This window comes from Thermostichus sp. MS-CIW-37, from assembly GCF_054060065.1.
Genome location: NZ_JBSSCV010000006.1, coordinates 57,672 through 112,185, shown reverse-complemented (window position 1 = coordinate 112,185; position 54,514 = coordinate 57,672). Strand labels below are relative to the sequence as shown.

50 protein-coding genes are annotated in these 54,514 nt (G+C 58.8%); 27 read left to right on the top strand and 23 right to left on the bottom strand.

Annotated elements, in window-relative coordinates:
- Nucleotides 1-309 (top strand): zinc ribbon domain-containing protein (locus ACVWYZ_RS04635; RefSeq protein WP_457466320.1); only part of this gene is annotated, 309 nt, incomplete at its 5' end.
- A 24-nt stretch (nucleotides 310-333) separates the two neighbouring features.
- On the opposite strand, the gene ACVWYZ_RS04630 is transcribed toward ACVWYZ_RS04635, so the two are convergent.
- Nucleotides 334-1,113 carry a TatD family hydrolase gene (locus tag ACVWYZ_RS04630; protein WP_457411546.1) on the bottom strand — a complete coding sequence of 260 codons (780 nt, stop codon included), beginning with the start codon at nucleotides 1,111-1,113 and terminating at the stop codon, nucleotides 334-336.
- Between the two features lie 207 nt (nucleotides 1,114-1,320).
- Between ACVWYZ_RS04630 and ACVWYZ_RS04625 the strand changes: the two genes are divergently transcribed.
- The gene (locus tag ACVWYZ_RS04625; protein ID WP_041437584.1) at nucleotides 1,321-1,908 is read left to right on the top strand and encodes a thioredoxin family protein; all 588 of its coding nucleotides are present in this window, start codon (nucleotides 1,321-1,323) and stop codon (nucleotides 1,906-1,908) included.
- Here the strand turns inward: ACVWYZ_RS04625 and hisN are convergent.
- The gene (gene hisN / locus ACVWYZ_RS04620; protein ID WP_457466318.1) at nucleotides 1,893-2,702 is read right to left on the bottom strand and encodes a histidinol-phosphatase; all 810 of its coding nucleotides are present in this window, start codon (nucleotides 2,700-2,702) and stop codon (nucleotides 1,893-1,895) included. The two genes, ACVWYZ_RS04625 and hisN, sit on opposite strands and share 16 nt — an antisense overlap.
- A 62-nt stretch (nucleotides 2,703-2,764) precedes the next feature.
- Here hisN and ACVWYZ_RS04615 point away from each other — a divergent pair, with 62 nt between their 5' ends.
- Nucleotides 2,765-3,409, top strand: a complete 645-nt coding sequence (locus ACVWYZ_RS04615) for a biotin transporter BioY (protein WP_457466316.1) — start codon at nucleotides 2,765-2,767, stop codon at nucleotides 3,407-3,409.
- A gap of 180 nt (nucleotides 3,410-3,589) precedes the next feature.
- A complete protein-coding gene (locus ACVWYZ_RS04610; protein ID WP_457466314.1) occupies nucleotides 3,590-4,030 on the top strand; it encodes a hypothetical protein in 441 nt (146 codons plus the stop codon).
- A gap of 316 nt (nucleotides 4,031-4,346) precedes the next feature.
- On the opposite strand, the gene ACVWYZ_RS04605 is transcribed toward ACVWYZ_RS04610, so the two are convergent.
- The gene (locus tag ACVWYZ_RS04605; RefSeq protein WP_011434021.1) at nucleotides 4,347-4,463 is read right to left on the bottom strand and encodes a photosystem II reaction center protein I; all 117 of its coding nucleotides are present in this window, start codon (nucleotides 4,461-4,463) and stop codon (nucleotides 4,347-4,349) included.
- Nucleotides 4,464-4,848: 385 nt separating this feature from the next.
- Between ACVWYZ_RS04605 and ACVWYZ_RS04600 the strand changes: the two genes are divergently transcribed.
- Entirely contained in the window at nucleotides 4,849-5,808 is a 960-nt protein-coding gene (locus ACVWYZ_RS04600) for an alpha/beta hydrolase (RefSeq protein WP_457466312.1), read from the top strand.
- 25 nt (nucleotides 5,809-5,833) lie between these two features.
- Nucleotides 5,834-6,820 carry a porphobilinogen synthase gene (gene hemB / locus ACVWYZ_RS04595; protein ID WP_011434019.1) on the top strand — a complete coding sequence of 329 codons (987 nt, stop codon included), beginning with the start codon at nucleotides 5,834-5,836 and terminating at the stop codon, nucleotides 6,818-6,820.
- Nucleotides 6,821-6,831: 11 nt separating this feature from the next.
- Here hemB and ACVWYZ_RS04590 read toward each other — a convergent pair whose 3' ends face one another.
- On the bottom strand, nucleotides 6,832-7,368 hold the full coding sequence (locus tag ACVWYZ_RS04590; protein WP_238376986.1) for a slr1601 family putative cell division protein: 537 nt from the start codon (nucleotides 7,366-7,368) through the stop codon (nucleotides 6,832-6,834).
- 220 nt (nucleotides 7,369-7,588) lie between these two features.
- Here ACVWYZ_RS04590 and ACVWYZ_RS04585 point away from each other — a divergent pair, with 220 nt between their 5' ends.
- Together ACVWYZ_RS04585 and thyD are read left to right on the top strand one after the other, a co-directional pair.
- Nucleotides 7,589-8,806, top strand: a complete 1,218-nt coding sequence (locus ACVWYZ_RS04585; RefSeq protein WP_457466310.1) for an RNA-guided endonuclease InsQ/TnpB family protein — start codon at nucleotides 7,589-7,591, stop codon at nucleotides 8,804-8,806.
- 229 nt (nucleotides 8,807-9,035) lie between these two features.
- Nucleotides 9,036-9,962: a thylakoid membrane protein ThyD gene (thyD, locus tag ACVWYZ_RS04580; protein ID WP_457466308.1), complete on the top strand. Its 927-nt coding sequence runs from the start codon at nucleotides 9,036-9,038 to the stop codon at nucleotides 9,960-9,962.
- 313 nt (nucleotides 9,963-10,275) lie between these two features.
- On the opposite strand, the gene secA is transcribed toward thyD, so the two are convergent.
- Nucleotides 10,276-13,149, bottom strand: coding sequence for a preprotein translocase subunit SecA (gene secA / locus ACVWYZ_RS04575; RefSeq protein ID WP_457466306.1), 2,874 nt, complete (start codon nucleotides 13,147-13,149; stop codon nucleotides 10,276-10,278).
- A gap of 251 nt (nucleotides 13,150-13,400) precedes the next feature.
- Between secA and ACVWYZ_RS04570 the strand changes: the two genes are divergently transcribed.
- Genes ACVWYZ_RS04570 through purU form a run of 3 tightly spaced genes read left to right on the top strand, consistent with a single transcriptional unit; the run spans nucleotide 13,401 to nucleotide 14,885 of the window.
- Nucleotides 13,401-13,715 (top strand): TatA/E family twin arginine-targeting protein translocase, encoded by a 315-nt coding sequence (locus ACVWYZ_RS04570; RefSeq protein ID WP_457466304.1) that lies wholly within the window; start codon nucleotides 13,401-13,403, stop codon nucleotides 13,713-13,715.
- 3 nt (nucleotides 13,716-13,718) lie between these two features.
- Entirely contained in the window at nucleotides 13,719-13,979 is a 261-nt protein-coding gene (locus ACVWYZ_RS04565; protein WP_414389638.1) for a hypothetical protein, read from the top strand.
- 57 nt (nucleotides 13,980-14,036) lie between these two features.
- Nucleotides 14,037-14,885, top strand: a complete 849-nt coding sequence (gene purU, locus ACVWYZ_RS04560) for a formyltetrahydrofolate deformylase (protein ID WP_414343735.1) — start codon at nucleotides 14,037-14,039, stop codon at nucleotides 14,883-14,885.
- Nucleotide 14,886: 1 nt separating this feature from the next.
- Here the strand turns inward: purU and ACVWYZ_RS04555 are convergent, their stop codons facing one another.
- Together ACVWYZ_RS04555 and ACVWYZ_RS04550 are read right to left on the bottom strand one after the other, a co-directional pair.
- Nucleotides 14,887-16,128, bottom strand: a complete 1,242-nt coding sequence (locus tag ACVWYZ_RS04555; RefSeq protein ID WP_457466301.1) for an RNA-guided endonuclease InsQ/TnpB family protein — start codon at nucleotides 16,126-16,128, stop codon at nucleotides 14,887-14,889.
- A 243-nt stretch (nucleotides 16,129-16,371) separates the two neighbouring features.
- Nucleotides 16,372-16,680 (bottom strand): gas vesicle protein GvpV, encoded by a 309-nt coding sequence (locus tag ACVWYZ_RS04550; protein WP_238376787.1) that lies wholly within the window; start codon nucleotides 16,678-16,680, stop codon nucleotides 16,372-16,374.
- A 100-nt stretch (nucleotides 16,681-16,780) separates the two neighbouring features.
- On the opposite strand from ACVWYZ_RS04550, the gene ACVWYZ_RS04545 reads away from it, so the two are divergent.
- Nucleotides 16,781-17,275, top strand: coding sequence for a pentapeptide repeat-containing protein (locus ACVWYZ_RS04545; RefSeq protein ID WP_041436747.1), 495 nt, complete (start codon nucleotides 16,781-16,783; stop codon nucleotides 17,273-17,275).
- A gap of 14 nt (nucleotides 17,276-17,289) precedes the next feature.
- Here the strand turns inward: ACVWYZ_RS04545 and ACVWYZ_RS04540 are convergent, their stop codons facing one another.
- The gene (locus ACVWYZ_RS04540; RefSeq protein ID WP_414330858.1) at nucleotides 17,290-17,598 is read right to left on the bottom strand and encodes a hypothetical protein; all 309 of its coding nucleotides are present in this window, start codon (nucleotides 17,596-17,598) and stop codon (nucleotides 17,290-17,292) included.
- 194 nt (nucleotides 17,599-17,792) lie between these two features.
- Here ACVWYZ_RS04540 and ACVWYZ_RS04535 point away from each other — a divergent pair, with 194 nt between their 5' ends.
- The 3 genes from ACVWYZ_RS04535 (at nucleotide 17,793) to tenA (ending at nucleotide 20,661) form a co-directional block, all read left to right on the top strand.
- Entirely contained in the window at nucleotides 17,793-18,524 is a 732-nt protein-coding gene (locus ACVWYZ_RS04535) for an aldehyde oxygenase (deformylating) (RefSeq protein ID WP_041436745.1), read from the top strand.
- A 130-nt stretch (nucleotides 18,525-18,654) separates the two neighbouring features.
- The gene (locus tag ACVWYZ_RS04530) at nucleotides 18,655-19,680 is read left to right on the top strand and encodes a long-chain acyl-[acyl-carrier-protein] reductase (protein WP_011434004.1); all 1,026 of its coding nucleotides are present in this window, start codon (nucleotides 18,655-18,657) and stop codon (nucleotides 19,678-19,680) included.
- A 321-nt stretch (nucleotides 19,681-20,001) separates the two neighbouring features.
- A complete protein-coding gene (gene tenA / locus ACVWYZ_RS04525) occupies nucleotides 20,002-20,661 on the top strand; it encodes a thiaminase II (RefSeq protein WP_457466299.1) in 660 nt (219 codons plus the stop codon).
- Here the strand turns inward: tenA and ACVWYZ_RS04520 are convergent.
- The 4 genes from ACVWYZ_RS04520 to rpoB form a co-directional block, all read right to left on the bottom strand.
- The gene (locus ACVWYZ_RS04520; protein ID WP_457466297.1) at nucleotides 20,658-21,383 is read right to left on the bottom strand and encodes a uracil-DNA glycosylase; all 726 of its coding nucleotides are present in this window, start codon (nucleotides 21,381-21,383) and stop codon (nucleotides 20,658-20,660) included. The two genes, tenA and ACVWYZ_RS04520, sit on opposite strands and share 4 nt — an antisense overlap.
- A complete protein-coding gene (locus tag ACVWYZ_RS04515; RefSeq protein ID WP_457466295.1) occupies nucleotides 21,361-25,278 on the bottom strand; it encodes a DNA-directed RNA polymerase subunit beta' in 3,918 nt (1,305 codons plus the stop codon). Before ACVWYZ_RS04515 ends, ACVWYZ_RS04520 begins: the two co-directional genes overlap by 23 nt.
- A 53-nt stretch (nucleotides 25,279-25,331) precedes the next feature.
- Nucleotides 25,332-27,215, bottom strand: a complete 1,884-nt coding sequence (locus tag ACVWYZ_RS04510; protein ID WP_457443068.1) for a DNA-directed RNA polymerase subunit gamma — start codon at nucleotides 27,213-27,215, stop codon at nucleotides 25,332-25,334.
- 114 nt (nucleotides 27,216-27,329) lie between these two features.
- A complete protein-coding gene (gene rpoB / locus ACVWYZ_RS04505; RefSeq protein ID WP_457466293.1) occupies nucleotides 27,330-30,749 on the bottom strand; it encodes a DNA-directed RNA polymerase subunit beta in 3,420 nt (1,139 codons plus the stop codon).
- A gap of 587 nt (nucleotides 30,750-31,336) precedes the next feature.
- Here rpoB and ACVWYZ_RS04500 point away from each other — a divergent pair.
- On the top strand, nucleotides 31,337-32,050 hold the full coding sequence (locus ACVWYZ_RS04500) for a biliverdin-producing heme oxygenase (protein ID WP_457466335.1): 714 nt from the start codon (nucleotides 31,337-31,339) through the stop codon (nucleotides 32,048-32,050).
- Between the two features lie 84 nt (nucleotides 32,051-32,134).
- Here ACVWYZ_RS04500 and ACVWYZ_RS04495 read toward each other — a convergent pair whose 3' ends face one another.
- The gene (locus ACVWYZ_RS04495) at nucleotides 32,135-32,665 is read right to left on the bottom strand and encodes a pentapeptide repeat-containing protein (protein ID WP_414332400.1); all 531 of its coding nucleotides are present in this window, start codon (nucleotides 32,663-32,665) and stop codon (nucleotides 32,135-32,137) included.
- A 160-nt stretch (nucleotides 32,666-32,825) separates the two neighbouring features.
- Between ACVWYZ_RS04495 and pyrR the strand changes: the two genes are divergently transcribed.
- From pyrR to ACVWYZ_RS04480, 3 genes are all read left to right on the top strand, one after another.
- Nucleotides 32,826-33,374: a bifunctional pyr operon transcriptional regulator/uracil phosphoribosyltransferase PyrR gene (gene pyrR, locus ACVWYZ_RS04490; RefSeq protein ID WP_457466333.1), complete on the top strand. Its 549-nt coding sequence runs from the start codon at nucleotides 32,826-32,828 to the stop codon at nucleotides 33,372-33,374.
- A gap of 51 nt (nucleotides 33,375-33,425) precedes the next feature.
- Entirely contained in the window at nucleotides 33,426-34,397 is a 972-nt protein-coding gene (locus ACVWYZ_RS04485) for a putative 2-dehydropantoate 2-reductase (protein ID WP_414380512.1), read from the top strand.
- A 79-nt stretch (nucleotides 34,398-34,476) separates the two neighbouring features.
- Nucleotides 34,477-35,046, top strand: coding sequence for a metal-binding protein (locus ACVWYZ_RS04480; RefSeq protein ID WP_457466290.1), 570 nt, complete (start codon nucleotides 34,477-34,479; stop codon nucleotides 35,044-35,046).
- A 1,170-nt stretch (nucleotides 35,047-36,216) separates the two neighbouring features.
- Here the strand turns inward: ACVWYZ_RS04480 and ACVWYZ_RS04475 are convergent.
- Nucleotides 36,217-36,972, bottom strand: a complete 756-nt coding sequence (locus ACVWYZ_RS04475; protein ID WP_457466289.1) for an ankyrin repeat domain-containing protein — start codon at nucleotides 36,970-36,972, stop codon at nucleotides 36,217-36,219.
- A 241-nt stretch (nucleotides 36,973-37,213) separates the two neighbouring features.
- Here ACVWYZ_RS04475 and ACVWYZ_RS04470 point away from each other — a divergent pair, with 241 nt between their 5' ends.
- Nucleotides 37,214-37,822, top strand: a complete 609-nt coding sequence (locus tag ACVWYZ_RS04470) for a DnaJ domain-containing protein (RefSeq protein ID WP_457466287.1) — start codon at nucleotides 37,214-37,216, stop codon at nucleotides 37,820-37,822.
- On the opposite strand, the gene ACVWYZ_RS04465 is transcribed toward ACVWYZ_RS04470, so the two are convergent.
- On the bottom strand, nucleotides 37,819-39,231 hold the full coding sequence (locus tag ACVWYZ_RS04465) for a 2-succinylbenzoate--CoA ligase (RefSeq protein ID WP_457466285.1): 1,413 nt from the start codon (nucleotides 39,229-39,231) through the stop codon (nucleotides 37,819-37,821). The two genes, ACVWYZ_RS04470 and ACVWYZ_RS04465, sit on opposite strands and share 4 nt — an antisense overlap.
- A gap of 145 nt (nucleotides 39,232-39,376) precedes the next feature.
- Here ACVWYZ_RS04465 and petG point away from each other — a divergent pair, with 145 nt between their 5' ends.
- The 3 genes from petG to ACVWYZ_RS04450 all read left to right on the top strand — a co-directional run bounded on the left by petG (nucleotide 39,377) and on the right by ACVWYZ_RS04450 (nucleotide 42,335).
- Entirely contained in the window at nucleotides 39,377-39,490 is a 114-nt protein-coding gene (petG, locus tag ACVWYZ_RS04460) for a cytochrome b6-f complex subunit V (protein ID WP_011433989.1), read from the top strand.
- A 63-nt stretch (nucleotides 39,491-39,553) separates the two neighbouring features.
- A complete protein-coding gene (locus ACVWYZ_RS04455) occupies nucleotides 39,554-41,182 on the top strand; it encodes a bifunctional pantoate--beta-alanine ligase/(d)CMP kinase (protein ID WP_414406819.1) in 1,629 nt (542 codons plus the stop codon).
- Between the two features lie 115 nt (nucleotides 41,183-41,297).
- Nucleotides 41,298-42,335: a hemolysin family protein gene (locus tag ACVWYZ_RS04450; protein WP_414358051.1), complete on the top strand. Its 1,038-nt coding sequence runs from the start codon at nucleotides 41,298-41,300 to the stop codon at nucleotides 42,333-42,335.
- Between the two features lie 35 nt (nucleotides 42,336-42,370).
- On the opposite strand, the gene ACVWYZ_RS04445 is transcribed toward ACVWYZ_RS04450, so the two are convergent.
- Genes ACVWYZ_RS04445 through ACVWYZ_RS04435 form a run of 3 tightly spaced genes read right to left on the bottom strand, consistent with a single transcriptional unit; the run spans nucleotide 42,371 to nucleotide 44,975 of the window.
- The gene (locus tag ACVWYZ_RS04445; protein ID WP_011433986.1) at nucleotides 42,371-42,688 is read right to left on the bottom strand and encodes a hypothetical protein; all 318 of its coding nucleotides are present in this window, start codon (nucleotides 42,686-42,688) and stop codon (nucleotides 42,371-42,373) included.
- Nucleotides 42,689-42,703: 15 nt separating this feature from the next.
- Nucleotides 42,704-42,988 (bottom strand): hypothetical protein, encoded by a 285-nt coding sequence (locus tag ACVWYZ_RS04440; protein ID WP_457466282.1) that lies wholly within the window; start codon nucleotides 42,986-42,988, stop codon nucleotides 42,704-42,706.
- Nucleotides 42,989-42,992: 4 nt separating this feature from the next.
- Nucleotides 42,993-44,975 (bottom strand): HAMP domain-containing sensor histidine kinase, encoded by a 1,983-nt coding sequence (locus ACVWYZ_RS04435; RefSeq protein WP_457466330.1) that lies wholly within the window; start codon nucleotides 44,973-44,975, stop codon nucleotides 42,993-42,995.
- A gap of 369 nt (nucleotides 44,976-45,344) precedes the next feature.
- Here ACVWYZ_RS04435 and ACVWYZ_RS04430 point away from each other — a divergent pair, with 369 nt between their 5' ends.
- The gene (locus ACVWYZ_RS04430; RefSeq protein WP_457466280.1) at nucleotides 45,345-46,322 is read left to right on the top strand and encodes a deoxyhypusine synthase family protein; all 978 of its coding nucleotides are present in this window, start codon (nucleotides 45,345-45,347) and stop codon (nucleotides 46,320-46,322) included.
- Nucleotides 46,323-46,333: 11 nt separating this feature from the next.
- Here ACVWYZ_RS04430 and ACVWYZ_RS04425 read toward each other — a convergent pair whose 3' ends face one another.
- The 3 genes from ACVWYZ_RS04425 to ACVWYZ_RS04415 are packed head-to-tail and all read right to left on the bottom strand — an operon-like array spanning nucleotide 46,334 to nucleotide 48,377.
- The gene (locus ACVWYZ_RS04425; protein ID WP_414357313.1) at nucleotides 46,334-46,903 is read right to left on the bottom strand and encodes an ankyrin repeat domain-containing protein; all 570 of its coding nucleotides are present in this window, start codon (nucleotides 46,901-46,903) and stop codon (nucleotides 46,334-46,336) included.
- 5 nt (nucleotides 46,904-46,908) lie between these two features.
- Nucleotides 46,909-47,727, bottom strand: a complete 819-nt coding sequence (locus tag ACVWYZ_RS04420) for an MBL fold metallo-hydrolase (protein ID WP_457466277.1) — start codon at nucleotides 47,725-47,727, stop codon at nucleotides 46,909-46,911.
- Nucleotides 47,724-48,377: an anthranilate synthase component II gene (locus ACVWYZ_RS04415; protein WP_414399232.1), complete on the bottom strand. Its 654-nt coding sequence runs from the start codon at nucleotides 48,375-48,377 to the stop codon at nucleotides 47,724-47,726. Before ACVWYZ_RS04415 ends, ACVWYZ_RS04420 begins: the two co-directional genes overlap by 4 nt.
- Nucleotides 48,378-48,492: 115 nt before the next feature.
- On the opposite strand from ACVWYZ_RS04415, the gene rlmN reads away from it, so the two are divergent.
- Entirely contained in the window at nucleotides 48,493-49,551 is a 1,059-nt protein-coding gene (gene rlmN / locus ACVWYZ_RS04410; protein WP_457466275.1) for a 23S rRNA (adenine(2503)-C(2))-methyltransferase RlmN, read from the top strand.
- A gap of 27 nt (nucleotides 49,552-49,578) precedes the next feature.
- Here rlmN and ACVWYZ_RS04405 read toward each other — a convergent pair whose 3' ends face one another.
- Both ACVWYZ_RS04405 and ACVWYZ_RS04400 read right to left on the bottom strand, forming a co-directional pair.
- Nucleotides 49,579-51,381, bottom strand: coding sequence for an aminopeptidase P family protein (locus tag ACVWYZ_RS04405; RefSeq protein ID WP_457466272.1), 1,803 nt, complete (start codon nucleotides 51,379-51,381; stop codon nucleotides 49,579-49,581).
- A gap of 126 nt (nucleotides 51,382-51,507) precedes the next feature.
- Nucleotides 51,508-51,882, bottom strand: a complete 375-nt coding sequence (locus ACVWYZ_RS04400; protein WP_011432658.1) for a rhodanese-like domain-containing protein — start codon at nucleotides 51,880-51,882, stop codon at nucleotides 51,508-51,510.
- 120 nt (nucleotides 51,883-52,002) lie between these two features.
- Here ACVWYZ_RS04400 and ACVWYZ_RS04395 point away from each other — a divergent pair, with 120 nt between their 5' ends.
- On the top strand, nucleotides 52,003-52,917 hold the full coding sequence (locus ACVWYZ_RS04395) for a hypothetical protein (RefSeq protein ID WP_457466270.1): 915 nt from the start codon (nucleotides 52,003-52,005) through the stop codon (nucleotides 52,915-52,917).
- A 351-nt stretch (nucleotides 52,918-53,268) separates the two neighbouring features.
- Nucleotides 53,269-54,486 (top strand): RNA-guided endonuclease InsQ/TnpB family protein, encoded by a 1,218-nt coding sequence (locus ACVWYZ_RS04390; RefSeq protein ID WP_457466268.1) that lies wholly within the window; start codon nucleotides 53,269-53,271, stop codon nucleotides 54,484-54,486.
- Nucleotides 54,487-54,514 lie beyond the last annotated feature (28 nt).

Here is a 54,514-nt window from a genome sequence, read left to right as displayed (position 1 = left end):
CTGAAATTTCAAGCCAAAAAGAAAAACGTGGTTGTCGTGGAAGTATCGGAAGCGTACACCAGCAAAACCTGTACCAAGTGCGGGCACATCCACACTAAGTTGGGTGGCGCAAAGGTGTTTAGATGCCCAAAGTGCGACCACAGGCTACCACGAGATTGGCAAGGCGCTCTGGGCGTTATGCTCAGGGCTTTGCGGGATACCGCCTTTCTGTTTGGACTCCGTCCGAGTAGCGCGGTCGCGTCAGCGTCGCGTAGTGACAACGGAAACGGACAGAATGCTATCGCTTCACCGCTGAGCAGTAATGCTTAGCAGTGTTCAGCGTAAATGTATCAGCTAGGGGAGAGGCAACCGAAACAGGCGAGCAGCGTTCTGGCTGGTTTCTTCTGCCAGTTTTTCCGGTGGGATTCCCAACAGCTCCGCCAAGGTTTGGGCCACCCGCTGCACGTAAGCCGGCTCATTGCGTTTGCCGCGGAAGGGGGTGGGAGCCAGAAAAGGGCAATCGGTTTCCACCAAAAGCTGGGATAGGGGCACCTCCAAGGCCGACCGGCGGACAGTCTCGGCATTTTTGAAAGTGACAATGCCGCTGAAGCTAATGAAGCAGCCCAGCTCGACAAACAGCCGTGTCTCCTCCGGGGATCCGCTCCAGCAATGCATCACCGCCCGCACTGGCCCCCCCGTGGCCATGGCCTCCTTGAGGATGGCGTAGGTGGCTGCTGCCGCCTCGCGGCAATGGACGATCAACGCCAGATCCTGCGCTTGGGCAATGGCAATCTGGGCCCAGAAGGATTCTTTTTGCCGCTCGATATCCGCCGGGTTGGACTTGTAGAAATCCAGGCCCGTCTCCCCGATAGCCACCACTCGCTCGTCGCTGGCGGCCAGGTGGGCGATCTTTTCGGCCAAATCGGGCTGCCACTGGCCCGCCTCCAAAGGGTGCAGCCCCACCGACAAAAATACTTCCGGATACTGGTCTGCAATGGCCTGCAACTGGGGGAATTCTGCTGGTGTTACACAAGAATGCACCAAACGCCGGATCCCCGTCTGACGCCAGCGCTCGGCCACCTGGGGCAGATCCGCGGCAAAATCGGGGTAATTGAGGTGGACGTGAGTATCCACCAAAGGAGCAGCAGGTAAGACGGCGGTGCTCAAGGCTCAGCTCCCCAACAATCGTGTTGCCAACCTTATCCAATTGTAAAAGCTGTCCCCGGCCTGCTTAGGATCCCTTCTGGCGCTCCCGTTTGCCGGCGAGCTCCCCTTGCGACGGCTCCTGGGGGGGCAGGATGATCCACAATGATTGAGGAAACCTTACGCCGGAGGTTTGTTATGGCCCGTACCCCCTCAACCATGCTGCCTTTGGGCACCCCAGCCCCTGACTTCAGCCTGCCGGATGTGGTGAGCGGCCAAACCATCTCCCTCTCCACCTTTGCCGACAAGCCGGCCCTGCTGGTGATGTTCATCTGCCAGCACTGTCCCTATGTGAAGCACGTGCAAGAGGAGCTGGCCCGCCTTGGCAGAGATTACAAGGATCGCGGCGTCGGCATTGTAGCCATCAGCGCCAACGATGTGGAGAAATACCCGGATGACAGCCCAGAGAACTTGAAGAAGATGGCCGAGACCTTGGGCTTTACCTTCCCCTTCTGCTACGACGAAACCCAAGAGGTGGCCAAAGCCTTCACCGCCGCCTGCACCCCCGACTTTTTCTTGTTCGACGCGGATCGCAAGTTGGTCTATCGTGGTCAACTGGACGACAGTCGTCCCAGCCTGACGGATGTGCCGGTGACGGGCAAGGATTTGCGGGCGGCGCTGGATAACCTTCTGGCCGGCAAGCCCATCGATCCCGACCAAAAGCCCAGCCTGGGCTGCAACATCAAGTGGAAACCTGGCAATGAGCCTGCTTATTTCGCTGGGTAGATCCCGCTTTTTTGAATCGCGGCCAGGGCCTGTCGATGCAAGCTGGGGTTGGCTGCCGCCAACACTTCTCCCGTGGAGGTGCGGGTTAAGGGATCCCCTTGCCAATCGGTAATCACGCCACCGGATCCCTCAATCACCGGCACAAGGGCAGCAAAGTCGTAGAGGGCAAGGCCACACTCCATCACCAGATCCACACAGCCGCTGGCCAACAGGCCGTACTGGTAGCCATCGCCGCCATAGGAGGTGATGTGAACCGCCTGGCTGAGCCGTTGGAAGCACCGTTGTTGGTCGGGTTGGGTGAACAAATCAGGGGTGGTACAGCTCAAGTAGGCGCGGCTGAGGTCGGTATTGGCCTTGGTTTGAGCAGCCTGTCGGTGAGAGGGGGTCATCCATTGGGTGGGTTGTCCCCGCACCCCCAGCCAGCGTTCGCGCAACACCGGTTGATCGATGATGCCCAAAATGGGGCGGTCTTCTTCCAAGAGGGCAATCAAAGTGGCAAAGGTGGGCTTGCCGGTGGAAAAGGCGATGGTGCCATCCAAGGGATCCAGAACCCAAGTATAGAGGGATCCCGTCTGGTGAAAACCAAACTCTTCGCCAAGGATGTTGTGTTCTGGCACTTGGGCCATGAGCAAAGCCCGCATAGCTCGCTCTGCCTCCCGGTCGGCCACCGTCACAATTGGGGAGCGGGCCTCTTTGTATTCGGCTTGCAGTTCTCCGCGAAACAGGGGGCGAATCACCGCTCCGGCAGCATCGGCCAGGGCCTGGGCCAGTTCAATCCACTCTGCCTTGACCACCTTTTGCCCACCCTATTTGCGCGTCTCCCCTCTTAGCATAGAGTAAGGGTTTCCCCCCGGTTATGCGGTCTGGCCTGCTCTTAACTCCTCTGGAATGGCTCTGGACGGCGATTGGGGTAATCCTGACCATTTTGGGCACCCTGACCCATTTGAGTTTTCCGCCGGAGCTGCCTGGGTTGGGGGGATACAGCTTCTCGCTGCAAATCGGGGGCGTGTTGCTGACGGCTTGTTTGGCGGGGCCGGTGGCAGCGGTGTGCGCCCAGATCGTCTATCTGGGGCTGGGGCTGGCAGGGCTACAGGTGTTTGCCCAAGGGGGAGGATGGCAGTACCTGTACCAGCCCGCCTTTGGCTACTTGCTGGGGTTTTTGCCGGGAGCTTGGGCCTGCGGGACGATCGCCTTTCGGCAACGGGATCCCTATCCACCCCCTTCTCCTCTGGCCCGCCAACGTGCTGTCGATGGGAAGCGGTTGGCAGGAGGGATCCCTGACTCCCCGGTGGGCCTCCAAGAGTTGGGATCCGGCAGCTTGGTGGCTTTGGCCTTGGTTCACCTGACCGGGATTCTCTACCTTTTGGCCACACAACCCTGGAATGGGGAGTTGCTGAGGTTGATAGGGCTTTACTCCGGCTATACTCTGCCGGGACAGATCATCGTGGCCAGCTTTGTTGCGGTGATAGCGTTGCTGTTGCGGCGCTTGCTGCTGCTCTGAAGCAAGGGAATCAACTCTGCGCAAAGGCCCATGCAGATTTAGGTCGTGGCGCATCTTTTCTCAAGCTGCAGAGGCAGAAAGTAACTTAGAAAAGTAACTTAGAGCTGTGCCGCTCAAGCGGTGGTACAGATTCTGGTCAAGTCTTGCCAGGATGGATGGGTTTGCGTGAGGAACTGCGGGATGCAACGGACTGCTCTCACCCTTTTGGCCACTGGCCTTTTGGCCACTGGGCTGGCTGCCTGTGGAGATGGCGGCAGCTCAGGGGGTTCGATCCTGCCCCCACCCCAAGGCCCAACGGTTTCGTTTATCAATGCGCCCACCTCGGTGCGGGTGGGCACCTCCACGCCGGCTTTTACGGTGCAGGTGAGTGTGCCGGGTGGTGCTCGTCCAACGCAGTTCCTCGAGCTGGAAACTTTCAACCCCAGCGGCGTGCGTGTGCAGAGGGAATTCTTCAGCCCGCAGCAGGCCGGCTGCAATCCCGGGGCCACCTTTTGTAGCTTCATCACCGACTTCCGCGTTGCCCTCGGGGATCCCATCGGCGTTTGGCAGTTCCGGATCACCGCGTTTGACCAACAGAATCGCTCCGGATCCCAGACATTGCTGATTACCGCCTTCCAGTGAGCCAGCCGAGTTGCCAGCTTTGAGGCGAGGCCATTCACTCCAGAGGGGAATGCCCACCAGCGGGCCGAAGTCCGAACAAGGACTGAATCTTGCTCACCGCTGCGGCTTTCTTCCTGCTTCCACAACCCCTAACCAGCAGCAGCTTGCGTCGCCGCACCGCCGGAGGGATCTCCACAGGCGTCAATTTCCCCAGGGCTAGCGTTCCGCGCCGCCGGTGCGACCGGCAGAGTTCCACAAAAATAGGGCCGGAGGCATGCCCCCTCAAGCTATGAGCCGGTTATCACTTGGGTTCGCAAGCTGCCCAAGGCGGGATCCCCTACTCCAGGTCTCGACGGTTGGGGTTGCGGGAGGGATCGTTGCTCAAAAAACCAAACACAAAAAGCCCCACAAAAAAGATGACAACCGCGTAAACAGAGATTTTCAGTAACAGCATAGTTTCAGCAACCCGTTTCCGACTGAATGAACCGATGAGGCGCTAAGGCAATGGTAAAGCAAGGGTGAACCACCCCAGAGAGGGGATCCCGTTCAACCTGAGACCCCGCAAAACTTCTTCACAACATCATACCTCTCAGCGGCCCTTTTTCCCGCAAATGGCCCCAGTTCGCCCTGAGAGCTCCTTTCATCACGCCCTCAGGAAAAGCTGCAAAGCTTGGCCTGTTAGGGATCCCCGGCAAGAGCAGAGATTGTTAAGAAATATTTTGGACTGGAAACAAAGATTGCCGCTCCTCAGCGGCGGCAGCGCTCGCGGGCGACTGGGACATAGGAAGATAGGATTTGTGGCTTTGCCGGGTCTTGCCGGACGTGTGTTGGATTTGCCCATGCCTTTTGATCGGTTAGGTGACTTAGAGGCTCTGGATGGGCGGTCGGAAACTCAGCCGCAAACTGCGTCGGGGATCTATCGGCCTCAGGAGTTGCCGCTTTCCGATGGGATCCCAGCTTTTCTGCACCACTGGCCCCAGGGATCCCCTTGCGGACGGGTGTTGCTTTTGCACGGTAAAGGGGATCACGGCGGCGGGTTTTGCCCTTTGGCCGGCGAGTTGGCTGCTCAAGGGTGGGAGGTTTTGGCTCCCGACATGCGGGGATTTGGTCGCTCCGGCGGGATCCGCTGCTGGATCGACCGTTTCAGCCAATATCAAGCCGATCTGGAGAGGATCACGCAGCAGATTTGGCCGCAGAAAGGGATCCCGCAGATCTGGTGTGGGTATAGCGCGGGGGCCAACTGGGTTACGGAATATGCCCTTGCCCATCCCGGCCAGGTGCAGGGCCTGGTTCTCATCTCTCCGGCTTTTCGCATCGACCACTATTTCACCCCTTTGACCCACGCCCTTCTGCAAGTTTTGGACAGGGTTATTCCCCAGTTGGCCTTGACCGGCCTCTACGAGCCAGCGCGGGTGACTTCCCTACCCGAGCAGCAAGCCGCCTTTGCGGCGGATCCCCACATGTGTGGTGTAACGCGGGCCAGATTCACAGCCGAACTGGTGCGCAGTGGACAGCGCTGCCTCGACCAAGCCCATCGGCTCCGCCTGCCGGTTTTGCTGCTTTACACCTCTGCCGATATCGTCGTCAATCCTGCCGGAGCTGTGGATTTTGCCCGTCGGCTGCCCCAGGGAGAGATCCACGATTTTCCCCGGTCGCGCCACGATCTTTTGCACGACTGCCAAGCGGAAGCGGTAAAAGAGACCCTCCACCGCTGGCTGGCCCGGCATTTCCCCTCTGCCCCGGATGTCGCCCCTCGCCCAACAACCAGCTCAGCCCCTACCGACCTCATGGCAAAATAGAAACGCCCTCTTTCCTGCTGCTCCCATGAGCCAAGACCTGATCTACCGTCCCCGTCGGCTGCGGCGCACAGAAGCCTTCCGCCAGATGGTTCAGGAAACCCACCTGCGGGTGCAGGATCTGATCTATCCCCTGTTTGTCATGGAGGGGGAGAACCAGCGGCAGGAAGTGGAGTCGATGCCCGGCTGCTACCGCTACACCCTAGACCTGCTGCTGAAAGAGGTGGAGGAAGCCGCTCAATTGGGGATCCCGGCGGTGGCCCTGTTCCCGGTGGTGCCGGAAGAGAAAAAGGATCCCACCGGGCAGGAGTGCTTCAACCCAGAGGGCTTGATCCAGCGGGCGGTGCGGCGGATTAAACAGGAAATTCCCGAGATTTTGGTGGTAACCGATGTGGCCTTGGATCCCTACAACAGCGATGGCCACGATGGCATCGTGCGGGATGGGGTGATCCTCAACGACGAGACGGTGGAAGTTTTGGTCAAGCAAGCCCTCTCCCAAGCAGAGGCGGGAACGGATATTGTGGCCCCCTCGGACATGATGGACGGTCGTGTCGGTGCCATTCGGGAGGCCCTGGATGACCAAGGCTACACCGATGTGGCGATCCTGGCCTACTCCGCCAAATATGCCTCTGCCTTCTACGGCCCCTTCCGCGATGCCCTGGGATCCGCGCCCAAATCGGGAGACAAGAAAAGCTATCAAATGGATCCCGCCAATGCTCGGGAAGCCATCAAGGAAGTGGAGCTGGACGAAGCCGAGGGGGCGGACATGGTGATGGTGAAGCCGGCCCTGGCCTACCTGGACATCATCTACCGAGTCAAGGAATCAACGGATCTGCCCGTGGCCGCTTACAACGTCAGCGGCGAGTACGCCATGATCAAAGCCGCCGAACAAAAGGGCTGGATCGACGGCAAAAAAGTGATGTTGGAATCCCTGCTGGCCATGAAGCGGGCTGGCGCCGATATCATCCTCACCTACTTTGCCAAAGAGGTGGCCTTGCTTCTCAAACAAGCCTAGGCAGAGGCAGCCTACGGCCTGGCAGACGGCTGGGTGGACTGCCCGATCCAGGAAGGGTGGGTGTTCTTCTCGTCGTCCGCCACCCAGGTACTGGGATCCACCAAACGCACCTGAATTTGATTGCGTGGCACCCGATTCAGCCGTTCCTTGATCAGGGCCTCCTGCTGCAAGGGATCCATACCTCGATCCACCCCCTCCTGCAGCCGAGAAATCCGAGTGGACAAGACCTCGATATGCCGCTCCAGAACCTGGAGCCGGTGGTGCTGAGCCAACTGCACCGGCAAGAGGCGATACAAACCACTGAGGGCAGCCGCCGTAAACAAGACATTCACCCCGATGTGACAGGCCATCTCCCAGACTTGAGGCTCGTGGCCAGGTTCTTGCCGTCCGCGCCGGCGGGAGCGCTGGACAGGGATCGTCCGCCGACCGGAAATTGGGAGAGAGGAGGGAAACCCTGCCCGAACCAGGGATCCCTGCCCTTGGGAGCGATGCACTCGTGGAGCAACAGAGATGTCCAGCCGAGGCCCAGCAACCTGCTCTGCACGCATAGACACGTGGCGAGCCGGGGTACGGGAAGAAGACTTGGGTGTCACGGGTGAAGGGAAGAAAATAGGGGGACGATGAACCACCTCTGCTGCCAAGAAGCGCAGCTAGGGCCTATTGAAGCCGATTTTTCCAGGTGTGTCAGCTTACTAGCGCAGGAGCCCCGCACTGTACCCGTAGGGTCAGTGTCGGGAGGAATGCGCTTTGATGAAGTACAATGAACCTATGAGCCAAGTCCTGACCATCTCCTGCAAGCTCAAGGTGTCCCAGTCGCAAGCCGCTAAATTGGACGCGACGATGGATGCCTTTGTGCAGGCACTGAACTGGGTCAACCAGAACACGCCGGAGAAGATCGTCAACGCGGTCAAACTGCAATCCCTTTGCTACTACGAGATTCGCGCCCGATTCGGCTTGTCTAGCAACTTGGCCCAGCAGGCCTGCAGACGGGTGGCAGGCGCTCGCAAAGTGGCGAGACAGCACAACCGTCCAGTTAAAGAGTTCAAGCGTAGGTTCGTTACCTACGACGCACGTATCTTCTCGTTCCGCGAGAAAGACTGGACGGTGTCGCTGACCACGGTGGAAGGGCGAGAGCGCTTTGGACTGGCCATTGGCAACTACCAGCGTGGAATACTGGCTGGTTCCAACCCCAAAGCCGCCACCCTGGTCAAGCGGGAGGACGGCTCCTATTACATCCAGATTTGCGTAGAGGAGAAGCCACCCAAGCAACAAGATGCCGACAAGGTGATCGGGGTGGACTTTGGAAGGACGGATATCGCTCATACCTCAGAAGGGGACAACTGGAATGGACAGCAGTTGAGCCGAGTTCGAGACCACTACCCCCGATTGAGGGCGGCACTCCAACGCAAAGCCAGTAAGGGCACACGCAGTTCGCGGCGCAGATGCCGTCAACTGCTGCAACGGCTGTCTGGCAAGGAGAGACGCTTTCAGTCGCGTCAGCGTTGCGTAGCAAAAACGTGGGTCAATCATCGCATCTCCAAAGCTATTGTCTCTAGGGCAAAAGCTACCAACAGCGCTATCGCTCTGGAAGACCTGACGGGGATCCGGGAAAGGGTCAATCAACAGCCACGCAGCAAGACAGAGCGTAGGCGGGCCAACAGTTGGGCGTTCTACCAACTGAGGCAGTTTCTGGAATACAAGGCGAGAGTTGCGGGGGTGACTGTGGTGCTGGTGCCGCCCGCCTACACCAGCCAGACCTGCCACAAGTGCCTGCACATCCATCCTGACCCTGCGCAATCCTACCGCAGTGGTAAGTCGTTCAAGTGTGGACACTGTGGATGGGAAGGGGATGCGGACTTTAATGGTGCGAATGTGATTGCGCTTTTGGGGGCTGTCGTAAACCAGCCTAGAGGTTCGGGCCTGTTTTGTTCTCTGGTAGAGCAAAGCAGGCTCAGGGCTGCTGAAAGCCCGCTCCGTACCGCTTAGCGGTCGGAGTCGGGTAGTTTACGCTTTGCCGCAAAACATTTTTATTCTTGGGCTTTCTTGGGCTCTGCCACTTCGCCAAGCTCAGCAAACGGATGGCGGGATCCCAGGCAATGGCCAACGCGGGGCAGGAAACGCGCTAGGCTAGAGGTTCGAATAGCGGAAAGGCTCTGCACCGTTCAAAGGACAAGGGCGGCACAGGGCTTGTGCAGATGCAAGTCGGATCCACATCATGCGCATTGTCATCACGGGTGGAAGTGGTTTTATCGGGCGTCGCTTGGTGGCCCGTTTGCTGGAGCAAGGGGATCAGGTTTTGGTCTTGACCCGCCGCCCGGAGCAAGCCCGCCGCATTTTGGGGGAATCCCCCAACCTCAAGCTGCTGCCCTACGATCCCTATCGACCACAAACCTGGGCAACCGCCTTGGAAGGGTACGAGGGGATAGTCAACTTGGCCGGAGAGCCTTTGGCATCTTCTCGCTGGACAGAGGCCAAGAAAAAAGAAATCCGTCGTAGCCGTGTGGAAACCACCCAGGCCCTTGTCCAAGCCCTCGCCTCCCTCAACCAAAAGCCCCAGGTGATGATCAGCAGCTCGGCGGTGGGTTACTACGGATCCCATCCAGAAGGGGATCCCCTGACGGAGACGGATCCCCCGGCCCAAGATTTTCTGGCAGAAGTCTGTCAAGCTTGGGAAGCTGCCGCCCGGTCGGTTGAGGAATTGGGGATCCGTTTGGCCATCGTGCGCACAGGGATTGTGTTGGGGCCGGATGGAGGAGCGCTGGGGCAGATGTTGGCTCCCTTCCAATTTTTTATCGGCGGAACGATCGGCTCCGGCAAACAATGGCTGTCTTGGATCCACCGCGAGGATTGGGTGAGCTTGGTCTGCTTCCTGCTGGAGCAGGGATCCGGAGTGTTCAACGCCACCGCTCCCAACCCGGTGCAGATGGAAGAGTTTTGCCGAACCTTAGGCCAGGTCCTGGGTCGCCCCTCTTGGTTGCCTGTGCCGGAGCTGGCGTTGGAACTGCTGTTGGGCGAGGCAGCTCAAGTGGTTTTGACGGGGCAGAAAGTGATCCCGCAAGCGGCTTTGCAGATGGGCTTTACCTTCCAGTACCCACAACTGAAAGAGGCATTACGACAGATCCTCCTGATACATTTACGCTGAACACTGCTGAACATCACTGTTCAACTATGCAGCGATAGCATTCTGTTTGTTTCCATTCGCGTTAGCGGGACGGAGTCCAAACAGAATGGCGGTATCCCGCAAAGCTTTGAGTAGAATACCCAAAGCGCAGTTTCCGTGTCGTCTTACTACCAATTTTCTGCTTTGCTTTGGCTACCATGTTGGCAGACTCGAAAGTAAACAGAAAGATCAACTGGTAGTAATCCGTACTGAACATATTATACATTATTTTCAGTATAGTTGAGCTTATCATTGACTAGAGTCATGCTCCCCCGCTGACTTCTCTCTACGCCAATTATTCTTCCGTGAAATCGGCTTCCATCACCCCTGAAGCAGAGCTGGGATCAGGGCTGGCAGCCGCAGTGGGTGCCGGAGCCGGTCGCGCCGCCTGGGGCACTTGCACAATCTGGGGAGTAAAGATGAATAGGTTGTACACCGTGTTGCGGCGGATGTTGTCCATCATCTCCAGGAACAGCTCGTAGCCCTCGTTCTTGTACTCGATCAGGGGATCCTTCTGACCGTAGCCTCGCAGGCCCACAGCTTCCCGCAGCGCCTCCATCTGCTGCAGGTGTTCCCGCCAGAGGGTGTCCACCTGTTGCAACAGGAAAAAGCGCTCTGCCTTGCGCATCAAACCGGGCTCAAAGGTATCCAGAAAAGCCTCTTTGGCCTCATAGGCCAGTTCTGCCTGCTTGATCAGGTAGTCCAAGATCTGCTCGTAGGAGAGATCCTGCAGATCCTCAACCTTGAGGTTTTGCTTCAAGAGCGGCACAAACTCCTGCATCTTGGCAGTCAGCTTGTCAATTTCCCACTCTTCCGGGGGCAGCTCCGGGTTGACATGAGCCCGCACGATCTCGCCAACGGTTTTGCGCACATAGTCAAGGATCTTGGTCTTGAGGTTTTCCCCCTCCAAGATGCGCCGCCGCTCTGAGTAGATGGCCCGCCGCTGGTTGTTCATCACCTCGTCATACTCGAACACCTGCTTGCGCATGTCGAAGTAGTACACTTCCACTTTTCTCTGCGCATTCTCCAGGCTGCTGCTGAGCAGCGGGTGCTCGATGGGCATATCCTCCTCCACCCGGAACATGTCCATGAGCTTGGCTACCCGCTCGCCACCGAAAATCTTGAGCAGGTTGTCTTCCAAGCTGAGGAAAAACCGCGAGGAGCCGGGATCCCCTTGTCGCCCGGCGCGGCCCCGCAGCTGGTTGTCGATACGGCGGGATTCATGGCGCTCCGTACCGATCACGTGCAGGCCCCCCAGCCTCACCACCTCTTCGTGCTCGGCCTCGGTAATTTTTTCGTACTCGGCTTTGATGCTGTTGTAAACCTCCCGCAGTTGCAAAATTAGCGGATCCTGCACCGGCGCTTTCTCGGAAGCTACTGCGATGAGATCCTCCACCACCAGCTCTGGCAGACGGTTCAGCCCATACTTGGTCACCGCTGCCGCCACCACTTCGTCCAAGGCTTGGCTGGTGCGGGCCGACAGCTCACAGGGGTAAAAATTGGGGGAGACCACCGTCCAGGATTTTTTCGGCTTGGGTGCTGTCCCACCAAATCCCTGGCCACCCCCCCGTCCCACCATCTGAACGGATCCCAAGGGGTTGTCGGCGTCCAATTGAGCCAGCTTGGGCATCAGCCGTTCCCGCAGCTTGAGGCGGGCCATGTACTCCGCATTGCCTCCCAAGATGATGTCCGTGCCTCGACCGGCCATGTTGGTAGCAATGGTTACAGCGCCTTTTCGCCCCGCCTGGGCAATGATCTCCGCCTCCCGCTCCACGTTTTCTGGCTTGGCGTTGAGGAGGTTATGGGGGATCCCCATTTCCTTGAGCATGGCCGAGAGGCGTTCGGATTTTTCCACGCTGGTGGTGCCCACAAGGACGGGGCGCCCCTGGGCGTGCATGTGGGCAATTTCCTCGGCAACCGCTTGCCACTTGCCCCTTTCGGTCTTGTACACCAAGTCGGGGGCATCTTTGCGGCGGATGGGTCGGTTGGTGGGGATCACCGTAACTTCCAGGTTGTAGGTTTTGCCGAACTCGGCCTCCTCAGTGCGAGCCGTGCCCGTCATGCCGGAAAGCTTGGGATAGAGCAGAAAAAGGTTTTGGTAGGTGATGGTGGCCAGGGTTTGGCTCTCGCTTTGAATCGGCACCCCCTCTTTGGCCTCCACCGCCTGGTGCAGCCCATCGGACCAGCGACGACCGGGGAGCACCCGCCCGGTGAACTCGTCCACGATCACCACCTCTTGATTGCGGACGATGTAGTGGACATCCTTGATGAAGAGCTCTTTGGCCTTCACCGCGTTAAAGACAAAGTGCGCCCAGGGATCCTTGGGATCAAACAGGTCAGAGACTCCCAGCAACCGCTCGGCGGCTTCAAACCCCTCGTCGGTAAGAATGACGTTGCGGGCTTTTTCATCCACCTCATAGTGTTCATCTCGGATCAGCTCCCGCGCCACCTGGGCTGCCCGCAGGTATTTTTCGGAGGGGCGAGCCACCTGACCGGAGATGATCAGGGGAGTGCGGGCCTCGTCGATAAGGATTGAGTCCACCTCGTCGATGATGCAGTAGTTAAAGGGCCGTTGCATCACCTCTTTGATATCGGTGGCCATGTTGTCCCGCAGGTAGTCGAAGCCCAGCTCGCTGTTGGTGCAGTAGGTAATGTCGCAGTTGTAGCTGCGGCGCTTTTCTTCGGGTGACATGCCCTCTTGCACCAGACCGACCGTCAGGCCCAAGAAACGGTGCACCTGCCCCATCCACTCCGAGTCGCGCCGCGCCAAGTAGCCGTTGACGGTAACGATGTGAACCCCCTTCCCAGTCAGGCCGTTCAAGTAGGCAGGCAGGGTGGCGACCAGGGTTTTCCCCTCGCCGGTTTTCATTTCGGCAATCTGGCCTTCGTGCAGCACCATGCCGCCGATGAGCTGTACGTCGTAATGGCGCAAGTTCAAGACCCGCTTGGCGGCCTCCCGCACCACGGCAAATGCCTCCGGCAAGAGATCATCCAGAGATTCTCCTCTGTCTAAGCGCTGGCGAAACTCCGTGGTCTTGGCCTTGAGCTCCGCATCCGAAAGAGAGGCGATCTCGATCTCCAGCGAGTTGATCAGCTTGACGACAGGACGGTACTGCCGGATCTTCCGATCGTTAGGATCCCCGAGGAGCTTTTGTAGGGTTTGGAGCATGGGCAAGCCTAGGCCGATGAAGGACATTGATTGATTAACGATGCAATTCTACCATTTTGACTTGGCCGGCCAGGGAGAGGTTGGCCTGGATGAGCTGAGAGCAAAACACCAGAGCCATCGGATAGATGAGGAGAGCCGGCAGTTACTTGCAGTCCGCGGCGAGAAAATGTCACTCTAGGGAGGCGAAGGGATCCCAACCAAACCGTACTCTGCCGAGGCTCATGAATTTTTTGGGTGTTGGACTGCCGGAAATGTTGGTCATCTTTGCGGTGGCTCTCTTGGTTTTTGGGCCCCGCAAACTGCCGGAGATTGGTCGCACGCTGGCCAAAACCCTGCGCAGCCTGCAGGATGCTTCCAGAGAGTTCGAGGCGCAACTGAACAAAGAGGCCCAAGAGCTGGAGAAAGCCACCCGCGGGACAACGGCTGCCGCCCCTCCCAAGGCTTCCCGAACAGCAGCCGCGGCTGAGCCCAAAGCCGAGTCGGTCGCCACAGCCGATACACCCACCTCAGAGATGGCTCCCCCCCCATCCGCAGCCGACGACGCTCAAACAGCAGACGCTGCCTAACCTATGGCCCGCTTCAACCCCCTTTGCTTCGGCATGGAAATTACGCGCTTGTTCGAGCAAGGGCAGTCCTACTTTGCTCCTGCTAAGGTGGAGACCTGGCTGCGGCAGCATGGCCAAAACCCGTCTGACTATGAGATCTCGTTTCACCAGGAACTGCCCCCTGCCGGCTCTTCTGCGGCGATGTGGATTCGCATCGACTTGAAGCGTTGGGATGGCCAGCCGGTGGATCCCTGGCTATTGGAAGAGATCAACCGGGTAGATTGAGAATGGATTGCTCTTGGGGAGAGCCAGTCCCCACAAAGTTGAGGCTGTTGTCTACCGATGCCCAGTGCCACCCTGTTGGTATCTTGCCCTGATCAAAAAGGGCTGGTAGCCAAGCTCTCCAGCTTCATCTACAGCTACGGCGGCAACATCATTCACGCCGATCACCATACGGATCCCGAGGCAGGACTGTTCTTGAGCCGCATCGAGTGGGACTTGGAGGGCTTCCAACTGGAGCGAGGGGAAATTGTCCCCGCCTTTTCGGGTATTGCCCGTGGGATCCAAGCCAACTGGGAACTGCATTTTTCCGACACTCGCCGTCGCATTGCGTTGTGGGCCAGCAAGCAAAGCCACTGCCTTTTGGATCTGATCTGGCGGCAAAGGGCGGGAGAACTGCCCGCCGAGATCCCCTTGATCATCAGCAATCACCCCGACCTGGAATCGGTGGCCCGCTCCTTCGGTATCGATTACTACCACATCCCCGTTTCTCCAGAGGGCAAAGCCGCAGCCGAAGCCCGTCAGCTCGCTCTCCTGCAGGAATATCGAATTGACCTGGTGGTGTTGGCCAAGTACATGCAGGTCTTGAGTGGGTCGCTGCTCCGCCAAGCCCCGCCGGTCATCAACATTCACCATTCCACCCTGCCCGCCTTTGCCGGAGCCAACCCCTACCACCGCGCCCATCAACGGGGGGTGAAGATCATCGGCGCGACTGCCCACTATGCCACCGAAGATCTGGACGAAGGGCCGATCATCGAGCAAGACGTGGTGCGGGTCAGTCACCGCGATACCGTTGCCGACCTCGTCCGCAAAGGCCGCGACATGGAGCGCCTAGTCCTGGCACGGGCAGTGCGGTATCACCTGGAGAATCGGGTGCTGGTGTACCACAACAAAACGGTGGTGTTTGCGTAAACTACCCGACCCTGACTGCTTCGCAGTACAGGGCGGGCTTTCGGTAGCCCTGCAGTTGGCAAGCCAACCACGAACCTCTAGGCTGGTTTACAGCAGCCCCCAAAAGCGCAATCACATTCGCACCATTCAAATCCGCATCTCCTTCCCATCCACAGTGCCCACACTTAAACTTCTTTCCACTGCGATAGGATTGCGTAGGATCGGGATGGATGTGCAAACACCGGTGGCAGGTCTGCGACGTGTAGGCAGGCGGAACCAGCACCACAGGTACTCCGGCAATGGCAGCCTTGTAGACCACGAACATCCTAAGCTGGTAGAACGCCCAGTTATTGGTTCTGCGGCGCTCAGCTTTGCTGCGTGGCTGTTGATTGACCCTTTCCCGGATCCCTGTCAAGTCTTCCAGAGCAATAGCGCTGTTTGTCGCCTTTGCCCTAGAGACAACAGCTTTGGAGATGCGATGATTGACCCACGTTTTTGCTACGCAACGCTGACGCGACTGAAAGCGTCTCTCCTTGCCAGACAGCCGTTGCAACAGTTCTCTGCATCTGCGCCGCGAACTGCGTGTGCCCTTACTGGCTTTGCGTTGGAGTGCCGCCCTCAGCTTGGAGTAGTGGTCGCGGATTCGGTTCAACTGCTGTCCATTCCAGTTATCACCCTCTGACGTATGGGCAATATCCGTCCTCCCCAAGTCCACCCCCAGCACTCTACCCGTGCGTTGCGGTGGGGATGGCTCCGCTTCCACACAGATTTGAATGGAGTAGGAGCCGTCTTTACGCTTGACCAGAGTGGCAGATTTGGGATTGGAGCCCGCCAGCCGTTCTCTCTGGTAGCGGCCAATCGCCAGCTCAAAGCGCTCCCGACCCTCCACCGTGGTCAGCGACACCGTCCAGTCTTTCTCGCGAAACGAAAAGACACGGGCATCGTAGGTCGCAAAGCCTCTCTTGAACGCTTTGACCGGACGGTTTTTCTGTTGGGCAACTTTACGGGCACCGGCCAGCCGTCTGCAGACCTGCTGGTCGCGTAAGCGGGACGTAGTCCTTGCCAAGTTACTGGATAAGCCGAACCGGGCACGGATTTCGCGGTAGCACAGAGACTGGAGCTTAACGGCGTTGGCGACTTTCTCCGGCGTGTTCTGGTTGACCCAATTCAAGGCTTGGCCAAAAGCCTCCAAAGTCGCGTCCAATTTGGCGGCTTGCGACTGGGCTACCTTGAGCTTGCAGGAGACGGTCAGGACTTGGGTCATGGTTTTATCATAACTTCCGCATTCCTCCCGGCACTGACCCTACGGGTACAGTGCGGGGCTCCTGCGATTTCTAGCTGAAGTTCAGGTAACTGTGCAGCCAGCTTGAGAACAGCTGTTCGCTGGCCCAGATTCTGGAGTCGGGTTGAGATAAGCAGCAAATAGTTAAGTTGGCTACAGAATCCCCTGACTTGTTGCTTAGGTCTGCTTTGAATCTTGGGTCTTCTTTGAGATTTATAGGATCCCTCAATACTCGAAGGTCATGGGCGGGAAGCGGGAAGGGCGGGATCTGAGCTGGGCGGGTTCAGAGGCAGGAGCGGGATCCCGAAAGGCTTTTGCCTCCTGCTGAAGGTGTTGCATGGCCTGCTCGATTTCCTGAAGTCGCGCGTGGATTTGCCCTTGCCGCTCTCGAATAAACTCTAGCTCTTGGTTGAGCCGCTGCTTTTCGACAGTGAGCTGCTGCATTTCGGCATAGAGGGCGGATTCGGTTTGGCGGCGAGGGATCGAGCGCAGCTTGGGGCGAGGTCGAGTTCGGGGCACACGGGGCAAGCTCATAAGGGGGGATCCCGGAAAACGGCTTGCGCCTATCCTAGCGTGCTCTTGGCGGCCCTTCTATTCCTAGGTAGGATCCATTCGTCCGGTGTGGAAAACAGCGATGGTGGAAACTGGAGCAGACCTGTTGCAACGCTACGGCAGCGGTGAGCGGGACTTCAGCAACAGCCAACTGGCCGGAGCTGATCTGGCCGGGGCCGACTTGGCCGGGATCGACTTGGGGGGATCCATTCTCCGCCAGGCAAAGCTGGCCTCTGCCAACCTGGAGCGGGCCTACCTGAGCGGCGCCGACCTCAGCCAAGCGGATCTTCAGGGATCCAACCTGCGGCTGGCCAACCTAGAGAAAGCCAAGCTGCAGGGATCCCGATTGCAAGGAGCCAACTTGCGTGGGGCCAACCTGGCCGAAGCGGACTTGAGCGAAGCCGATCTCAGCCAAGCGGACCTGGCAGGGGCCAATCTCACCGGGGCCAACTTGAGAGGAGCCCTTCTTGCCCAGTGCAAACTCAAGCTGGCCAACCTGCGAGGGGCTTGCTACGACGCCACCACTCAGATGGAAGCGGGTGTTACACCGGTGGAGCTGGGCATGGTTCAAGCCTAGAGGGGGAAATGGGGCTAGTCCTCCGGCTCCAAGTCCAGGATCTCCTGAATTTCGGCATCGGTATAGCCCACCGCCCGCAACTTCTCCGATACCGTCTGAATCTCCCCTGGAGACAAATCCTGCTGCCGTACCCGATCCCAGAGATTGGCCACAATCTGCAGCAGCAAACCGCTGCTCTCCGCCTCAAACAGCTCAAAAGCCGTGGCTAGCTCAATGGCCTGCAACACCTCCTCGGCACTGCCAATCGGCTGATCGAGGGATCGTTCCTCCAGCTCCACCAGCAACTGGCGCAGTTGGTTCAGGCCATCCCCAAGAGCAGACATACAGCAGGCTCCACAACGGCACTCGAACCCTCACCCTAGCAGACCCCTATCATTCCGCAAAAGGAATCCCGCCAATTCTGCGGCAGCTACAGCTATTCTGGTTAAAAGAGCGATCTAGCCGCAATCGAGGCGATTGTCGAGTCAGCATAGACAATCAACAACACCCAAACAACACCGAGAGGAGATGCATGAGTATGGCCCCAGTGAACGTCCTGCCCAATACCCCCCAGCCTTTAGCCGATGAGGGTGGCACCACCTTGGACTATGGCAGCGCGGTTTACCGGCAGGCCTACTCTCGCATCAACGGCATTGTGATCGAAGGGGAACAAGAAGCCCACGACAACTACCTCAAGCTGGCCGAGATGTTGCCGGAAGGGGCAGAGGAGCTGCACAAGCTGGCCAAGATGGAATTGCGGCACATGAAAGGCTTTCAATCCTGCGGCAAAAACCTGCAGGTAGAGCCGGATAGGGAGTTTGCCCGCACTTTCTTCGCCCCTTTGCGCAACAATTTCCAAAAAGCGGCAGCAGCCGGAGACCTAGTTACCTGCTTAGTCATTCAGTCGCTGATCATCGAATGCTTTGCCATTGCCGCCTACAACATTTACATCCCCGTCGCCGATGAGTTTGCCCGCAAGATCACCGAGGGGGTGGTCAAGGATGAATATCTGCACCTCAATTTTGGAGAGCGCTGGCTAGGGGAGCATTTTGGCGAGGTCAAAGGGCAGATCGAAGCGGCCAACGCCCAGAACCTGCCCTTGGTCTGGCAGATGCTGCAGCAGGTGGACCAGGATGTAGAAGCCATCTATATGGATCGCGAGGCCATCGTCGAGGATTTTATGATTGCCTATGGAGAGGCGCTGGCCAACATCGGCTTCAGCACCCGCGAGGTGATGCGCCTCTCAGCCCAGGGTTTGCGGGCAGCATGACCCACCTCCATCCTCTGCTGGCGAATTGGGTTTCCGGCCCGGCTGTAGGGATCCCTACCTCTCGTGGGTATGGGCATGTTTTGATGGGATCCGGACGGGATCCATTAGTTATCCAAGCGGGTAAATCTCTATGTTCGGCCTGATCGGGCACTTGACCAGCCTGGCCCATGCGAAGCGGGTGGCAGACAAGCTGGGTTATTCCGAATATGCGGAGAGCGACCTGGAGTTCTGGTGCATGGCTCCCCCTCAGGTGGTGGACGAGATCACGGTAACCAGCATCACCGGCCAAAAGATTTATGGGCAGTACGTCGAATCCTGTTTCTTGCCGGAGATGTTGGCGGGGGGACGGGTGAAGGCAGCTTGTCGGAAAGTGTTGAATGCCATGGCCCTAGCCCAGCGGCGCGGCTTGAACATTACGGCTTTGGGGGGATTCAGCAGCATCATTTTTGAGACTTTTCGCCTCGACAGTCTCCGGCGAGTCCGCAACATTGACTTGGAGATCCAACGCTTTACCACCGGCAATACCCACACCGCCTACATCATCTGTCAGCAACTGCAGTTGGCGGCCCAGCGCTACGCCATGGACTTGGCAGCCGCTACGGTTGCGGTGGTGGGGGCGACCGGAGATATCGGCAGCGCCATTTGTCAATGGTTGGTGGCCCACACTCACTTGGGCAAATTGTTGCTCATCGCCCGAGAGCGACGGCGTCTGGAGGAATTGCAGGCCAAGCTCAAGCAGGGGGAGATCTCTTCGCTGGAAGAGGCCCTGCCCCGCGCTGACTTTATCGTTTGGGTGGCCAGCATGAGCCAAGGCATGGCCCTCGATCCCCAAGTTTTGCCGGATCCCTGTGTCATCATCGACGGTGGCTACCCAAAGAACATCGCCTCCAGCTTGCAGCGAAAGGGACTCTACGTCATTGACGGGGGGATGGTGGAGCACTCTTTGGATATTGAATGGAACATCATGCAGTTTTTGAATGTGGCCAACCCGGCCCGTCAGCTTTTTGCCTGCTTTGCTGAATCCATGCTGCTGGAGTTTGAGGGGCTGTACACCAATTTCAGTTGGGGCCGTAATTTGATCACCCTTGAGAAATTGGATCTGATCGGGCAGCTTTCCCGCAAGCATGGGTTCCGCCCCCTCATGCCCGAAGCCTAATTGAGATTCAAAATGAAGAAAGCCTCAGCCCCAGCAGAGGTGCTGGCCCTGGTCAGGTCAATCACCAATCGAGTAAACTACCCGACACCAACCGCTAGGCGGTACGGAGCGGGCTTTTAGTAGCCCTGCAGTTAGCAAGCCAACCACGAGCCTCTGGGGTGGTTTACTGCACCCCCAATCGACCGTTACCAGTGCCTTAAAAAAAACCGTTTCTGGTGCCCGCAGTATTATTATAGCATTCCTCCCAACACTGACTTTATAGGTACAGTGCGGGGCTCCTGCAATTTCTAGCTGAAGACCAAACGCCGAGAGACGGTCGCCATGCCCCAGTCCTTTACTGCCCACCTTTGGCAAGCCATTCAGCCCATCTACAAGCAAATCCTCGATCACCCCTTCAACCGAGAGTTGGCAGCGGGCAGCCTATCGCGGCAGCGGTTCCAGTTTTATTTGCAGCAAGATGCTCTTTATCTCACGGATTTTGCCCGCGCTCTGGCCTTGATCGGAGCTCGTTCCGAAGGGGCTGAGCAAGTGGTGAGTTTCTTGAACTTTGCCCTAGGGGCCATTGTGGCCGAACGCAGCCTCCATGAAAGCTATTTTCGCCTCTACGACATTCAACCCGAAACGGCCTATGCTCCTGCTTGTTTTACCTATACCCGTTTTTTGTTGGCTGCGGCGGCTGTGGATCCCTATGAGGTGGCCATTGCCGCTGTGCTGCCCTGCTTTTGGATCTACCGAGAGGTGGGATCCGCCATCTATCGCACCGCGCAGCCTGACAATCCCTACCAACAGTGGATCGACACCTACGCCGGGGAAGAATTTGCCCAAGTGGTGCAGCAGGCTTTGGACATCACCGACTCCGTCGCTCAGCAGGCTACAGAACCGCTGCGGGAAAAGATGAGGGCAGCTTTTGTCACTGCCTCCCGGTTGGAATGGCTGTTTTGGGACAGTGCCTATCGCCTCGAATCTTGGCAACCCGCCTAATCCTCAGCCGGTCGGGCTGGCTTACCAGACAGCAACTGCTGGGCTTGCGCGAAAACGGCATCCAACATCGGCTCCGTCAGCAGCCGTGTGGCCGTGTTGCGCCGGCTGGGATGGTAAGACGCCAGCAAATAGCGACCCTCTGCCAGGGGAATAACGCAGTTGTGGCCAAAGCGGGGACGGGGCCTGAGAGGTGGCAAGAGCGTCAGAGCGTGTTGGAAGGCAAAATGCCCCAACGTCAGGATCACCCGCACCTGGGTTAGCAGCTCCAGCTCTTGCTTCAGGTAGCCCAGGCAGGTCTTGGCTTCTATGGCGGTGGGGCGGTTCTCCGGGGGCACACAGCGCACCACTGCCGAGATGTAGCAATCCTGCAATTGCAGGCCATCCTCTCGGTGGGTAGGGGTGGGCTGATTGGCAAACCCGGCTCGGTACAGGGCGCGAAACAGCCAGTCCCCGCTGGGATCCCCGGTAAACACGCGCCCAGTGCGGTTGCCCCCATGGGCTGCCGGCGCCAACCCGATCACCCACAGCCGCGCCTGCGGATCCCCGAACCCTGGCACCGGTCGGCCCCAGTAGAGCTGGTCGCGAAAACGGGCCACTTTCTGAAGGGCGACTGACTCTCGCCAGGCCACCAAGCGGGGGCAGCGGCAGCAACTGACGATTTCAGCTTGCAAAGTGGCCCACTCCTGGATCCCCAGCGCCCTACTCCTCCTCCTCGTCGTCATCCTCCTCTAGCTCGTCGAAGGCAGGGGTGGAATCGTCGATCAATTGATCATCTTCCAAGATCAAACGAGGCGGCAGCTCCGGCAACACCGCAGGCTCTTCCTCCTCTTCGTCAGGCTCCGGCTCGGCGGCAATCTCCTCGTAGGTGGTGAAGCCCGTGCCTGCCGGGATCAAGCGCCCGATGATTACGTTTTCCTTCAAGCCGCGCAGCCAGTCGGATTTGCCCTCAATGGCCGCCTCAGTCAGCACGCGGGTGGTTTCCTGGAAGCTGGCCGCTGAGATGAAGCTGTCGGTATTCAAGCTGGCCTTGGTGATCCCCAGCAGGACGGGCGTGTATTTGGCCGGCGCTCCTCCAGTAATGGCCATGGTGGCATTGATCTGCTGGATTTCCCGCAACTCCACCAGCTCCCCCGGCAACAGGATGGTGTCGCCACCATCATCCACCCGCACCTTGGAGGTCATCTGGCGCACCACGATCTCAATGTGTTTGTCGGAGATCTCCACCCCCTGGGAGCGGTAGACGTTCTGCACTTCGTTGACAAAGAAGCGCTGCACCTCCCGCAGAGCCAACCGTGCGGCTTGGTCATCTCCCAAGGTTTGGCGATGGTACTCGTAGTAGATCTCCAAGAGGTCGTGGGGGTTGGCAGGGCCATCGGTTAGGGGATCCCCCACCCCCACCGGCTGTCCATCTACCACGATCAAGCTCTGCCCCGGCAGCACAGGATAGTCTCTAACCGTGCCATCGGCTTCGATGACCTTGAGATCTGGCTCTTCTCCCCGCCAGCTCAGTTGAACGGTGCCGGGCCGCTTGGCCAGAACACACATTTCCTTGGGCTTGCGGGCCTCCAGCAGCTCCTCAATCCGCGGCAGACCCTGGATGATGTCCCCCGTCTTGGCCCGCTCAAACACCAGGAGGGCCAGGGAATCCCCCCGCTGCACCAGATCGCCATCTCGTACCTGCAGAATGGCACCCGCAGAAACCAAGTAGGGCCGCGCTATCCGCAACACCACTTGGCCGTCCGTTATCTGCATTACCTGTCCCGACTGTGGAGAAGGGATCCCAGGCGCCAGCTCATCTCCGGCCCGCACCAGCGCCCCTACCGCCACGCTGGCTGAACCTGTCAGGGGCACCTGCACCAGATCGTCGTCGGTAATCACCAGCACCCGCCGTACCACCTCCGCTCCCTCGCGGATCCCTTGGACGATCCCGGCCTTTTTGGCTTGGATTTCGGTGCGGGCGATAACATCTCCGCTGGCGATGGAGTCTCCTTCCTTCACCAACAGCCGCGTGTGGGTACTCCCCTGCGTCAGATCCGCTTCCACGTCGCGGCGCAGCAACAGGGTTTCCAGAATCACCAGTTGCAGGCGGCGAATATCTGGATCCTTCTCATCTTGGATCAGCTCGATATCGGCCTTCAGTTGTGGGGCGTCGGTATCGATTTCCAGCACCAGTTGGGTGCGCAGGAGCTCTACAGGGCCTACCGACTTCACCCGCTCCCCATCTTTGAAGGGAACCCGCTGCACCGCCCGCAGACGAATGGAGCGACCGGACTCGCTGGTGGACTCTTGAGTGGGCACCAAGGGCCGGTCGGGGATCTCGTACTCCTGCACCGGACGCAGCAGCAAGCCTGGGCCTTCAGGAGTTTCCACCTGTTCCAAGTAGACCAGTTGGTCGGGAACAATGCTGCTGAGCACCTGTTGCCCGGGCTGGATCAGGGTGCCACTTTTCACTTCCAAGTCGGCGGGGTTGTCCACCAGATGCAGGGATCCCGGCTTGATGACGATCTCCCGCAGGATGTCGTTCTTCTGGATAACCTCGACAACGCCAGCATTCTGGCAAAAGATGTCTTTCACTACCTCGGTGCCCGCTTCCACATACTGGCCGTCGTCCACGTTCAGCAGGGAGATGTCTTTGTTCACCTCGTGGGTCTCTTCCGGGATCCACAGCAGGGTGCCGCCCTGGATGACTTCGTAGCCTTGCTTGGCCTTGCCGCGTCGTGCCACCTCAATGCCGGCGAACTTCACCAAGCCTCCGGTCTGGCTGCGGAAGTGGTTGTCGATCAGCTCCGCCACCACCTCGTCGTTGCCTACTTTGGTGCCCGGAGTGGCCTTGAGGACGAAGGTCTGCCCACTAGAAGTGTCCAGCAAAAACTGCTCCCGCCCCTGGTGGGATTCCACCCGTACCCGTGCTTCCCGCAACACCACGGAAGCGTTGATGATCTCCACCTCGCGCCCGCTTTTGGTGTCGCTGCGCTCCGGCAGCCGCACAATGCCCCCATGCTCCGTCACCAGCAAGGTCTCGGCGATCACATCCCCCGCTTCTACCCGATCCCCGTTTTTCACCACCGGCTCGGCCCCCGGCGGCAGATTGTACACCTGTCCAGACATCACCCAGATCAACCCCTGCCGCTGAGCGGTGTAGGTGGTGTTGCCCTGGCGGTCGGTCTTCTCCTCGATGGGCAGATCGGCAAAGCGAATTTCTCCGGCCAGATCGGCCACCACCTCTTTCTGGGCTTTCTCAGTGCTCTTGCGGCTGGCCTTGGCCAGGGATACCTCCGCGATCAACTGGTCCCGCTGCACCTGGGCTCCGTCCCGCACCAGCAGGGTGGATCCCTGGGTCATGTCGAAGGACTCCCGTTGACCGTCTGGGCCTTCCAAGATGATTTGGTTGTTCACTTCCACCTGCAGGGCATCGTCGCCGTGGCGGGTACGGAAGGGGCGGGTGCGCAGGTTTTTCGGGAAGCGCACGACGCCGGCAAAGGGGGCGCGAATTTGGCGAGCCACCTCCCCTGTAAACACGCCTCCCGTGTGGAAGGTGCGCATGGTCAACTGGGTGCCCGGCTCCCCAATCGATTGGGCGGCGATGATCCCGACCGCTTCCCCCAGATCCACCAAGCGGGAATGGGCCAAGCTCCAGCCGTAGCACATCCGGCACACGGAGCGGTTGGCCTCACAGGTGAGGGGAGAACGCACCATCACCTGCCGGATGCCGGCCTCCACAATCGTCTTGGCCAGGTCGTGATCCACCTCTTGGTTGCGACGGGCAAGCACCACCTGGGTTTCTGGGTGCACCACGTCGCGCGCCAGCACTCGGCCCACCAAGCGCTCCTCCAAAGACACCACCACCTTGTCCCCATCCATCAGGTATTCCAGGAGAATGCCCTGGTCGGTGCCGCAGTCGGATTCCCGCACGATCACATCCTGAGACACGTCCACCAAACGGCGGGTGAGGTAGCCGGAGTCGGCGGTGCGCAGGGCCGTATCCACTAAACCCTTGCGGGCCCCATAGGAAGAGATGATGTACTCGGTAACGGTCAGGCCCTCGCGGAAATTGGTTTTGATGGGCAAATCGATGATCTCCCCCTGGGGGTTGGCCATCAGGCCGCGCATGCCCACCAACTGCCGTACCTGGGAGACGTTCCCCCTTGCCCCCGAGTTGGCCATCATGTAAACGGAGTTGAGGGGATCGTTCTGCCGGAAGTTGTTGAGCATCTCCTCTTTGATCTGGTCGTTGATCTGGTTCCAGGTGTCGATCACCTTTTGGTAGCGCTCCACCTCTGTGATTTCTCCACGGGTATAGCGCTCGGTGGCCGCCTCGATCTCGGCTTCCGCTTGTGCCAACAACTGCCGCTTGCTGGGGGGAACGCGCAGGTCTTCAACGCTGATGGAGACGGCTGCCTGGGTGGCGTATTTGAAGCCCAGGGTCTTCAGAGCATCCGCCATCTGAGCAGTGCGGGCCGTGCCGTAGCGGGCAAAAGACCAAGCAATTAGGTTGCGCAGCTCTTTTTTGCCAATTTGATAGTTGCGAAAGGGCACAGGGGGCAAAGGGGCGTCGGCTTTGTTGCCGTCGGCAGCCTGCCGCGACAGGCCAGCGGAAAATCGTCCTTTTTCGCTCATGATGCCTCGCTAGAGAGAAGGGGAGAGAAGAGCCGTCCTACGGCAGAGGGTAACTACGCAGACAAAATATCCTGCACGGTCTTGTTAAAAATGATCCGGCCCGGCGTGGTGCGAATGTACTGGCTGATCACGTTGCCGTCTTGATCCTCGCGGATACGGCGGTAGTTGGTGATCTTGAGGCGAATGCCGCCCGGTTCTTCGATGATTTGCGGCTCGGACTCTTTTTCGCCCTTGCCCAACTCCATCGGGCCGTGGTAGCGCACCCAGACCTTGCTGTGCAGGCCAATGGCACCGCGGTCGTAGGCGATGAGAGCATCTTCCAAGCTGGCAAAGAAACGATCGCCAATATCTGGCGCGTGGGGGTTGTCCGCCGTCAGGTAGTAGCACCCCAACACCATATCTTGGCTGGGGGTGATGATGGGAGCGCCGGTGGCCGGGGAGAGGATGTTGTTGGTGGCCAGCATCAGCAGGCGAGCTTCCGCCTGAGCTTCCAGAGAAAGGGGCACATGCACAGCCATCTGGTCGCCGTCGAAGTCAGCATTGAAGGCGGGGCAAACCAGAGGGTGAAGTTGAATCGCCCTTCCCTCCACCAGGATTGGCTCAAAAGCTTGGATCCCCAGGCGGTGCAGGGTGGGGGCACGGTTGAGCAAGACGGGGTGGCCGTCGATCACCTCTTCCAGCACATCCCAAATCTGTGGGTCATTGCTCTGGATCAGCTTTTTGGCGGCCTTGATGTTGTTGACAATGCCCCGCTTGATCAATTTGTGGATGACAAAGGGCTGGAACAGCTCGATGGCCATCTCTTTGGGCAGGCCACACTGGTGCATGCGCAGGTTGGGCCCCACCACGATCACCGAACGTCCGGAGTAGTCCACCCGTTTGCCCAACAGGTTTTGCCGGAAGCGCCCCTGTTTGCCCTCGATGATGTCGGAGAGGGACTTGAGGGGACGGTTGTTGGCCCCCGCCACCACGCGCCCCCGCCGACCGTTGTCGATCAGCGCGTCCACCGCCTCCTGGAGCATGCGCTTTTCGTTGCGCACAATGATCTCCGGCGCCATGATCTCCTGCAGCCGGGCCAGACGGTTGTTGCGGTTGATCACACGACGGTAGAGATCGTTGAGGTCGCTGGTGGCAAAGCGGCCCCCATCCAACTGCACCATGGGACGCAAATCCGGCGGGATCACCGGCAGCACCCGCAACACCATCCACTCCGGACGGGATCCGGTGGCAATGAAGTTGTCGATTACCCGCAGCCGCTTGATCAGGCGTGCCCGCTTTTGGCCGCGAGCAGTGGTGATCTCCTCCCGCAGTTGCTCCGCCTCTTTTTCCAGGTCGATATCCTTGAGCAGGCGCTCGATGGCCTCCGCCCCGATCATCGCCCAGTTCTCCGGCAGTTGCAGTTCGGATCCCTCCTCGTACATCTGATCTTCGATCTCGAGGAATTGATCCTCCGTCAACAGTTGCTTGTAAGAGAGATTCTGGGCATTGCCCGGATCCACCACTACGTAGGCGTTGAAGTATACCACCTGCTCCACATCCCGCAGCGGCATATCCAACAGCGTGGCAATGTGGCTGGGGATCCCTTTCAAATACCAAACGTGGGTGACCGGAGCGGCCAACTTGATGTAGCCCATGCGGTGGCGGCGCACCCGCGACTCGGTCACCTCCACCCCACAGCGCTCGCAGACGATCCCCCGATGCCGTACTCGCTTGTACTTACCGCAGTGGCATTCCCAGTCTTTGGCCGGCCCAAAGATGCGCTCACAGAAAAGACCATCCATCTCCGGCTTGAGGGTGCGGTAATTGATGGTCTCGGGCTTGGTGACTTCCCCCACCACTTGACCATTCGGCAGGGTGCGCTGGCCCCACTCCATGATCCGCTCTGGAGAAGCCAAGCCGATTTTGACATAGTCAAAGCGTTGCTCTGTTTTGGCCATCGCCGTTTTCCTCCTGCTTGCTGAACCCAAAGGAGAGGGAAGCCCCACCCTCCTTCGTGGGTTGAAGGGGATCCCCGTCACGTTCGCGTCAGGGGTGGGGAGCGCTCTCAACCCTCAAAAGTCCTCTTCCTCCTCCTCGTCCTCATCTTCCTCAAGGCTGCGGCTGGCATTCGCGTCAGCGGTGCGGAGCACTCTGGTAAAGGCGGGTGATGGCGAGAGATCCTCAGCCGTAACCGATTCATAGGTGGGTCGAGAGGGAGTGTGACGGTTGGAAGTATCGGCCATCAGATCCACTTCCACATCGTGGGTTTGCCCTTCGCTGTCCACCTCCACCTTGTGTACAGACACATCTAGGCAGAGGGACTGCAACTCCCGTACCAGCACCTTGAAGGACTCCGGCGTGCCGGGTCGAGGGATCGGCTTGCCCTTGACAATGGCGTTGAGAGCCTCGTTGCGCCCCACCATGTCGTCGGACTTGACGGTGAGCAACTCCTGCAGGATGTAGGCTGCCCCAAACGCCTCCAAAGCCCACACCTCCATTTCCCCAAAGCGCTGGCCGCCCTGCTGCGCCTTGCCCCCCAGCGGTTGCTGGGTCACCAAAGAATAGGGGCCGGTGGAGCGGGCATGGATCTTGTCATCCACCAAGTGCACCAGCTTCAGCATGTAGGCGCGGCCCACCGTAACGGGCTGGTCGAAGGGCTCCCCGGTGCGACCATCAAACACCTGGATTTTGCCGCAGTACCTGCCTTCCGGGTTAAAAATCCAGTCCTTGCCGGTCTTCTCTCGGGCTTCCCTCAGCTTGGCCTCCACCGTCAGACGGGAGGCTTCCAAACCGTGCATCTCATCAAAGGGCATCAGCTTGAAGCGCACTCCCAGATGCTCTGCTGCCCAGCCCAGCAGGCACTCGTACACTTGGCCCACGTTCATGCGAGAGGGCACCCCCAAGGGGTTGAGCACCACATCCACCGGTGTGCCGTCCGCCAGGTAGGGCATGTCCTCAATCGGCAAGATGCGGGAGATGATACCCTTGTTGCCGTGACGGCCCGCGATCTTGTCCCCCACCTGGATTTTGCGCTTGAGGGCGATGTAGACCCGCACCACCATGTTGGCGCCCGGAGGCAGCTCATCCCCCTGTTCGCGGGTAAAGATGCGCACATCTACCACCCGACCGCGCTCGCCGTTGGGCACCCGCAGCGAGTTGTCCCGCACATCCCGAGCCTTTTCCCCGAAAATGGCCCGCAATAGCCGCTCTTCTGGGGGCTGATCCGACTCCCCTTTGGGGGTGACTTTGCCCACCAAAATGTCGCCGGCCTCCACCCAAGCCCCAATGCGCACAATGCCGTTTTCATCCAGGTCGCGCAGGGCATCTTCCCCCACGTTGGGGATCTCGCGGGTGATCTCCTCAGGGCCTAGCTTGGTTTGCCGGGCCTCGATCTCGTGCTTCTCGATGTGTACCGAGGTGAAGACATCGTCGTAGACCAGCCGCTCGCTGATCAAGATGGCATCTTCGTAGTTGTAGCCCTCCCAGGGCATATAAGCCACCAACACGTTTTGGCCCAAAGCCAACTCGCCCCCTTCGGTAGCCGGGCCATCCGCCAGCACCTGGCCAGCCACCACCCGATCCCCCGTATAGACAAGGGGACGCTGGTTGAGGCAGGTGTCTTGGTTGGAGCGCTGGTATTTCTGCAGGCGATAGACAATTGGATCCCCGCCGTCGTCTGGCCGCACCACGATTTCGTCGGCGGAAACGTAGGTCACCACGCCATTGGTGCGCGACACCACCACCATGCCGGAGTCCCGTGCCGCCTGGGCTTCCAGGCCAGTGCCCACATAGGGCCGATCCGGCTTGAGCAGGGGTACCGCCTGCCGCTGCATGTTGGCTCCCATCAAGGCGCGGTTGGCGTCGTCGTGCTCCAGGAAGGGGATCAAGGAGGTGGCCACAGAGATAACCTGCACCGGTGCCACCTGGACGTAGTGGACTTCTGTGGGGTGAGCGGTGGTGAACTCTTGGCGGTAGCGCACCGGCACCAAGTCGGCAGTGATGCGGCCCTCGGCATCCACCGGCACATCCCCAGGGGCTACGCGGTACTCGTCCTCTTCATCGGCAGTGAGGTAGACCATGCCCAGATCTTTGCGCACCACGCCGTTCTCGACCCGGTAATAGGGGCTTTCGATAAAGCCGTACTGGTTGACGCGGGCGTGGGTGGCCAGGGATCCAATCAACCCGGCGTTGGGGCCTTCTGGAGTTTCGATGGGGCAGATGCGGCCGTAGTGGCTGGGGTGGATATCCCGCACCGCAAAGCCGGCCCGTTCCCGACTTAGGCCGCCGGGGCCCAGGGCAGATAACCGGCGCTTGTGGGTCAGCTCCGCCAGGGGATTGGTCTGATCCATGAACTGGGAGAGCTGGCTGGAGCCGAAGAACTCCTTAATGGCCGCCACCAAGGGTTTGGGGTTGACCAAAGAGGCCGGGGTGAGGTTTTCCGACTCGGAGACCGTCATCCGTTCTCGGATGATCCGCTCCAGGCGATTCAGGCCCACCCGCACCTGGTTTTGCAGCAGCTCGCCCACGGAGCGCACGCGGCGGTTGCCCAGGTGGTCGATGTCGTCCACATGGCCGATGTCGTACTCCAAATTGATCAGGTAGTCGATGACGGCCAAAATGTCGGTGACGGTAAGCACCCGCACACTTTCGGCTACGTTCAAATTTAACTTTTTGTTCAGCTTGTAGCGCCCTACCCGGCCCAAATCGTAGCGTTTGGGGTCGAAGAAGCGGGATTCCAGCAACTGCTGGCCACCCGATACGGTGGGGGGTTCCCCGGGCCGCAACTTGCGGTACAGCTCCATTAGGGCTTCTTCTTCGGTGTAGGGCCCCTCTTTCTCCATGGTTTTCTGGAAGAATTCGGGGTGGCGCAGGTTGTCGTAAATCTCGGAGTCGCTCAGGCCCAAGGCTTTCAGCAGAACTGCCGCCGAGAGCTTGCGGGTTTTGTCGATGCGCACCCACACCAGGCCGTTTTTGTCGGTCTCGAACTTCAGCCAGGCACCGCGGTTGGGGATGAGGCTGGCGCTGTAGGTGCGACGCCCGCTTTTGTCCAGCTCCGATTTGTAATAGACGCCGGGGCTGCGCACAATTTGGTTGACGATCACCCGCTCGGCGCCGTTGATGATGAAGGTGCCCCGATCCGTCATCAAGGGCAGTTCGCCGATGAAGACGTCCATGTCTTTGATCTCGCCGGTCTCTTTGTTGATCAGGCGAGTGGGCACCCGGATCTGCGCTTGATAGGTGGCATCCCGCCGCTTGGCCTCCTCGGGGTCGTAGCGGGGGCGGTTGATCTTGTACCCTTTGGAGGGATCCCCAGGGCGATATTCAGGCAGGAAGTGCAGCTCCAGCTTACCGGTGTAATCGACGATGGGGGAAAAGCTGAGAAGCTCCTCTTCAAACCCTTCTCGCAAAAACCACAAGAAACTCTCCCGCTGAATCTCCACCAGGTCAGGAAAGGTAGGAGCGACAGGGGATGGCACTGCTAATTGTGTCATGCGTTGCTCGGGAGGGGTCGCGCTGCAGTCAGGCCTTCCATTATAGAAACCCCGCCAACGATCGTCAACGAACGTTACAAAGGTCGAGGGGCTGTCCGGATCCCTTGAGGGCTCACTTGGAAAATCTCGGCAAAACCGCTGGGGATCCCCTTTTGGCTGCCGGAGCAGGGGCGGTTTCCGCCATGCCTTAAGGATTGTTCACATCCATTCACACTCAAGCAGATTATTCTAATCTTTAACCGTTTTTGCGGATCATCCGCTGCTCCAGCTCGGATTTCCGGTCAACCTTGGAGATCGGAGGGGTGGCTCTGACAGGCTCAGCCGGTCGACAGAGTGGACTTGGCGCCGGTTTGCGTCGCTTTTGAGATGCACGCTGTTGATGCAGGCTGTGGCGGAGCCATCAACAACAATCATGAGAAGGGGTTAGGAATGGGTTTACAAAGCTTCTCAGGCTGGGGGAACCTCGGGATGGCTTGCGGGTGATCTGCGGGTGATCTAATGAAGCACAGTTTGTTGGCGAGGAGGGTTTTGTGAGTCAAAGCCACAACAATCAGAATAAGAATGATTTGAGTAACCGGGACAACAGCCTGTCGGCCCAGTTGCGAGAGGGCACCAAGCAGTCCCACACCATGGCCGAGAACATGGCCTTTATCAAGTGTTTCCTGAAGGGAGTGGTGGATAAGCGAGCCTACAGCCGCTACGTGGGCAATTTCTACTTTGTCTACAGTGCTTTGGAAGAAGGCTTTGCCCAACTGCGAGAGCACCCCCTGGTGGGCCGGCTCTACTACCCAGAGCTGTGGCGCAAGGCCAGCCTGGAGAAGGACTTGAATTATTTTATCGGCCCCAACTGGCGCTCTTTGGTCAAGCCCTCCCCTGCCTGCCAGGTCTATGTCAACCGCATTCGGGAAGTGGTGGAAAAAGATCCGCTTCTGCTGATCGCCCACGCCTACACCCGCTACATCGGCGACCTGTCGGGCGGTCAAATCCTCAAAAACATCGCCCGCCGGGCCATGGGCTTGCCGCCAGGGGAAGGAACAGCTTTTTACGATTTCGAGCAGATCCCCCACGAGGGCAAGTTCAAGCAGCGCTACCGTGCCCAGATGGATGCATTGGGGCTGGATCAAGCCACCATCGACCGCATTGTGGCAGAGGCCAATTATGCCTTCAAGCTGAACATGGACTTGTTTAGGGAGTTGGAGGGGAATTGGCTGTTGTCGATGGCCCGCTTGGCCTGGAATTCGCTGCTCAGCCAGTTTCAACGCAAGCCCGCCCGTTCTGAGGCAGCCGCTCCCAGCTCCTAAAATCCGGATTCCAGAGGGCAGTGAGGCGATGGGTTCTGCTGCCTATCTCCCTTCTCCCTCTGGGAGAAGAGCCGGGGGTGAGGATCAGTCACATTCAAGAGTGTCGCGGGTGGCCCGACCGGTTACAGGGTTAACGCCGGTGGCCCGTTCGCAAAGGATGGAGAGGGCGTCTTGCCGTATCAACGCATTGGTGAAATCCGCCCCATCAATTTGGATCCCTTCGACTCGGGCCAGCCACATCATGCTGTCCTGCAGTTGCGCTTCTCGCAGATCCGCACCCTGTAGGTTGGCCATGTCCAAAGTGGCCCCGCGCAAGTCGGCTCCGCGCAAGTTGGCTTTGCTGAGATTGGCCCCGAACAGGTTCGCCCCTGCCGCCTTCACATGGCTGAGATCGCTTTGGCGCAGGTTGGCCTTGAGAAACTTCCAGCCGCTCAGGTCTTGCCCTGCAAAGCTCACCCCCTGTAGATCTCGTTTGGTGTAGTCTTCGGCGTGGGCCGGGGATCCCAGCAGGGTAACCCCCAGGCAGAGTATCAGCCCGCAAAGCACCATCCCCCGCAGGAAACGGCTCAGCCAAGACCGCCTTGCCAGAACCGAAGCCAGCCAAGCAACAGACATCGTGGATCCCTCCCTCAAGGAAACCTCCATGGCTTGGGAATTGCTTCTGGTTTTATCTTACCGGATAGGGATCCCGCCGGCAGGTTGGGCTATCTTAAAGTCTTCTACTAAAGTCTTCTACAGACCAGATCCGCAATTGACGGGGGGGCGACAGGGATCCATGTCCGAGATCGAGGTCTTCGATGCGGAGCAGTTGGCTGGGCTGATCGAGAGTCTGGCAGCGGCGATCGGCAGGGATCACCCCCACCCCCAAAAGTTGACGTTGATCGGCATTCGCACCCGGGGAGTCCCCTTGGCCTACCGCCTGCGGGATCGGATTGCCACTCTACTGGGGATCCCGCCCCAAGTAGGGGAGCTGGACATCACTTTTTTCCGCGACGATTTGAGTGCCGGTGGGTTGCGCACCCCAGATCGCAGCGAAATGCCGCGTGACCTAACCGGCCAAGAGGTGGTGCTGGTAGATGATGTGATCTTTCGCGGTCGCACCGTCCGGGCGGCTTTGGAGGCCCTAAACCACTTTGGGCGACCGGAACGGGTGCGATTGGCGGTGTTGATTGACCGGGGTCACCGACAGTTTCCCATCCAGCCCGATTACTGCGGTTGTCAGCTTTCTACAGAACCGGAGCAAACGGTGAGAGTCCATCTGCGGGAAACCGATGCGGAAGAGCGGGTGCTGTTGATAGACAAAACGGCAAAGATCAAGTCCTGAGCCGGTGCTGGGGTGCGGTATTTTGGGGATGACCTGCTAAAACTTGCCGCCATGCCTCGGTTGCCGGAAACTCGCCGTTACGCTGTTTTGGGTACGGGTGCTTTGGGAGGATTTTATGGGGCGAAATTGCAACAGGCGGGCTTTGCGGTGCATTTTCTGCTGCACAGCGACTATGAGCATGTTTGCCAAAACGGCCTGTGGGTGCAGTCCTGCTGGGGGGATTTTCATTTGCCCCAGGTGAATGCCTACGCAGCCGTGGAGGACATGCCGGCTTGCGAAGGCGTGATCGTGGCTTTGAAAGCCACCCAAAATGCGCTTCTGCCGCACTTGATCCCGCCTGTGTTGGCCGAGAATGGCGTGGTGATCTTGTTGCAAAACGGGCTGGGGGTGGAACCCGAGATTGCCGATTGCGTTGGCCCAGAGCGGGTCATGGGGGGCCTCTGCTTCATCAGCTCCAATAAGGTTGGCCCCGGCCACATTCACCATCTGGATTACGGTTCGGTGCTGCTGGCAGAGTACGGCCCTGGCTATGCCCCCCAAGGGATCACGCCCCGCCTTCAACAAGTTCAAGCCGATTTTCAACGGGCAGGGATCCCGACTTCGCTCTCACCAGATTTGATGTTGGCCCGCTGGCAGAAACTGGTCTGGAATATTCCCTTCAACGGCCTCTCGGTGGTGTTCAATGCCGATACTCAGCAAATGATTCGAGACCCTGAGGCCCGTGCTTTGGCGGAAACGCTGATGCAGGAGGTGATACAGGGAGCTGCAGCTTGTGATCGCCTGCTTCCCGACTCCCTGATCCAAGAAATGCTCACCAATACCGAGAAAATGGCCCCCTACCGCACCAGCATGAAAATCGACTATGAGCGCAAACGTCCTCTGGAACTGCAGGTGATCTTCGGCAACCCACTGCAGTACGCTCGACAAGCTGGGATCCATCTGCCACGGGTTGAAATGCTCTACCGACAGTTGCAGGTGTTGGATCGCCTGAATCGAGGGATCCCTGGGGAGCAGCAGGCTTAAGTTTTTCAAGATCCGGCGGAGCGATCCCAGGGCTGGAGCAGGCTTTCTCCTTTGCTTGCGGGTAGACTGAGCCGCAGTCGTGTACTGTTGCTCTGGCTTTATGCCGCTGGGATCCACCCACGATCGCATCACCCTCTGGACAGCCCCCGGCATCACCTTAGCCGCCGGTTTGCTGGGGAACAGCACCACGGTTGCTCTGGCCGTGGGATCGGCCTATCTATTCAGCGGCCTGATGTTTTCTGGAGATCTGGACACCTGTTCTCGACAGTATCAACGCTGGCTGTTCTTGCGTTGGATTTGGCTGCCCTACCGCAGGTGGATACGGCATCGCTCCTTTTGGTCTCATGGGCCCATCGTGGGCACTGCCGTGCGGGTGCTGTACTTGAGCCTATGGGCAGGAGGAGTTGGCCTGCTGGGGGCTTGGCTGGGATCCCAGTTGGGCTGGTGGATGTGGCAACCCTGGGTGTGGCGCAGCGATCTCTGGCAATTGCTGCAAGTTCACGCCGAGATGCTGTTTTGGATTGGGATGGGGTTGGAACTGGGATCGGTGAACCACAGCCTGAGCGACTGGACGATCTCCCACTGGAAACGCTGGCGCAAACGCCGTCAGGCTCGATCTCCCGCCAGGCGACTCAGCTATCGTCGCTAGGGATCCATTGGGCCAAAAGCTGATTCTTGCCTGCCCCGGCATTTGAATGGCGGTGAGATTGCCTACTGTTCCGCAACGCGTAGTCATTTATCTCACCGTCAAGGTGAAACAAACGACCGGTTGCTTCCTGCTAAGGCCTCCGGCCCGCTACGCGAGCAGTTGAAATAGAGGGTAATAAGAACCACGACTGCTATCAGCCCCTCACCCCCCCTTGAACCTGTGCTGTGCCCACAACTCCGCGACCTATCCTCTCAAGAGGGCTGAAACTGCAAATCTTGGCCAATTACCCTTTAGCCCAGGTACTCTGCTTGTGGCCATTTCGATTCAAACTGGGACACTGCACCCATACCTAAAGCCTTGAATACAGGGAATCAGAAGGCTCTCCTCAGTAGCCCAAGCGTCTCACCCTAACTTGAAACGACTACTTGAAGCAGTTTTGTCAAGAACATTTCTTCTTGCGTTGGCTAGGTATTGCGATTCAATCTCAATAAAGCTATGCTGTTACTCGGTTGAGTGGTGGAGTTGTATCCATCAGTCTTCCTCTCTTGTCTTGGATGCGGCAGGGATCCTGCGCTGGCGGAACTGGCCATCCTGCGTTCAGCGGGGATCCCTTTTTCTCCTCTCCAAGGCTAAGCAAGGTTCTGTGCTAATGAGAGTCAGAATCAGTTGATAGAGAGATTTTTTGCTTGCTCATGTCAATCTGTGGAGGTGGCAGTGTAAAGGAGCAACAGCGGCTGAGGGTTATGGCTTTGGAAGGGGGCAATCTGGCTTCGGGAACCGGAAGACAAGACCGAATACAAAGATTGCTGCTCTAGTTTCCTTTGCAAACTTGTCAGAAGCTAAGGAAAAAGACCAACCTTTTGGGACAAACTGTCTGTCCTATGTCTTGTTTTGTCGTTCAAAAATTTATGTTGGGCTCAAGAGAAACTCTAGAAAAAAGTTGAATCAGATGGAAGAATCAGTTAGAATCTAGCTGGCGTTAACGCTAACCGCGACGAAGAGACTGGAGGGAGGAAAGCCTAACAGCCTCTCTCCTTTTTTCTGTAGGGGTTACCCTCACTCTCAAACCCCATCTCATGAGAAGGGAGGAAGACCAAATACCCTATGACTTGAAATAGCAGCATTTTCATTAACTTTTGTTTTACTCTCTATGCCAAACTTGATACTAAGCTAAAGAGTTGCTCCTCGATCTTGTAACCATTGAGCAGCCAGCCTGTGTTGGCGTTTTTGTGCATAGGCCAAGGGGGTATGCCCATCTTCATTGCGAGGGTTTAGTTCGGCTCCATTTTCCAGCAAAAGCTCCAGGATTTGGATATGCCCTTCCCAAGCAGCCCAGTGCATCGGTGTTGCGCCAAATCGGTTGCGTGCATTCACATTGGCCCCGTACAAGAGCAGAAAGCGAGCGATGCCCAAATCCCCTCGGGTGGCGGCTTCATGCAGAGGGGTTCGGCCTGTTTCGTCAGTGGCATCCACCGGCGCTCCCTTGGATAGTAGGCGGGCCAGAATGCTTTTTCGACCGGTAGCTGTGGCCCAGTGGAGAACACGACCGGTGTTGGCTCCCTTTTGGATGAGCAGACCGATTACTTCTACCTGATCGGTTAAAGCAGCCCGCTGGAGAGGGGTATAGCCATGGTTATCTGAGAGATCGATATCGCTGCCTGCCCTCAAAAGACGATCCACCAGCTTGACCTGGCCGTCGGCAGCAGCCAAATGGAGAGGGGTGGCACCTGTGGGATCCAAGGCATTGGGAGAAGCGCCATGGGCCAAGAGCAAATCCAACAGTTCCAAATCGCCAAGGAGTGTCGCTTTATGAAGCAAAGTCATTCCCTGAGCATCGACAGCATTCACATCTTCCCCCCGCTGCAAATGGGCCAATAATTGTTTTAGATCTCGATTGGCAAGAGCTTGATGAAGCGCTTCACTCATAACAGATAGAAATAAAAAAGCCAAGTTGCAATGAAGTTGGGCAACAGGAAGGGATCCTCGATAGGCCGGAATGGAGGCTCCAAACAACTTGGGCAAAGTCTAACACTGGATCCCTGCTGCTGAGGGAATTGGGAGAACCAAGCACTTGGGGGGATCCCTTGGTCAAGCCGGGGCCGCAGCGATAGACTAGAGCTGGTTTTTGGCCAGGTCTTTTCCCGATCCCTTAGTTGCGCCACCGTTTATGGATTACTACGCGATCCTGAACCTATCTCCTGCAGCGGACATTGAAGAGATTAAACAGGCGTTTCGACGGTTGGCGCGGCAGTTTCACCCTGATGTGGCAGGGGAGGGATCCCGAGAGCGTTTCCAACAAATCCACCAAGCCTACCAAGTGCTGAGCGACCCTGAGCAGCGGCGGCGCTACGATGCACAACGTCAATCTGCACAACGTCAATCTGCACAACGTCAATCTCCACCCAGCTCTCCTGCTGCCGGCGAAAGGCGGGTGGTCATTCGCAGCATAGGCCCCTCATCGGCAGAGCAGCCCAATCCGGAAGGGCTCAAGGAGGGGATTGCCCGCGTCAAGGCAGCCTGGCGGGAGCGGAAGTTGCCCACGGCGGTGGCCCAGGCGGAGGCGCTGCTGAAACGGTTTCCCAACTCCGGCGAGGCCATCCACATCTTGGCGTTGGCCTACCAGCGCTTCGGCAACCATTTGATCCACGAGGGGCGCCATCAGCAGGCGGAAGCCTACTTGAGAAAAGCTTTGGCCACGGAGCCGCACAACCGGGAATTGGCCTTTGAAATCAAGCGAGATTTAGCCCGTCTGGGCATTCGGGAGGGATCCCGCTAACTTGCCTGCGTTGGGATCCCCAACGTCTGAGCTGCCCACTGCCGGAGTTGTTGGCGGTTGACTTTGCCCTGAGGGTTGCGCGGGATCCCCGTACACCACAGCCAGTGCTTGGGGTGCTTGAAGGGACTCAGTTGGCGGCTTAGGTGTTGCTTCAGGTGCATCTCCAGCTCTTTGGGGATTGCCGGGATCCCTGTTTTGGGGACGACCACCGCCACCACCTGCTGCCCCCATTCGGCATCCGGTAGGCCCAACACGCACACATCTTCCACCCAGCCGCTGGCTCGGATCTCCCCTTCCACTTCTGCAGCCATCACCTTTTCCCCGCCGGTTAGGATTAGGTCATCGGCTCGACCTAACCAATAGAGGGATCCCTGTCGGTCTAGATAGCCCAAATCGCCGGGGGTAAAGCCTTGCTGTTGCCCTTCGCGTAAGCGGTGCGTAGCACTTAGGTGCGGGTAGTAGCCCAGTGCCAGCGACTCTGCCTGAATGTGAATGTAGCCCACAGCATGGCTGGGCAGGGGATCCCCTTTTTCGCTGCGGATCTGGAGCGTGGCGTGGGGCAGAGGCCGACCCAGACTGTCGCTCCCTTGCCAAAAGGCTTCTGGCAGTAACGTACACACCTGGGAGGCGGTCTCGGTCATACCGTAGGTGAGGGCAAGAGGAAGGTGAAGTTGCCGGGCCTGTTGTCTCAGGCTGGGCCAGGTGGGGCCACCGCCGACCAAAATGGCCCGAAATTGGCGCAGGCTCTCCAAAACTCCCGGATGGGCGCTGAGCAACAGCCGTTGCAACTGAGTGGGCACCAGCGATAGAAAGCTCCCCGGCAAAGGGGGATCCCAAGACTCGGCCTGCTGTTGCCGTTTCCAATCCCAGACAACCCACTGCCCACCGCTCAGCCAGGATCGGACTGCCTGCATCAAGCCGCTGACGTGGTACAGGGGCAGAACGCAATAGCTGTGTACAGGCCCAACGGCAAAGTGCTGTTGGTGGGCTTTGGCCGAGGCGCTGAGGGTCAGCCAAGAGTGCAGGGCCCATTTCACTTGGCCGCCAGAGCCACCCGTGGGGATGCCGATCAGCGGCCAATGGGAGCTGGGCACAGCTTCCCGCAAATCCCGCAGGCGCAGATTCAAGGGGGCGGGATCCCCTTCCAGTCGGCCCTGGCGCCAGCACCAGCCGGATCCCATATCCGCCAAAGCCTGTCCCCATTCCCGTTCTCCCCAGTGGGGATTACCCAGGAACAGCGGGATCCCCAAGCGTTGGCAGGTCAAAACTGCCGCCCACACCTGCACTGGATGCGAGTCCGCCACCAGCAGGGGAACGGCCTTGTCTGCCAAAGGGCGCAGTTGCTCTTCCAGTTTGGACAGGCACTCCTTCAAGTCTCCGCCATCCCCGGACAAGACAATTGACCTCATGGGCTATGGGTATGCCATCTCAACGGCTTCGCGGATCCCCTGCATTGTATTCGAGGATGCCCGCTCAATTCCCTTGACAGGAAAGGGTGAGGATGGGTTTGGGCTTGGCTTATCATGATTTAGGTTTAACTGGGAGGTCTGTGCTGTGATCGAGCCAATTTTGTTGGGGATCGTGTTGGGAATGGTGGTGGTCACCTTGGCGGGCTTGTTCGTGGCAGCCTACAGGCAGTATCAACGCAGCAACAAGATCGGCCTGTAGGAGCAGCCTTTGGGGGGGTTGGAGAAAACCCATAGGGGAGAGAGAGATTGAGGTGGCATGGCAATGCACTGGCTGCGCACAGTTGCTGCTTTGCGGGAGCAGGTAGCCGATTGGCGGGGATCCACAGTTGGCTTGGTGCCCACGATGGGATCCCTGCATGAGGGCCATCTCAGCCTAATCCGCCGCTGCCGGCAAGAGTGTGACCACACGGTGGTCAGCATTTTCGTCAATCCGCTGCAATTTGGCCCCAACGAAGACTGGGATCGCTATCCCCGCGACGAAGAGGGGGATCGGGCCTTGTGCGAGGCAGCAGGTGTGGATGTGGTCTTTGCCCCTGACCCGCAAGAGATGGGAGCCGACCCCGCAACCGGAAGCGACCGCACCTGGGTCATGCCCCCCGAATCCCTTCTGCAGACCCTCTGCGCCCCCCACCGACCTGGCCACTTTCGCGGTGTAGCCACCATTGTGCTGCAACTGCTGAACCTGGTGCAGCCGCAGCGGGCCTACTTCGGCCAAAAAGACGCCCAGCAACTGGCGATCATTCAGCGTTTGGTTCGGGATCTGCAAATACCCACCACGATTGTTCCCTGCCCCACGGTGCGAGAAGCCGATGGCCTCGCCTGTAGCTCCCGCAACCGCTACCTTTCTGCTGCTGAACGACAGGTGGCTGCCGGGCTGTACCGGGCCTTGCGTCGGGGATATGACCATTGGCAGGCCGGGGATCCCTCAGCAGAAGGGATCCTTGCCGCCGCCCGTGCTGAGCTGGAGCATACCCCAGAGCTGCAACTGCAGTACCTGGAATTGGTGGATCCCCAAACGCTACAGCCGCTGCCGCGGGTGGAAGACAAGGGCCTGCTGGCCATTGCTGCCTATGTGGGGCAGACTCGCCTGATCGACAACCTGCTCCTTTCCCCAGAGCAAGGGGATCCCTCGCCGGAGAGAGTCCAGCATGCGGCACCCCCTTCTTCCGGCACGACTTCTCCCCCGCGTCGCCCGCTGATTGCCATTGACGGCCCGGCTGGAGCCGGAAAATCCACCGTGGCGCGGGCAGTGGCAGCCCAACTGCAACTGCTCTACTTGGATACCGGAGCCATGTATCGGGCCATCACTTGGCTGGCGCTGCAAAGAGGGATCCCTTTGGACGATGCCGAGCAACTGACCCAACTGGCCGCCCAAACCCAGCTCACCCTGCAAAGTGGCACCTCTTCGACAGAGCCGACCCGCATCTGGGCCGATGGCGAAGAAATTACCCAGGCCATTCGCTCTCCGGAAGTGACCCGCTGGGTCTCTCACGTGGCGGCAGTGCCGGGAGTACGCCAGGAGCTGGTGAAGCGGCAACGCAGCATTGGCCGGGATGGCGGTGCCGTCTTAGAGGGGCGGGATATCGGCACCCACGTCTTTCCTGATGCAGAGCTGAAGGTTTTCTTGACCGCTTCTGTTGGGGAGCGGGCGCAGCGTCGGCAACACCAACTCCAAGCCCAAGGGCAAATGGTGCCTCTCGAAGAATTGAAAGCGCAAATCGAGCAGCGGGATCGCCGTGATAGCGAACGGCTGATTTCTCCTTTGCGGCCTGCCCCCGATGCCATCTTGATCGACACAGATCACCTGAGCCAATCCGAGGTGCAAGACAAGATTGTCATGTTGTACCGGCAACTTTTGGAGCGATCCGGCTCCGCCCATTTCGATCAGTAGCCTTAACTCAATCAAGAACAAATCAACGGGATGAATAAGATCTTCGAGGAGCTGACTGGCTTGAGCAGCTTGGGTTTAGTCCTTCGACGCCACCCATATCCCGTAACGGAGCGCTATGGTTAATGTCTTCCTCTTGGCCTTTTTGCTGCTCCTCTCAGGAGCTTGCTCTGGGGCCGAAACCGCCATCACGGCCATGGACAACCTGCGCCTGGAATCTCTGATCGAAGAACAAGGGGATCCACAGGGCTTGTATCGACTGGCCCAACAACAGCGCTCGCGGCTGATCACCACCCTGTTGCTGGTGAACAACTTTGTCAACATCGGCATTGCCGCTTTGGCCACAACCCTCTCCATTGAACTGTTGGGAACCCAGATTGGAGCTTTGGCCGCCACCGTGCCCACCACAATTGTGGTGCTCCTCTTTGGAGAAGTAGCCCCAAAGTCTTTGGCGGTGAGCCATCCGCTAGGGGTGTTCCGCTGGGTGGTGCGGCCTGTTCATGTCCTATCGGTGCTGCTGCGCCCTTTTAGCGACGCTTTTGAGTGGGTTGTCAGCAGGCTCTTCAATCTATTGGAATTCTCCCCCCTGACGGCCACCGCTTCTCTCAAGGATTTGGAGCTACTGATCGATGTGTTGGGGCAGCGGGGGCTGCTGGATTGGCAAAAACGGCGGCTGTTCCGTGGGGCCTTGGCTTTGGACTTGCTGCAGGCGCGGGACGTGGCCAAGCCCAGAGTTAAAATGGAGACCATCTCCCACGACAAAACACTGCAGGATGTGGTGAAGCTCTGTTTGGAAACGGGCTACTCGCGCATCCCCGTGCAGGGAGAATCCAAGGACGAGATCGTCGGCATTATCCACCTCAAGCAAGCCTTGCGCTATCTCGATCAAAAAGGCAATGCCGAAGTGACCCAGGCGATGGCACCGCCTTTTTTTGTGCCGGACACCAAGCGGGTCAGCTTGTTGCTCAAGGAAATGCTGCGCTCTCGCCAACACCTGGGGATTGTGGTGGATGAGTTCGGCGGCACCACCGGCCTGATCACGCTGGAGGACATTTTGGAGGAGCTGGTGGGCGATATTTACGACGAGAGCGATCTCTCCCCCCTGCTGCTGCGGCGGCAGCGGCGACCAGGTGGAGCTTCTACCTCCCCTGGCTGAGAACAGGAGCAAGGGGATCATCCCCTCTCTAAGTCCTAGCTGGCTCTGGAGGGATCCGTCTCCGCGGCTGTTGGGTTTTCGTGCGCGCCGGGAGTGAGCTCCCCAAAGCCGGCCTCGACGGGATAGCGGGCCACAAAAAAGATCCAGAAGCTGTGGATCCCTAGCCCCAAAGCCCACCAGCCCAACAGGGGCACCAGCCACGGCCAATCCGCGCGGTACAGTTGCTGAAAAAACACCAGCCCAGACCCGCTACAGAGGAAAACAGACAGGTGGGCGGCATAGGTATAGCGATCATCCAGCTTGCGAAATTCGGGATCCCGACGGGAGGGCTTCCGGGGCCAGCGAGGCGGCATGGCAAAACCATCCAGTTAAAACCTTCTCCAGTGTAGAACAGCCCTCGGCAGGGATCCCTGAGACTGGGGATCGACATTTCTGCTGCGCAACCCCAGCTTCACCGCGCCTTTGCCCAGCCAGCGCACGAGCCAACCCATCAACAGCACCGCCACCACCGCCAGCAGCAGAGAAGTGACGTCTTCACCGGTGGCCAACAGCGGGTTGCCCAGCCCCCCTGTGTGGTGGGAGAGGTCACCAGTGTGGCACAAAAATGCGAAACTGAGGCCCAACCCCCAAAAAATGGCCGGTATGCCCTTCATATCCTCAGCGTTGATGGAAGTGCTCCCGCCAAGCGCAACTGGGGGGATCCGTCTCGGCGGGCGGATCCGTGAACTCCAGGGGCGAGCCCTCTGCATACAGATGCAGATCGAACCAAAAGGTGGATCCCTGTTCCAGTTTGCTCTCCAGGCGGATGCAGGTGTGGTGCTTTTCCAGAATGTTGCGCACAATGGCTAAGCCCAAGCCCGTCCCCTCCAGGGTATGCACGCGGTTCTCCACCCGGAAAAAGCGGTCAAAAATCCGCTCTTGATCCTCTGGGGCAATGCCAATGCCCGTATCGGCCACTGCCACCCGCACCGCTTGCGGGGATCCATCCGCCTGAACCACCAGGTGGGCATGTACCGTCACCAGGCCCCCTGAGGGGGTGAACTTGAGGGCATTGCCCAGGAGATTGGTCATCACCTGCAGCAGCAGATCGTAGTTGCCCCAGACCAGCGGCAGATCCGGATCGACGAACTTGCGCAGCTGGATCCCTTTGTCGCGGGCCTGCAGGTGATGGGTGCGCAGCGTTTGCTCGATCACCGCCGAGATATCGACGCCCTCAAAGTGGTACTGCTTGCCCGATTCCAGACGAGACAAATCCAAAACATCGTTGACCAGGCGGGTGAGGCGGTCGGTTTCGCGGTTGGCAATTTCCAGATAATCCTGCCGCTCGGCGGGGGACATCTGCTCGCCGTACTCGTAGAGGGTCTCGATAAAAGACTTGATGCTGAAGAGGGGGGTGCGCAGCTCGTGGCTGATGTTGCTGATGAATTGGGCCTTGGCTTCGTTGAGCTCTGCCTCGCGGGTGATGTCCTGCACCGTCATCACGATCCCCTTGAGATTTTGCCGCCGCGGATCCGACACCGGTGAAAGCAGAATGCGAATGACGCGCTTGGTAGGGCCGGTGAGGTTGACGCGAACTTCCTCTGCCTCTTGATCCCCGCGGGCAATGTGCATCAGAGGGCGGGCCAGTTGCTGCCGCAGATCCTCCGGCAACAGCTCCGGCAAGGGTTTGCCCAAAACGGGATCCCCTTCCCAGCCAAACATACGAGAGGCGGCAGGGTTGAGCAGCAGCACCCGCAACTCGGCATCCAGCAAAATGGCGGCATCGACGATGGAGAAGACCAAGGTCTCCAACTTGGCTTTGGCGGCAGCCAGTTCTTCGATGTTCTGTTCTTCGTAGCTTTGCAGCCGCTCCGCCATCTCGTTAAAGCTGTCGATGAGCTGGGCCAGCTCGCCCCCGAAGGGCAGGTCGATGCGCTGCTTGAAGTTACCTTTGGTGATCTCCTGGACGCCCTTGACCAGTTCTTTGATGGGGTAGGTGATGGTGAGGGCATTGACCACCGATCCCAGGATGGCCAAGACCCACACCGCCAAAAACACCCCGATCGAGACCTCCCGCGCCAATTGTGTGGAGCGCACCAGGGCAGGATTGGGATTGATCCCCAGGCCGAGGGTGCCCAAAAAGCGGCCCTGATGATAGATGCCGACAAAAATATCCGTCACCCGCCCGGCAGGAGTGAGGTGGGTGCGCACCAGCGGTTGGCCCTCAGCAGGGGGGCGATTGTCCGGCAGTTGCATGCGACGGGTGAGGCTGAGGGAGGTTTTCACCTCTTGGTTGGAAAACGGGATCCCGTAGTAGATGTTTCCTTCGGGATCGGCATAGAGCAGATAGCGGATGCTGCTGGTGCTCTCAAAGTACTGGCGGGACAGTTGCGCCACTTCGCCAATGCGATCTTCCGCAATCAGGGGGGCGACATTGGCGGCCAAGAGCAGCCCCAGATCTCGGCCAAAGCGGGCTTCGTTGAAGCGAGCATCCTGCTGCACGGTGCTGACGGCCCAGAAGGTGAAACTGCTCACCACCAATGAGACCACCAGCGTTGCCACAAAGAGCAACTGAGTTTCCAACCGCAGTTTTTGCTTCCATCGCGCCCACCAGCGCCGCAGGGATCCCATAGAGATCCCGGTCGTTGTTGGCACTGACATGTCCACAGCGCCAGGCAATGGCTCGGCAGGAGAAGAAGCCAGCTCAGGAGATTGGACTTCGGCAATGGGCTCGGCTGGCTCGACAGTGCTGACAGGAGGCATGAACCCAACGTGAACAGATAGCGTGAACGGATATAGGGCAGTGATTCGCCACCATTCTGACATGGGCAGGCGATCCCTTTGTCTCAGCCAAGGCCGGGTGAGAACCGGTATGGGATCCCGGCTTCGCAACGCAACCTGCTCCAGCCGACCTGCAGGGGAATGGTTGCCAATACCGATAAAGGTATCCCCAAGCAAAGCTTGTCAGCGCCCCTAAAGTTGATAGACTAGAAAATCGTGCTTCACCAGGTCAGAGTGACCGGAAAAATCGTGACCAACAGCCCCGTCAGCCAATTTATCCAACATCATTTTCGCCACTTCAACGCCGCCGCGCTGGTGGATGCGGCCAAGGGCTACTGTGCTCACCTGGAAAAGGGCGGCAAAATGATGGTGACCTTGGCCGGTGCCATGAGCACAGCGGAGCTGGGCCTTTCCCTAGCGGAAATGATCCGGCAGAACAAGGTGCACGCCATCTCCTGCACCGGCGCCAACCTGGAAGAGGACATCTTCAACCTCATCGCCCACGACTTCTACGAGCGCGTGCCCCACTATCGCGATCTCAGCCCGCAGCAGGAGCAGGAACTGCTGGAGCGGCACATGAATCGGGTAACCGATACCTGCATTCCCGAAGAGGAGGCGATGCGGCGCTTGGAAAAAGCCCTTTTAGAAGAGTGGATCGGCGCCGATCAGGCGGGCGAGCGCTATTTTCCCCATGAGTTTCTCTACCGGATTCTGCGCAGTGGCCGGCTGGAGCCCTACTACCAGATCAATCCGCGGGACTCTTGGGTTTACGCGGCTATGGAGGCCAACTTGCCCATCTATGTGCCGGGATGGGAAGACTCCACCACCGGCAACATGTATGCCGCCCACTGCATCACGGGTGAGATCCGCAATGTACACACCGTCCGCACAGGGATCGAGTACATGATCCACCTGGCGGATTGGTACCTGCGCACCTCGGCGGAATCCTCCATCGGCTTCTTTCAAATTGGCGGCGGCATAGCTGGGGATTTCCCCATCTGTGTGGTACCCATGCTCCATCAAGACCTGGGCCGCCAGGGCGTGCCCATGTGGGGCTATTTCTGCCAGATCAGCGACTCCACCACCAGCTACGGCTCCTATTCGGGAGCAGTGCCCAATGAGAAGATCACCTGGGGCAAGCTGGCTGTCGATACCCCCAAGTTTGTCATCGAGTCGGATGCCACCATTGTGGCACCTTTGATCTTTGCCTGGGTGCTGGGGTGGTGAGAGAAGCGGAATCAATCCATATGCCCGTCAGCGGATGCCGAGCGGGGCCAGCGGGACAAAAGGATCGCAGCTTCCCAGCGCCGCATGTCCTGGGCAATTTGCAGGGGGGTGAGGCCGTAGCCATCCGGCTCGTCGATCTCGGAGCCATGTTCCAGCAGCAGCCGAACGACCTCTGGGTTGCCGGACCAAGCGGCAAAATGTAGGGGAAGGCCACCGGCACCAAAGCGAGCGTTCACCTCCGCCCCTCCCTGGAGCAGGGCTTTCGTAACCTCAGGGTTGCCCAGGCGAGCGGCTTGGTGTAAGGGGCTGGCTCCCCCATAGTCCGGTCGATTGGGATCCGCCCCAGAATAGAGCAAAAGGCGGGCCTTGAGACCGCTCTCCACAAAAAACAGGGCCGTTTTGCCCCGCCCATCGACGGCGTTGGCGTCTTTCCCCAGCCAGAGGGCCAGTTGCAGCCGCAGCGGGTTGGCTTGGGCCAGAGCTTGTGGATCCTCCGGCAAGGTGTGGCCGTAGAGGCCCAACCCTCCCATCACCACCAGGGATCCCAGGCCAAGGACGACTCTCCAGAGCTTGCGCCCCATAGTTGCTATTCCTCAAACGCAAGAATGACCATCCCCCGCGAGGGCAGAGCCTGGGCCGAGAGAATGAGAGGATTGCTGGCAGCAGGTTGAACGGCTGCGGCAGGGAATAAGCTCAAAAACGCCTGTAAAGGCACCAGATCGCATTGGGAGTCGGCGGCGGCGACGGTGCGATACATCGTTGGGATGACCAACTTCGGCTGCAGCGCTTCAATGGCCGCCTTGGCCCCAGCAGGATCGTAATTTTTCGGCCCACCCCCCACCGGCACCAGCAACAGGTCGGGGCGAGAGAGCAGGATGGACTGTTCTCGCGTGATGGGCAAGGCAGCTCCCCCCAAATGCACGATGTCGATCCCGGCCATGCGCCAGCGCCAACCCACATTCACGCCAAAGCGAGGGCCACGGGGCATGCGTACCCCCTGCACACGGATCCCGTCGATCAGATAGTCCCCCGGCTGAAACAGCACCCTTGGGTTGCCGGGCACCACATCCAAAGCGCCCTCATCCAACAAGCGGCTGCTGAGCAACACCAGATCGGCAGCAACTCGTGGGGCAGGATAGCCAGCCGTACAGCCCACCGGACGAAACGGGTTGACCAGAAACCGTTGGCCTTCCCCCTCGAACAAAACACAACTGTGGTGCAGCCAAGTCAGTTGCAGCCCCTCCAAGCTCGAGCCGGGGGTGAACTCTATAGACCCTGGGGTTGTTGGCGTTTCCGAACTGTGTACGGGAGCAGTCTGAGCGCCCGCTTTGCGCCCTCTGGCCAGGTTCACGGCCATCGATCCCAGCAGCCCGGCGCTGGCTTGCAGAAGCTGGCGACGCTTCATGGAGTGGGGATCCCCGATGTAACAACGGCAACAGATTCCTGGGATACTTGCGAAGCATTGGGCTGAGCAGCAGTTAAGGCCTGGGCGCTGCGCAGGAAGTTGCTCAACAAGCGCTTGCCCTCGGCGGTCAAGATGCTCTCCGGGTGGAACTGCACGCCCTGAACATGGGGATAGCGGCGGTGGCGTACCCCCATGATGATCCCATCGCTGGTTTGGGCCGTCACCTCCAGCTCGTCAGGACACGTAGAAGGCTCGATCACCAAGCTGTGGTAGCGGGTGGCCGTGAAAGGCTGGCTCAACCCCTCAAACACTCCCACCCCTCGATGGTAAATGAGCGAGGTTTTGCCATGCATCAGCTCAGGTGCGCGCACGATCTGACCACCGTAGACCTGCCCAATGCACTGGTGCCCCAGACAAACGCCCAGGATCGGCAGCTCTGGCCCCAGCTCCCGAATCAACTCCAGCGAGATCCCGGCATCTTCTGGCCGCCCTGGCCCAGGAGAGATGACCACCGCTTGCGGCTGCATGCGGCGCAGGTCGTCAACGGAGAGCTGGTCATTGCGAAAAACCTGTAGCTGGGCTCCCAACTCCCCCAGATACTGCACCAGGTTGTAGGTGAAGCTGTCGTAGTTGTCGATGACGACCAGCACTTCAACATCCGGCAACGGCACCCCATTTTATCACTTCCACTGGACTGAAGGAGATTGGGTCACGGGGACAGGCTAGAGTGAAGGAGCCAGACTCCTGTGCTTTTGAGATGGATTTATGTCGGCCCTACCCATTCCCCTGCTGGGGCAGTCCTTGTCTGCTCTGAAAGACTGGGCGGTTGCCCAAGGACAGCCGGCCTATCGCGGGCAACAACTGCATGCTTGGATCTATCAAAAAGGGATCCGCTCCCTGGAACAGGTGACGGTGTTTCCCAAAGCTTGGCGAGAGGCGGTGCAAAGCTACCCGGTGGGACGCTCGCGCATTGTGCAGCGGACAGAGGCCCGCGATGGTACTGTGAAGTTTCTGCTGGGGTTGGCGGATGGGCAGTTGATCGAAACGGTAGGGATCCCAACGGCCAAGCGTCTGACGGTCTGTGTCTCTTCTCAGGTGGGCTGCCCGATGGCCTGCGATTTCTGTGCCACCGGCAAGATGGGCTACCGACGCAACCTAGAGCTGCACGAGATTTTGGATCAGGTGTTGACGGTGCAGGAAGATTTTGGCCGTCGCGTCAGCCACGTGGTCTTTATGGGCATGGGGGAACCTCTGCTCAACCGCGATACGGTGGTGCAAGCCATCCGTAGCCTGAATCGAGATATCGGCATCGGCCAACGGCACATCACCCTCTCGACGGTGGGCGTACCCCGGCAAATTGCCTGGCTGGCGCAGCAGGATCTGCAAGTTACCCTGGCCGTCAGCTTGCATGCCCCCAATCAAGATCTGCGGCAGCAGTTGATCCCCTCGGCAGCCCACTACCCTCTGGATGCTCTGATCCAGGATTGCCGTGACTACATGCTGCGCACCGGGCGGCGAGTCAGTTTTGAATATACCCTGCTGTCGGGGGTCAACGATCTGCCCATTCATGCCCGCCAACTGGCGCAATTGCTGCAGCAGGCCAGCCGGTCAGGGGTGCAACTGCACGTGAACCTGATCCCTTACAACCCCATCTCTGGAGCCGACTATCAACGCCCCCACCCGGCACGAGTCAAAGCGTTCGTCCGCCAGCTCGAACAGCACCAAGTGCGGGCCACCGTGCGCCAAACCCGTGGCTTGGATGGCAATGCCGCATGTGGTCAACTGCGGGGATCCTTCCTGCGTTCTTTGCCAGGGGATTTGTAATCGCCGCGCAACGCTTGCGCGAGTACATCAGCTCAGTCCGCAGGCGCATTTTAGCCAGGCGGCATCCTGTTCTGGCAAGGTGGCGTAGTGCATGACGTAAACCTGCCGGTGATACTCGTCCAGCCAGGCTCGCTGCGCCTCGTTCAACAGTTCCCAATCGATTAAGCGCCCATCAAAAGGGATCCAAGTTAGGGAGCGAAAGCCCATCCAGCCCTCGGGCTCGGGAATGGCAATCACCTCGTAGAGGTTCTCCAGGCGGATCCCACCCCATCCCGGCTGGTAGTAGCCCGGCTCGATGCTGTTGATCATACCCACCTTGAGAGGGGTGTTGGCGCGGCGGTGGATCCCGTTGGGCCCCTCGTGGACATTCAAAAAGGCGCCGACACCGTGGCCGGTGCCATGGCCGTAATCCAGCCCGACCTGCCAAAGGGTAGAGCGGGCGATCCCATCCAACGAGACTCCATAGGTGTCGGGGGGGAAGATCTGGCGGGCGCATTGAATGTGGGCCTTGAGCACCTCGGTATAGCGCCGCTTGCACAAGGGATCCGCCGGCTCCTGGCCAATCCAAACGGTGCGGGTATCGTCGGTGGTGCCCCCCAAGTAGTGGGATCCGGAGTCCAAAAGGAACAGTTCTCCCGGTTGCAGGCGCTTCTGGGGATCCGGAGTGCTGTAGTGGATGATGGAGCTGTTGGCGCCGGCGCCGGCAATGGTGTTAAAGCTCAGGCCCACCCACTCCCCTTCCTCCCGGTAATGGGCCTCCATGATGGCGGCCACATCGGCTTCGCTGATGGGGATCCCCTGTTGGATTTGCCGGTCGATCCAGGCCAGGGTGCGAATCTTGGCCCGGCTGGCCTTGTGGTTGGCGCGGCGCATTTGCTCCAGCTCGGTGGGGTTTTTCACGGCCTTGAGGGCTTCCACCGGGTGCTCCAGCTCGCGGCAGCTCGCATCCTGCAGCAGCTCTTGAGTGCCCTGGGTGGTCTGCTTGGGATCCAAGCCCACCGGCGCATAGCTCTTGGCCCATTGGGGCAGTTGTTGGCTGTAGGTCTCGTAGGGCCAGAGTTCCACCCCGGCTTCTGCCAGAAATTGCCGAGATGGGAGACTGAGCCGCTCCAGATCTGTGAATAGAGCCGCTCTATCTAGGCTGACCAAAGCATAGGCCCAAAACACTGGGTTGTAGGGGATGTCGGATCCCCGCAGGTTAAACAGCCAGGCCACCTGATCCAATTTGGTCAGGGGCAACAGTCCCACCCGCTTGCGGCGCATCTCCTGCCGGACTTGGGCCAGCTTTTCTGCAGGGGTGGCCCCGCTTAGGTGGGTGGGTACCGAGTCAATGGGCCGGTCAAAGGGAGCGACAGGAGCGGATCCCTGAGCCAGCTTATCCACCAAGTTTTCCATGACCGGGATCAAGAGCACCCCTCCCGCTTGGGCATGGGCCTGCAACTGGCGATAGGTGGCCACCGCCACCGTAAAGGGATCCACCCCCAGGCGAAAGCCGGATCCCAGCTCTTCCACAATCTCCATCAGGCTGGGCTGATTCGGCAGACCTCCTTTGATCACTGTCAATAGATTGGGATCCACCTCCCGCTCCGCCTGTTCGTGATAGCGGGGATCTACCCACAGCCAAGCCCTGTCCCGGGTGATCAAGGCATCCCCCACCGAGCCGGTAAAGCCTGTGATCCACTGACGCCGCTTGCGATGTTCCGGCAAATACTCATTGAGATGCTCATCGGCAGAGGGAACCCAAAAGCCATCCAGATCTTGTTCTCGCAGAAGCTGGCGCAACTGCTGCAAACGGGCAGCAACATCCAGGCGGGGTAAGGTTTGGAGCATGGCAGGAGTAGGGCAAAGCTGTTGTCATTCTAGACAAGGTTAGAAGTTTTCCCTTGCCCCTAGCCCTTGTCCCAAGGGGAGAGGGAAGCTTCCAATGCTGCAATCAGAACAAGAGCGCCCCTGGGTTTAGCGCTCCTCAGGAAAGCCCGCTTCTCGCCAAGCCCGCATGCCCCCATCCATCGAGATCACCCGACGATAGCCCATTTTCTGTAGATTATCGGCTGCCAACGCCGAACGAAACCCGCCGCCGCAGTACAGGACGATCTCCGCTTCTTTGTCGGGGATCACCCTCTCGATGTCTCGCTCAATGATCCCTTTGCTCAAGTGGATGGCTCCGGCAGCGTGGCCGGCTTGCCACTCCGACTCTTCCCGCACATCCACAAAATAGAAGGGATCCCCTTGCAGTTGTTTTTGCCTGACCTGCTCGACTGTCAGTTCTTGGATGCGGCTTTTGGCCTCGTTGACCAGGGCCAAGAAAGCTGGAGAGTGCTGGGGAGCCATGGAGAACAGGCGCTATGAGCCAAAGCTTATTCCAATCGATCTTATCTGGTCTGGACTTTGGGATCCCAACTGCCCTAAGGCTAGACTGGGATCCAGATTTGCCGGCTGGAGGCCCATGGCTTGAAATCCCGATCTAACTTTCCGCAACTGCTTTGGCCCCTTGCTCTGGCCGTGAGCTGGAGCATCCCCCTTGGATTGACAGCCGGTCACGTCAGCCGGACGGAGCCCTCGGCTTGGGCCCAAGCTGCCCCGATGCCCCTAGAAAGTGGGATCCAGCGGCAAGTTTCCAGCCCACCGCCAGCCGCCCTGGTGGAGTGGCTAAGCCAGCAGGTGGCCGCCGCCAACCGGCGGGATTTGCCAGGGGTGATGGCCGGCTACAGCCCCGACTTCCGCCACCGAGATGGGCTGGACCGGGAAGAGGTGGAAGGTGCCATCCGCAAGCTGTGGAGCTCTCATCCCAAGCTCACCTATTCGGCCCAGATCCTCTCCTGGCGGCAGGTGGGCCCTGAGATTGTTGCGGATATTCTCAGCCAAGTAGAGGGATCCCAATCCTCGGTGCGGGGGGACTTTCAGGTAGAAGCCTCTGCCCTGGTGCGCAATCGCTATCGCCCGGATCCAGCCAATCCCGGACAACTGCTGTTGATTGACCAAGAAGTGCTGCGGGAGGCCAGCACCCTCACCTCTGGATCTGCCCCTCCCACCGTCACCTTGAACCTGCCGGAGGTGGTCAAACCGGGATCCACCTATTCGCTGCAGGCAATTGTGGCAGAGCCTCTCACCCACTCTTTGTTGTTGGGCGCCGTTGCCGAACAACCTGTTGCCGGGGCGGGCTACCCAGAGGTGACTTCGTTTGCTCTCGAACCCCTACAGGCCGGAGGGATCTTCCTACAGGCGGATGCTCCCCAAGAACCCGGTGCTGAGTGGATCTCGGTGATGTTGGTTAACCAAACCGGCATCACGCTGGAGAGTCGGCGTCTTATCGTCAGCGATCGCTTGGCTCTGGAGGGATCCCTGGCCATCCCCACCGTCCGTTAGGAAATCTTCAGGATGATGAGGAATGGCTCTGGGGTAATCTGGACAGGCAGTTGAGCTTGTTAAGATGGGAAACTATGCGCCCCTCAGCTTGTTTGCTTTCTGGTGCTGGCCCTGTTTTTGAGCGGTTGCGATAGCGGCGACTCCCTTGGTGCTCCGGTGGTGGATCGCCCCACTCCTGCCAGCAATTGACCGAACAATCCCGAGGGGTCTCGAAAGGTTGGGTCGAGGTGTCTTGAAAGGACCCAACCTCAAGAAACACTGGCATCTTCAGCTAGAAATCGCAGGAGCCCCGCACTGTACCCGTAGGGTCGGTGTCGGGAGGAATGCGCTTTGATGAAGTACAATGAACTTATGAGCCAAGTCCTGACCATATCCTGTAAGCTCAAGGTGTCCCAGTCGCAGGCCGCCAAATTGGACGCGACGATGGAGGCTTTTGTACAGGCATTGAACTGGGTCAACCAAAACACACCAGAAAAAGTAGTCAACGCAGTCAAACTCCAATCCCTTTGCTACTACGAGATTCGAGCCCGGTTTGGCTTGTCCAGTAACTTGGCAAGGACTACGTCCCGCTTACGCGACCAACAGGTGTGCAGACGGGTAGCGGGTTCCCGCAAAGTGGCTAAGCAGAAAAAGCGTCCCGTCAAGGAGTTTAAGAGCGGCTTTGTTACCTACGACGCCCGTATCTTTTCGTTCCGTCAAAAAGACTGGACGGTGTCGCTGACCACGGTGGAAGGGAGAGAACGCTTTGAACTGGCCATTGGCAACTACCAGCGTGGGATGCTGGCTGGTTCCAACCCCAAATCGGCCACCCTAGTCCAGCGGAAGGACGGCTCCTACTACATCCAGATTTGCGTAGAGAAAAAACCACCCAAGCAACAAGATACCGACAAGGTGATCGGGGTGGACTTGGGAAGGACAGATATTGCCCATACGTCAGAGGGGGACAACTGGAATGGACAGCAGTTGAACAGAGTCCGCGACCACTACTCCCGGTTGAGGGCGGTACTCCAACGCAAAGCCAGTAAGGGCACACGCAGTTCGCGGCGCAGATGCAGAGAACTGTTGCAACGGCTGTCTGGCAAGGAGAGACGCTTTCAAGTGTGGGTCAATCATCGCATCTCTAAAGCTATTGTCTCTAGGGCAAAAGCTACCAACAGCGCTATTGCTCTGGAAGACCTGACAGGGATCCGGAAAAGAGTCAATCAACAGCCACGCAGCAAAGCCGAGCGGCGCAGGGCCAACAGTTGGGCGTTCTACCAACTACGTCAATTTCTGGAATACAAGGCGAGGGTTGCAGGGGTTTCTCTGGTTCTTGTGCCGCCTGCTTACACGTCGCAGACCTGTCACAAGTGTTTACACATCCATCCCGATCCTGCGCAATCCTACAGCAGTGGAAAGAAGTTTAAGTGTGGGCACTGTGGATGGGAAGGGGATGCGGATTTGAATGGTGCGAATGTGATTGCGCTCTTGGGGGCTGCCGTAAACCAGCCTAGAGGTTCGGGCTTGTTTTGTTCTCTGGTAGAGCAGAGCAGGCTCAGGGCTACTGAAAGCCCGCTCCGTACCGCTTAGCGGTCGGAGCCGGGTAGTTTACACGCCC

Excerpts from the sequence above, each read along its gene's own strand:
- ACVWYZ_RS04625 (WP_041437584.1), top strand. The coding sequence starts at position 1,321 with ATGGCCCGTACCCCCTCAACCATGCTGCCTTTGGGCACCCCAGCCCCT.
- ACVWYZ_RS04615 (WP_457466316.1), top strand. The coding sequence starts at position 2,765 with ATGCGGTCTGGCCTGCTCTTAACTCCTCTGGAATGGCTCTGGACGGCG.
- ACVWYZ_RS04610 (WP_457466314.1), top strand. The coding sequence starts at position 3,590 with ATGCAACGGACTGCTCTCACCCTTTTGGCCACTGGCCTTTTGGCCACT.
- ACVWYZ_RS04605 (WP_011434021.1), bottom strand. The coding sequence starts at position 4,463 with ATGCTGTTACTGAAAATCTCTGTTTACGCGGTTGTCATCTTTTTTGTG.
- ACVWYZ_RS04600 (WP_457466312.1), top strand. The coding sequence starts at position 4,849 with ATGCCTTTTGATCGGTTAGGTGACTTAGAGGCTCTGGATGGGCGGTCG.
- hemB (WP_011434019.1), top strand. The coding sequence starts at position 5,834 with ATGAGCCAAGACCTGATCTACCGTCCCCGTCGGCTGCGGCGCACAGAA.
- ACVWYZ_RS04590 (WP_238376986.1), bottom strand. The coding sequence starts at position 7,368 with ATGCGTGCAGAGCAGGTTGCTGGGCCTCGGCTGGACATCTCTGTTGCT.
- ACVWYZ_RS04585 (WP_457466310.1), top strand. The coding sequence starts at position 7,589 with ATGAGCCAAGTCCTGACCATCTCCTGCAAGCTCAAGGTGTCCCAGTCG.
- thyD (WP_457466308.1), top strand. The coding sequence starts at position 9,036 with ATGCGCATTGTCATCACGGGTGGAAGTGGTTTTATCGGGCGTCGCTTG.
- secA (WP_457466306.1), bottom strand. The coding sequence starts at position 13,149 with ATGCTCCAAACCCTACAAAAGCTCCTCGGGGATCCTAACGATCGGAAG.
- ACVWYZ_RS04570 (WP_457466304.1), top strand. The coding sequence starts at position 13,401 with ATGTTGGTCATCTTTGCGGTGGCTCTCTTGGTTTTTGGGCCCCGCAAA.
- ACVWYZ_RS04565 (WP_414389638.1), top strand. The coding sequence starts at position 13,719 with ATGGCCCGCTTCAACCCCCTTTGCTTCGGCATGGAAATTACGCGCTTG.
- purU (WP_414343735.1), top strand. The coding sequence starts at position 14,037 with ATGCCCAGTGCCACCCTGTTGGTATCTTGCCCTGATCAAAAAGGGCTG.
- ACVWYZ_RS04555 (WP_457466301.1), bottom strand. The coding sequence starts at position 16,128 with ATGACCCAAGTCCTGACCGTCTCCTGCAAGCTCAAGGTAGCCCAGTCG.
- ACVWYZ_RS04550 (WP_238376787.1), bottom strand. The coding sequence starts at position 16,680 with ATGAGCTTGCCCCGTGTGCCCCGAACTCGACCTCGCCCCAAGCTGCGC.
- ACVWYZ_RS04545 (WP_041436747.1), top strand. The coding sequence starts at position 16,781 with ATGGTGGAAACTGGAGCAGACCTGTTGCAACGCTACGGCAGCGGTGAG.
- ACVWYZ_RS04540 (WP_414330858.1), bottom strand. The coding sequence starts at position 17,598 with ATGTCTGCTCTTGGGGATGGCCTGAACCAACTGCGCCAGTTGCTGGTG.
- ACVWYZ_RS04535 (WP_041436745.1), top strand. The coding sequence starts at position 17,793 with ATGGCCCCAGTGAACGTCCTGCCCAATACCCCCCAGCCTTTAGCCGAT.
- ACVWYZ_RS04530 (WP_011434004.1), top strand. The coding sequence starts at position 18,655 with ATGTTCGGCCTGATCGGGCACTTGACCAGCCTGGCCCATGCGAAGCGG.
- tenA (WP_457466299.1), top strand. The coding sequence starts at position 20,002 with ATGCCCCAGTCCTTTACTGCCCACCTTTGGCAAGCCATTCAGCCCATC.
- ACVWYZ_RS04520 (WP_457466297.1), bottom strand. The coding sequence starts at position 21,383 with ATGACGACGAGGAGGAGGAGTAGGGCGCTGGGGATCCAGGAGTGGGCC.
- ACVWYZ_RS04515 (WP_457466295.1), bottom strand. The coding sequence starts at position 25,278 with ATGAGCGAAAAAGGACGATTTTCCGCTGGCCTGTCGCGGCAGGCTGCC.
- ACVWYZ_RS04510 (WP_457443068.1), bottom strand. The coding sequence starts at position 27,215 with ATGGCCAAAACAGAGCAACGCTTTGACTATGTCAAAATCGGCTTGGCT.
- rpoB (WP_457466293.1), bottom strand. The coding sequence starts at position 30,749 with ATGACACAATTAGCAGTGCCATCCCCTGTCGCTCCTACCTTTCCTGAC.
- ACVWYZ_RS04495 (WP_414332400.1), bottom strand. The coding sequence starts at position 32,665 with ATGTCTGTTGCTTGGCTGGCTTCGGTTCTGGCAAGGCGGTCTTGGCTG.
- pyrR (WP_457466333.1), top strand. The coding sequence starts at position 32,826 with ATGTCCGAGATCGAGGTCTTCGATGCGGAGCAGTTGGCTGGGCTGATC.
- ACVWYZ_RS04485 (WP_414380512.1), top strand. The coding sequence starts at position 33,426 with ATGCCTCGGTTGCCGGAAACTCGCCGTTACGCTGTTTTGGGTACGGGT.
- ACVWYZ_RS04475 (WP_457466289.1), bottom strand. The coding sequence starts at position 36,972 with ATGAGTGAAGCGCTTCATCAAGCTCTTGCCAATCGAGATCTAAAACAA.
- ACVWYZ_RS04470 (WP_457466287.1), top strand. The coding sequence starts at position 37,214 with ATGGATTACTACGCGATCCTGAACCTATCTCCTGCAGCGGACATTGAA.
- ACVWYZ_RS04465 (WP_457466285.1), bottom strand. The coding sequence starts at position 39,231 with ATGAGGTCAATTGTCTTGTCCGGGGATGGCGGAGACTTGAAGGAGTGC.
- ACVWYZ_RS04455 (WP_414406819.1), top strand. The coding sequence starts at position 39,554 with ATGCACTGGCTGCGCACAGTTGCTGCTTTGCGGGAGCAGGTAGCCGAT.
- ACVWYZ_RS04450 (WP_414358051.1), top strand. The coding sequence starts at position 41,298 with ATGGTTAATGTCTTCCTCTTGGCCTTTTTGCTGCTCCTCTCAGGAGCT.
- ACVWYZ_RS04445 (WP_011433986.1), bottom strand. The coding sequence starts at position 42,688 with ATGCCGCCTCGCTGGCCCCGGAAGCCCTCCCGTCGGGATCCCGAATTT.
- ACVWYZ_RS04440 (WP_457466282.1), bottom strand. The coding sequence starts at position 42,988 with ATGAAGGGCATACCGGCCATTTTTTGGGGGTTGGGCCTCAGTTTCGCA.
- ACVWYZ_RS04435 (WP_457466330.1), bottom strand. The coding sequence starts at position 44,975 with ATGTCAGTGCCAACAACGACCGGGATCTCTATGGGATCCCTGCGGCGC.
- ACVWYZ_RS04425 (WP_414357313.1), bottom strand. The coding sequence starts at position 46,903 with ATGGGGCGCAAGCTCTGGAGAGTCGTCCTTGGCCTGGGATCCCTGGTG.
- ACVWYZ_RS04420 (WP_457466277.1), bottom strand. The coding sequence starts at position 47,727 with ATGAAGCGTCGCCAGCTTCTGCAAGCCAGCGCCGGGCTGCTGGGATCG.
- rlmN (WP_457466275.1), top strand. The coding sequence starts at position 48,493 with ATGTCGGCCCTACCCATTCCCCTGCTGGGGCAGTCCTTGTCTGCTCTG.
- ACVWYZ_RS04405 (WP_457466272.1), bottom strand. The coding sequence starts at position 51,381 with ATGCTCCAAACCTTACCCCGCCTGGATGTTGCTGCCCGTTTGCAGCAG.
- ACVWYZ_RS04400 (WP_011432658.1), bottom strand. The coding sequence starts at position 51,882 with ATGGCTCCCCAGCACTCTCCAGCTTTCTTGGCCCTGGTCAACGAGGCC.
- ACVWYZ_RS04390 (WP_457466268.1), top strand. The coding sequence starts at position 53,269 with ATGAGCCAAGTCCTGACCATATCCTGTAAGCTCAAGGTGTCCCAGTCG.